Raw genomic sequence first — 56,413 nt, forward strand, 5'->3', positions numbered from 1 at the left:
TTTTTTTTTTTTTTTTTTTTTTTTTTTTTTTTTTTTTTTTTTTTGTCCAGACTCCCCCTTTACCGCTTTCTAGCGGCCAAAAGCGTTAAAGAGGTTTACCACGCCACTTCCTTTTAGCCTTCGTATGGCGTGATAAACTTTTTGTAACGCTTAGGGGCCTTGAAGGATTTTTCCTTTTTCACCTCCCTTTTTCGGCTGAATTCCACGGAGACCCTTCCGGTTTTCTTATCCAGTATGAGGATTCCCTGATAACTCCTGCCCGCCTTGGAGCGAAGAGTCTTGGGGCCGAGGCGTCCTTTGGCGATGAGTTCCTCCATTTCCCGATCGCTGAGATCGCGGCCGTAAACCCGCCGAAAAAGCCGAAATCCGCACTCTCTGGAACAAAAAGCGCCTTTCGCACCGACCACAAGACGCGCCCCGCAGGCGGGACAGGACACCGAAAGGGAGAGGGCGCTTTCAAAGAGCTCCTTGAAGGTCGAATCGGCTTTCTTTATGCGCTCCACCTGTTGAGCCACGCTTTTTTTGATCTGCCGCATGAAGGATTCGTAGTCGCCCTGTCCCTGAGCGATGCGGGAAAGCATGGTCTCCCAGACCGCGGTGAGGGCGATGTCTCCCACGGAGAGAGCGAGCTTCTGGCAGAGAGCGGCTACCTGAAGGCCCCGATCCGTTACATGGACACGCTCACGCGCAACCCGTATGTAGTTTCGCCGTTTGAGCGTCTCGACGATTTCCGGCCGAGTGGCCGGCGTGCCGATCCCATCCGCCTCGCGGAGAACTTTCCGCAAGCGAGCATCCTTCACATAGCGCCACACATTCCGCATGAGACTTTTAGCAATGGACCCCTCGGTGAACCGGGGTGGGGGTTGCGTCCTTCCGCGGGAGACTTTGATCTCGCGGCGAAGGACCCGCTCCCCCTCCTTAAGAGGGGGCAGGGCGAGCTCGGCGGGTTTCCTCATGTAAGGCCGGTACCAGCGTCGCCAGCCCTCCTTCACCTCGGCACGGCCGCTCGCGGCGAACCGGTACCCACCGGCCTCGAGCACTAGGGTGAGCTTTTCGTCTTCGCCCGCTTCGTCGAAAGCGGCGAAGGTTCGAGCCACAATGAGGTCATAGAGCTTCTCCTCATCAGGGGTGAGCCTTTTCCCCTCCTTTGAGTCGTTTGGGATGATGGCGTGATGATCGGTGAGCTTTGAGTCGTCAAAGACATGCTTTCCGGCTCGGCGCACGGCGCCGTCCGGGTCGGGATGTCCGAGCTTGCGGAGCACTCCGAGGATGAGCCCCCGATTGGCATCCCCGAGGTGCTCGGAGTCCGAGCGGGGATAGGAAATGAGCTGGTGGCGTTCGTAAAGGCTTTGCGCCACATCGAGGGTTTTTTTCAGGGACCAGCCCCACAGCCGGTTGGCCTCGGATTGAAGCTCCGTAAGACTGAAGAGTCGCGGAGGAGGAACGCGCACTTTCGTTCGGCGCGCTTCGATCACGGTGAAGGTCAACGGCAATGATCGGACCACCTCCTTTGCGTCGCGCTCCCGCTTGAACCGGTAAGGCGCGAGGGAAAACCGCTTTCCCTTGGTCGGAGCCCGCTCTGCGGTTTCTTTTTCGGCTTCCGCTTCAGCTTCCTCCTCGGGGCTGAGTTCCCGATCGGACACCTCAGGATACTTCAGAACTGTCTCGCCTCCGACGAGGGGGAGGGTGAACTTGTGTCCTCTGGTTTCGAAGGAAGCATGCACGGTCCAAAAATCCTCGGGCTTGAAGTTGCGTATGGCGAGCTCGCGTTCGGCGAGCACGGCGAGCACCGCCGTCTGCACCCTTCCGAGGGAGAAAAGCTCGCCCCGGACGCCGAACACTTCTCGAACCTTGGCGGTCACCGCCCGGGTGAGGTTGATCCCGACGATCCAGTCGGCGTGTTGACGAGCGAGCGCCGATCGGTAGAGGTCGTCGTAAGCCGAAGCCGGTTTGAGCGAGGCCAGTCCGTCGCGCACCACCTCGGGGGTGAGGGACTCGGACACCCAGAAGCGGTAGGTGCGGTCCCAATTGCGCCAGCCGGCGTGGTGGAGAATGAGCCGGGCGATGAGCTCTCCCTCGCGTCCGGCGTCGGTGGCGATCACCACGCGGTCGGCTTCGCGAAGCAGTTTTCGTATGGCTTCGAGCCGCTCTTTGGCTTCGCGCCGCTTTTTTTCGTTTCCACCGCGGGGCGCGTAACGGAACTTTGCCGGGAAAATGGGAAGATCCGCAAGCGACCATTCCCCCTGTGGAGCGACGGCGTCGTCGATTTCGAGCAGATGCCCCACGGCCCAGGTAATGGTGTAGCGGCCGTCGGGGGTTCGGTAGCAATCCCTGTCGAACTTGGCCCGGAGGGCTTTGGCAAATTGCTCGGCCACTAGGGGTTTTTCGGTGAGGATGAGTGTGCTCATCACGAAGCTCCCGACCTAGTGGTGTGCCTTTTCAACATAGCGCCCGGCGGAGATACCGTATTGCAATTGATGCCAACGATCTTATGCGGCCGGACGACGAAACGGATGCGGTGCTTTCCTCCGCATCGCTTCCCCGCAGGGCTATCTTTTGTTTCTGATGGAATTTTTGAAGATGCGCTTCCGAGACCTCAGGGCTTTCCCTCCCCCTCTTTCCGTTCTCGGTGAACTCGCCTGCACCTTTTCCCTTCTTTTCGCCGGCCTGTTTGCATTGCTCAATCGATAAGCTTTAAGAGAAAACTTATCGATAAGAGTTTTTTGAAAACTTATCGATAAAAAATCGAGTCCAGAGAGTTTAGAGGGCTTCGGTGGTGTTTTGGGTGCTCCTTGCGGTCTTCACGGTTTGACGGGGCCTGCGCTGGCGGAGGGATCTGGACGCCTTAATGCGTGCTTTCGTGGTGAAGCGGCGTTAAAATTATGAGTTGTAAGAACACCAATTCGCTGAGCTGACATGGCCTACATCGAGCGCACCTACTCTGTTGAAGCGCTTGAAGGGGTGCGGGGAGAGCGCCCCCGAGATCGGATGAAGTTTTACCTTTCTCCCTCGGTGGCGGGTTACTGCGCGAGGAAGCTTTACCTTCTTCTGACGGGGCAAGCGGAGGACGAAGCGGATCTGCGCTTGCGCCACATTTTCAGGGATGGGGAAATTCACGAGGAGGCCTACGCCGCTCTTCTGCGAGCCGCAGGGGTGGAAGTGCTTGGCGAACAGGTGCCTGCGGATGTGGCCGAGCTACCGGAAGTGTCGCCTTCGGAGTTCGTGGAATCGGGGCGGTGTCTCATCTGCGGGGAAGCGGTCTTCGAAAACGCCCTCCACGGGCACATGGACTTCTTGGTGGTCAATCCAGAGACCGCTCGCCCTGAAGTGATTGATCACAAGGCGGTGTCCACGGCGCACTTTGAGAAGGTATTGCGCAACGCCCGGGACCGCGCGAGGGACGAACTTTTTCGCAATGTAAAGCCCTACCTAGTCCAGCTCGGACTTTACATGGTCACTCTTTCCGGTGCGGGGAGCCTGGTTTTGCCCGATTCGGGACGGGTGGTGTTCGACGACCTTGACGAAGTGGGGGGAGCCCTCATCTACAAGAACAAAAACAACGGGGCGCAAATGGAGGTGCGGTTTCGTTATGTGCGATCCGAAGACCGCCTCGAGCTGAACGAGGTTGCGGTTCGGGGCGCGGATTCGGGAGATCCGGAGCGCGTGGAACGGATCTTCTTGGGTTATGCGATTCCGGGGTTCCACAGGAAAGTGAGTACCCGGCTGGCACGGGTGCGAGAGGCGGCCGAAGGGCGCCTCGACGCGCGGGAGCTCCCGGCGGATTCTTGGCAATGTGCGTATTGCCGCGTGCGGGAGGCTTGCGAGCGGGTGTTCCTCGGGGCGGTATACCGCTCCGCAAGGGAACATTCCGAGATCGAACCTGACGAAGAATTGCGCCGCCTCATGGCCGAGGACCACCGCCTCGCAATGGAGATCCTGCGCCTCGAAAACTTGCGGGAGGCGGTGCGCGAGCGCTTACGAAGGGCCTGCGAGCGCCTTCCCGAGGGAGGCGTTTATGTGGCGAAGGTGCCGGAAGGGCGGCTGATTCTCACCGTGGGGAGACGCACATCGCGTTCGGTGGACCTCTCTCGGTTGCCTCCGGAGGAGCTTGAGCAGGTGCTCGAGCTCAACCGCGAGTACGGGTTCATCCGCGAGACGGTTAGTTACTACCCGGTGGTGCGATTGGTGCGTGAGAATCGTGGGGACTCTCCCCGCAAGAGCAAGCGGAACACCGCCAGCTTGCGCTTGGTACGGGGTGCGACCAACCCCGGTTCCTGAGCCTAGCTGAACTGAACTTAGAATTGCCCCTTCCTTAAGGTCTTTTCCCTGAGACCTTCCTCAAAACCTCTGAGCGACCGCCTGGGCTGATGTTCAGTTGGAGAAAAACCTGGGAGGAGGAGAAGCGAACATGATAAGCCGGTGTGCATACTGTGGATCGCAACATTCCTCTAAAGCTTGGGGCCTTTTTTGTCCTCATTGTTTCAGGAAGCGCTTCCAGGAGTGCTTCGGCGATGATCATCCCGTGGTGGGATCGGAAATGGACTTCGCCGCCGGCGCGAAGGCCCTGAAAAGCGGGCATTCCGTGGCGGTAAGTCCGCAGATGGCGAGCCGCTTTCATGAGTACCTGAAGCGCCTCGGAGTGCGGGTTTCCGTGCGGGACGAAAAGTGGTATGCGCTCTTTTCGTCGAAGGCGTCCGAAACGGACGCGCCGATGCTGACAGCCGCCTGATTAGAAATTGATTGGAAATGGCGTGGCGTCCGACTGGCGTCGTGCAGTTCCGACCGTTTTAGAAAGCTCGGGAAAAGTTGAGCGTGTTTTGCTGAATGAGCCCTTCGGTTGTAGTGTGCGGTCCGCGGTTTGCGCCCGCTTCTGTTGCGGCACCTTTTCCCGTGGCAGTTTCATTCTGGCGCGACTCTTCTTCCTTTAGCGGCTTTTCCTGCCAGCGGGGATCGTAGATGAGCTTGATCTCGTCTGGAACGACGAGGTAGATCGGCGTGAGTGCGGGTGTGGTGCGCCGTCTCGCGGCACGGTAGCGCTGAATGAGGTATTCGCGCATTCTCATTGCGGCGGCTCGCGCCAGTTGTTCGAGGAACCTCCGTTCGAACCCTCCCGGTACGAAGCAAAACCTCGCCCGAGGGAACCAGGGAGCAATTGCCATGTCGAACACCACCACGGGAAGGCGAAAGACGCCATTGTCGCTTTTGGAGGATCGAAGAATGTGATGTAGAAGTTTTTCGGCCCTTTCAAAGGCCGCAAGGGGACGATCCCTGACTTCGCGATGGAAGTGCCGGATGTATTCCGCTCGTGCGAACTTGACCACGGATTTGCCGGCGGCGGTTTCGAGCTCGGAGAGGGAAGGGGCGTTCCTGAAAGGAAAACGCACCACAGCCGCGCCGTACACCGCAAAGCGGACTGCGGTGTGGGGCGTCGTGGGCGCCGTAGACGCACCGGATGTATGTTGAGATCGGTTCGCTCCATCCATGGCCCGCTACGGTTCCGGTGTGACGACGGGAGCTTGTCCGGAGAGGCGTCTGATGTGGCGTTCGTGATGCGCCTCATTCATGTAGCATTCCTCATAGAGACTTGTGGCTCGGCGAACGGCTCTAGCGGCCTCCTCATCGCGGCAAAAAGCCGCCATGACGGGGCGGGAGAAGACCTCGAAGTCCCGGTGTCCGATAAAGTAGACCGCATCGAGCGCCATGACGGCTACGACTTTTTCGTCTTCGAAGGCGTCGCGGTAATGCTCTTCGAGAACGGCGAGCACGCGCTCCACTAGGTCCCCGTAGTGGAAAGGAAACCGGTCGCTTTTCACCGTCAGACGCCTGGTGGCGTAACGCACACCGTGTTTTCCGCTGGCGTCGCGCACGACGATGGCCGGTCGGAATCGGATGCCTTCGCTGACTCGGGGCCGCGCTCGAGTGTGTTTTTGTGCTTTCACGGCGCTTCCTCCCTTGGGAGCGATTCGATGGATGAAGTTAACTCGAGAGAAGGCTTGCGGTGCAAGATTTTGAAAAGGCTTGAGGTTCGTTTGTTCATTTTCGTCTCCCGCGGTTAACTTTTCTCCGCAAAATTATGCGAAGAAAGGAGGAAATGCCGTGAGAAGTGTTATGACTGTTATTGCCTTCCTGATCGGTTTGGCGGTTGCGATCTCTGGTGGCTTAGCCTGTCCGAGTGTTCGAGACCTGAATGAGCTCTTCTTCGACAGGAGAAGCGGGGTTACGGCCGTTGAGGTGCGTTCGCTGGGGCGACACCTGTGCGAGGTTGCCGTCCGAACTCCCGGCGGAAAGGGGGTGCTTTACACCGATGCTTCCGGGCGGTACCTCCTGATCGGACAGGTGCTGGACCGCAGGGGACGCAATCTCACCGCGGAACGGATGGCGGAGCTCAATGCGAAGCCGGTCCCCGCAACGCTGGTGCGCGAACTGCGCAGGGTGGCCGTGGCTTCCTTCGGTTCCGGGAAGCAGGAGGTGTTTTTCATCGCTGATCCCGACTGCCCCTTCTGCCATCAGGCGTCGGCGGCCTTGGCGCGGCTTTTTCGGGAGACGCCGGAGGTAGCCCGTGACATCACCGTGCGGGTGGTGCTTTTCCCGCTCCCGATTCACAGGGGAGCCAGGGAAAAGGCCGAGCGTCTCGCCTGCATGAAGCGGTGGCCCTCCCTCGACCTTGAGAAAACATTGGGAAGCGATGTTTTCCGTTCCACCGAAATCTGCGCGACCGGACGCATACTGGTGGGAAAGTCCCTCGCTCTGGTGAAAAAGCTCGGCGTTGCGGGAGTGCCCTCTTTTGTTTATCAGCGGAACGGACGCTGGCTCCTCAGCACCGGCGCCCTTCCCCCTGACTACCTCCTCGGCTCCAATCGATAAAAAATGAGAAAAATCTTATCGATAAGGTTTTCCTAAAAGTTTATCGATAGGAATGAGAAGACGAGGGGCGGGATGGAGGTGTTGACGATGTTGAGGTGGAGGAGGTCGGCGATCCACTCCGAGCCCGACCAGCGGAGAAGGAGAGGCACCTCGCTGAAGAGCTCGAGGTTTTCCTGAACAAGGGTGAGCAGGATTTCGGTGCGGCGCCGGGGCAGGATCGGACGCGGACTTATGCAATCGAAGACGAGGGCGAGGGTGAAGGCGTGCGTAGCGGGGTAAAGGTACCCGTGCGCGAAAAGTTCGAGCGCTTCCAGGGGTGGTCGTTCGAGAGCGACCCTGAAGAGGCGGTGTATCTCCTCGCGCAGGTCGTCGCCCCAGGAAGACTTCGGTAAAGCCGCGGCGCAGGCGACGAGGGCGATCGGGTCGATTTCCTCCGGGTGTGCCGGCAGGAGCGCGGGCAGGTTTTGTGCACCGCTTTCCTCGGCAAGAGCGCGCCAGGGTGTTCCTCGATCTCGCTCTTCATCGGGGGTTTCTTCTTTCTCCTCGGGGAGGAAAATCCCGATGGTCTTTTCGTCAAGGGGGACTCCAGTAAGAAGGTGAGCCACCGCAGTAGTGAAAAGGTCGGGATAAGGTACGGTCAATTCAATCCGAAGGATGTCGTTCACGGCGAGCAACACGCGCCCTTTTCCCCAGAAGCGGTACCCGCCCTGGGGGGCGCGGAAGGCTTCCACATCCACGCCGTTGACGGCGGAAGCCGTCGGTTGCAGACGCCGCTCAAGGAGTTCCGCGACGAGAGTGAAGCCGTCCTGCACCGTTTGCGTGGCGATCGTCCGCCCCAAGATGTCGGTAAGGATGTATCGAGAAAAGTGTTTCACCATTGCCCTCCCTGAAAGCGAAGTTTCCTCTCATCCGGCGGTTCGTTTTTCTCCCGTAAGGGAGCGCTGTATGCGTCTGCCGTTTTCGACGCCGGGGGGGGGGAAGCAAAAGACGCTTCGATCTTGTGGCGTCTCTTGGAAAAGCGGAGCTCCGGCGAGTTAACTTCTCTCCCTCGAGCGGACTCTTCCTGCTTGCAAAAATGCCGGAAGGGGGTGCGCGATGAACATAGGGTTCGCCCATCGCGATCCGCAAAAATCCCTCGACGAACTCAGGGAAAGGCTCGGGGAGGAGAACCGCTGGTTCGCGGAACTCATCATCGAAATCGGGCGAGCCATGCGGTTCCCGCACAAGATTACCGACATCGTAATCCGGGAGGGAAAGCCGATAAAGCTGGCCATTGTAAAAGCGTACTTTCCGTACGCCTTCACCTATCCGAGGGAGGAGGGGCGGGTCTTCGTGCCTACCGGGGAGCACATCATAAGCCTGACCTCTCGGATATGCGGAATTTCTCCCCAAGAGGTGGAGCATTCGAACAACCTGGACTTTGCGCTCGCGGTTTACGGACTCGGAGTGTACCGTTTCAACTACTCGAGGGACATCATGGGACGCACGCTCACCATCCGCCACCTCGACTTCGACATTCCTTCTCTTGAGGCGGTGGGATACCCCCCGCACTATGTGAAGACGATCGCCAAGCTGGTGGAGCGCAAAACCTTGGTCTACGGGGGGCGTTCCCTGGATCTGGGGGTGACCCGGGGAGGAGGGCTTATTCTCCATGTGGGCCCTACGGGTTCGGGTAAGTCCACCTCCATTGCGGCGGAGATCAAGTACTTGGCCGACAACATTTCGGGCACCATCATCACTTACGAAAAGCCGGTTGAGTATCGTTTTCTCCACACCAAGGCCGAAGTGCTTCAGTTCGACATCATGGAACACATGAAGCCCAATCCTGCCAAAGGCGAGGAGGATGAGTTTGATGCGATCAAGAATCACCTGCTTCGGAACAACCCTTCGGCGATCCTCCTCGGCGAGGTGCGAACGGACAAAGAGATTACGGGCATGGTGGACATCGCCAGCCGCGGACATGTGGTGTTCGCCTCCATGCATGCTCGCAATGTTTACGAGGCGATGAGCCTGCTCCTTTCGAAGTGCCGGGGTTATACTCACCTTCTGGCTTCGGCGCTCACGGTGATTGTAGCCCACGGGCTGGTGCTCGGCCGGGAGGGAAGGATCATCCCGGTGTTCGAGATCTTCATCCCCGATCGCTCTTTGCGCAAGCGCATACAGGACGACGACAATCCGCTCGAAGCCGTAGATCGGGCTTTCTATGTGGAGGGGACCCTCGCCAGACACACCGGATCGTTCACCTTTGAACAGTACATTCAGAACGCGCTTGAAAGCGGACGAATCAGCGCGGATGAGGCGGTGCAGGTGCGCAAGGCCATGGAGCCGGCTATGCGTATGGCGAAAGTGTGAGCGGCGCCGATTGTTTTCGTTAAGCGACCGTCTTTTCAGGAGGAGGCCATGGCGGGATTCGTCCCGGATGTGGATTCCATCAGAGTGGACGGCAAGCGGATCAAAGTGGAGATACCGCTTGCGCAGGTTGCGAACTGGATGCTGACGATCTACCGGCTGAGCGGAGTAACGGAGGACTTGGCGCTTGCGCTCGAGTTCGCCTACAGCGCTCCGAAGGGGCGCGACGAAGAACATGCCGTCCACATGGTGCAGGAGCTTCTTCGGCAGGAAGCGAGCGGCAACATTGAGCCGCCGCTTTCCTTCGGTGAGCTCTACCGCCGCGTGGTGACCGCCGCAACGAAAGGGGGGGATGCGCCGTGAGGGAGAAGGGTGCTTGGCTTTTCGTGACGGTTTTGCTCTTGGGGTGGTTCTTTGCCGCCGCGTCGGCGAGTGCAGGCGGGGGAAACACTATTCCTCGGGAAAGCCGTCCGAAGGAGGTTGCTCAGGGCGGGTGCGCCGAAGTTTACCGCAGGGGCTATCTGGACGGTTACCGGCGGGCGCTCAGGGATCTTCGGGCGGAGCTTGAGCGGTTTCGGCGTGATTACGAAGCGTATCAGGCGGGCAAGTACTTTCTCCGCAAGGGATGGATCACCTATCCGCGAGTGTACCGCGAGGTGAGGAACGGAATAATCTACCTGAGGGTGGAAGGGTGTCGCTTCGAACCGCCCATCCCCTTCGAGGCCCTCTTTCAAGGGGTAAGAATTCCCCTCTTGGAGGCCGGTCCCGCCGAAAAGAGTGCTGGATGCGGTGATAAGAGAGAAGCGAAGTCCTTCGACCGAGCCATAGAGGAAGCGGTGCGGGCTCTGAAAGCGACCTCGCTTGCGGCGAAGGACCGCGAGCTCGCCGAGCGGGACCTTCTTTTCATCCGCGAAGCGGTGCGCAACGCCGTCGCGCTCGGCGTGCCTTATGTGAGCTTTCGGACGGTCGAGCCCGAGAAAATGAAGGCGGAGAGAGGGCGATGATCGGGAGTAAAGGCAAGGGGTTGCTCACCCGGATGAGGAAGCGGTTCTACGCCGGGGATGTGGAGCGGACGATTTACCGGGCCGAGGAGACGGCCATGCGGGCGGGGGTGGGAGCCAACCGCATTCTGGAGCAGTACATCCGCTTTCTGCGCGCATCGCAACCGGGACTGGCCGACGCCCTTCGGGAAGTGCACGAAAGTCTCAACCGTTGCGGTCTCGGCAACAAAGCGGCGGCTTACCGCGGGTTTCTGCCGCAGGAGGTGACTTCGCTTCTGCGGCTTGCGGAAACCAAGGGGCTCGATACCACGAAGTTTCTCGGGGAGTTTGCGCTGGTGCGCACTCTCGTGGAGAAACAGAAACGCACCGTGCGGGCGGGTCTCACCGTGCCGGTGCTGATGGCCTGCCTGATAGCGGGCATATTGGGGGCCATTGCGGGGCGCTTCAAAGCGCACGCCGCAACCCTGCACCTTGGCTCCGTAAGCGTGTTTATCGCTTCACACTTCCACCTCATCGCCTATTTGCTGATCGGAGGGATGGCCTTCGTTTTCTTCAGGTTCCCGCACCGGGTGCCGCTTCTCAAGCGCATTTATCGGGTGCTCGATTCGGTGCTGGTGGTGGGGGTGATAAACATCATGTACCGAGCGGGGTTTTCCTTCACCGAGATCGCTCCGCTTGTGGCCAACCAGTTCAACCTAGGGGCGGTCCCCTCAAAGGCGCAGGCACTGATCGATGCGCTGGTGAGGCGAGGGATCCTGACGCCTCTCGAGGGAGCGGACCTGCTCGTGGCCCTTGAGTACACCAAGCCCGAGGAATTGCTCAACATTTTGCGGGATCGCAAGCTGGAGGAGGCCGCCCGGATAAGCGAACAGACCGGCGAGGTGGTGAAGAATGTCGCCATTCTCTTCTCGGTCATTCCCATCGGGCTCTTTCTCATCGTGATGTTTTCCGTGATGATGGGTGCCATGTCGCTCATCCAGTAGGGTCACCTTTTAACAACTTGGCGAACAAGCCCAAAAAACGATGACTTCCGCCTGAGTTAACTTGAGCTTTGAAAAAATCGTAAAAGGAGGTGTCGGACATGCGGAGGTCGACGGAGAAGAAAAGTGTCGCTTTTGCTGAGGACGGCATTAAGAAGTGTCGCAACAAAAGGGAGGAGGGGTTTACCCTTACCGAGCTGGCCTTTGTCATCGTAATTGCGGCTATTCTGATTCTGGGCGCGGTGGTGGGGTACAACAAGATTTACAAACCCTCGCAGGCTACCACGGAGTTCCGGCGGGTAAGCCAGGTGATTGCGGCGGTCGAGCGAGTCAAGGCCGACAACGGGGGCGCGTACCTTGCGGCGAGCGACCGAATTCAGAACATCCCGCGGATTGTGCGCCAGCTCTCCGGCAATGTGAACGATGTGGGCGGGTGGACCTACGATTGCCCCGCCGGCACACCGTCCACTCTTACCATCACCACCACGCCCTATGCGGACACCGTCGTGCGCGACCTGATCATCGACAAGATCAACAACAACCTTACCCCGTGGACGGCCACGGCGAGCGGCAACGCTATCCAGATTCAGCTCGCCAATGTCTCCTGCCGTTAGGAGCGTGAGGAGGGGCGGGGGGTGTTGCTCGCCGCATTCGTGGTCTGTGCGGCGGCAGTAGCCAGCTTGTTTTTGGCCGTTCTCACGCCCCTCCCCCTCCATTACGAGTTGAAAGCCGGTTTCTACGACCCCATCCGTTCGGCGATCAGCAAGCCTTACTCGCCGTCTCCGTCTGAAAACCTCTCCTGGGTGCGGGAAATGGAGGTTCTTCAGGCGGAGAATGTGGAAGCGGCCCTGCTCAGGACCTGCCAGGTGCTCTATGTGCTTGAAGCGAGGCGAGGGTGCGCCGATCCCCCGACGGCCGCCGATGTGTGGGGGTTTGCGGGAACGCCTGGGACGGTGACCGCACTTGCGTCAATCTATTCCAGTGTCGCATCGTCCGCCTTCGGATGCGGAGCGGTGGCTTTTGCGTACGGACGCTACCGGTTCCGATTGGCTTTACCTCAGGTATACGCCACGGGTTTCTCCGCGGACCTGAGGGGAGTACCCGGCACTTCGGACGAACCCTGTCTCTACGGTGAGGTGGCGAGGAGGTGAACGGTGGAAACAACCCGGTTCGGAGAATTTCTGGTGCAAAACGGAGTGCTTTCGGCGGAGGAGCTCAGGGAATGTCTTGAGGAGCAGAAGCGCAGAGAAGCGCAGGGGGAGCGCATTTTCCTCGGGAAGGTTCTCGTCGAGCGAGGGGTTCTCACCGAACACGAGCTGAAGCACCATTTGCGGCAATTCACCAAGCGGGAGATCTCCCGCTTGGGAGGTGAAAACAACTTTATCATTCACCGGATCAGGGCCCGCATCGGGGAGGAGCGTTTTCGCGAGGTGCTCAACATTCGAAACCGTCTCGGAACGGACATCCACCTGCTCGCGGTGCTCGACACAACCGGGATAATGCCCTACAGCGAGCAAAAAACCTTCATTTACAACATTTTTGCTCCGGTGGTGGAAGACCTCTACTTGGGCGACGAAACGAGCCTCCTCTACGACGAAAAAACCCGGGTTTACCTGCTTTCCCTCGGGGAACAGACCGTACCGGTCGAGCCGGTGTGGTGCCCCCGGGTGAATGCGGGGCGCCCGCAGGTGCTTCTTTCCTTCGGCGAGTACCTGCGCATCATCCAGCGCACGGAGAAGGACAGGGAAACGGAGAAACACCGCGCACTCACCTTTCAGGATTTGGTGATGGATGCCCTTTCCAAGGAGGCCTCGGACATTCACATCGTCAGCAAGGACGACTTCTACCATGTGTTCTTCCGGATAGACGGAGTGCTCAAAAGGCAACCGAAGTACCTCCTGCGTCTGGAGGAAGGGGAAGAGTTCATCACCCGGGTGAAGGAGGAGGCTTCGCTCCACACCAAGGGGCGCTTTCGCGTGGAGGAAAAGGCCGTGGCGCAGGACGCCCGGATTGACTATCCTGAGCTGGGAGTATCCCTGCGCCTAGTTTTCATACCGGACGGAACGCTCTCGAAGACCTCGCTTACGGCGCGCCTCCTAGTGAGACGCCGCATGAAAGTCAAGTCCCTTGAGGAACTGGGTTACCTGCCTGAGGACGCCGAGGTGCTTCGCCGGGTGGTCAAGCGCCGAGGGGGGCTTCTCCTCATTTCGGGCATTACCGGATCGGGCAAGTCGACGCTTGCGGCGAGCCTCCTCACGCACATTGATTCCACTCGCAAGGTGGTGACCGTGGAGGATCCGGTGGAGTATGTGGTGAACCTGCCCCATGTGGAGCAACACCAAATCTATGTGCCGGACGAGGCGGAGAAGAAGATGGGCTTCCTTGAGTACATCAAGGCTTTCAAGCGAGCGGACCCGGATGTGATTTTTGTTGGCGAGATTCGCCGGGATCCCGACTTGGTTACTTCGGTCGTCGAAGCCGCTCAGGCGGGCCAGCTCGTCATCTCCACCGTGCACATCAAGAGCGCTTTCGATGTTTACCGGGCGCTGGCTCAGCTCTTTGAGCTCGACTTTTACACCCTTGCGACCACCATCCTCTTTTCCCTGAACCAGAGCCTCGTGCCGGCACTCTGTCCCGATTGCCGCATAGAGGACCGGGAGGGAGCCAACCTTGCGGCCCTGCGAGAGGCGCTCGACATAGCTCCCATCGGACATAAGGACCCCTTCCGCGAAATCCTTGGGGAAGCGGAATCCGGCAAGATTACCACCTACCGCAGGGGAGAAGGATGTCAGCGGTGCGAGGGACAGGGCTACCTCGGTCGGACCCCGATTTACGAGTACTTCTTTCCCACAAGCGAGTTCGTGGACTGGCTTCTGCGGGAGGCGCCGAGCATGTACGACATCGAGCGCAAGGTTTGTCGGCTCAACATCGGCAAAAACCGCCTTCAGGTGTTCCTCGTCAAATTGCGTTCCGGACTCATCGAGGCGAGCGATGAGACTCTCAAGGCTCTGCTCTGACGCCACCTGCAGGCGAGTTTGGCTTTCGCGCGCATTGATGTTTTTCGCAACGGCGTGTGCGACGGCGTGGATGATGCTGACTTCCGTTTTCGTTCCAGCGGTTGCGGCGAGCGAAGCGCGGGTGGTGTACGGAAAAAAGGTGGTGCGGTTTCGGCACCCGGTGCTGGCGGTGCAGGGGAGTTGCCCCGGGGGAACGCTTGTGCCGCACATGTATGAGGTGTCGGTGCGGTGCGAGCGTCCGGTGACCTTTGCGGTGATTCTCTCCGCGCCGCGAGGGCCGGAAAGTGTCATCGTGCGCTGGTCGCCGCGGAACCCACATACCGGTTCCGAAGAGGTGCGGCAAAAGGGGTTCTCTTATGTGGGGAAGGTCGGGCGCATCCGTCTCTATTATGATGCAAGGAGGCGCATTTATGTGGAAAGGTAGATTCGCATTGCCTGCGGTATTCGGAGTGTTCCTGGTATTTTTGTTTTTCGGGTGCCAGAGCGTCCCGATCGAGCGCGAGGCGAGCACGGAAGCACTCTGGGGAGCCTCGCCGGCCTACCGGGTGCTGAGCCGGACGGTCGAGGTGGACCTAGTGAAGTCCACGCCGGTAAGCGTGCTTGTTCGTACTCTGTGTGAAAATTACGGTTTCACCTGTGACTTCACGCATGAACCCGCCGAACGCTACCGCGTACGCATCAAAGGATTCAAGGGACCGCTTGCGGAGCTTCTGCGCCTCATCCAGGACAACACCGGTCTGGTTTACCGGGTTGACTCAGCGGGGGTGCTGAGGCTTGTAAACTGGCGCTCGGTGGAGCTTGCCGCCGAAGCGCCCGAAGTGACCCGCGAACCTGAAAAGGTGTGTCGCAAGCCCATCGTGGTGCGTTTTTCGGATACGCCTCTTGCGGAAGTGTTCGACTATTTTGCCAGAGAATTCGGATACTCCTTCACTTTCGACTTCCGCTATTCACCGGGTTTCGCTTCGTACGGCAAGACCAAGACCACTCTCACCCCCTTGGGAAAGCAAAGGGCCGAGTTTGTGACTAAACCCGCGATTTTCCCCGGGGGCAAAACGCAAACCGGCGTTTCCGACGCCACAATGGCGGTGAAAAGCGCTGGTGAGGAGGAGATTGCGCCTTGGAAGGAGAGGGTGACTTACTTCTATCAGGGATGCTCGCCGGAAGAGGCTCTGGAGGGAGTGCTTCGCACGGTGGACCTCAAGGCGGTGTCTCAAGGCGACAAGCGCTTCGTGGTGAGGGACTATGACGAGCTGGTGCTGGATCGGTCGGTTTTCTTCAACTACTCCTTCTCTCTGGGAGGGACCGGTACCGTTTCCAGCGAGGAGGAGTCAACGACCTCTTCCGGTGCGGGGACCGGTGTTTCGGACGCCACTTCAGCCGCTCCGTCGTCCGCTTCGGGAAGCGAAGCTACTGCGACGAGCGGCATTGCCGGGACAGGAGCGGGCGAAGAAACCATGGAGGTGAGTTTTGATGAGAATGTGATCTCTGACCTGAAGAGTCGGATCAAAGCGCTCCTTTCATCCCGGGGGAAGGTGATTTACTCGCCGCGGGGTTACATCGTGGTGGTCGACCGTCCCTCAATCATACGGAGCGTGCGCGAGGTGCTTCTCAAGGAACGGAGCAAGGATCGGCGCATACGGCTCCGGGTGCGCATTGTGCGCATTGACCTCAGTCGCGAATTTCAAGCCGGCGTGGATTGGAACCTTCTCATCAGGTCTTTCGGGGACATCCAGAACTTGCGGGTGTTCACTTCTTATGCGGATGCGGTTCACGGCGGGACCGGGGTGCAGTTCGCTTACAAGGGAGCGAAGCAGGTGCTCCGCTTTCTCGAGAAGTACGGGAAGGTGCGCATCGTGCGGGAGTTTGTCGCCGTCGGGCGCACCGGGTTTCCCGTGATGTTCAAGGCGGTGGATCGCATTCCCTACGCCACTTCGGTGGTGACCACCACGGAGACGCAGACCCAGACCTTTCCGCAGGTGAACACCGAGGAGGTGGGGATGAAGCTGGTGCTTCTTCCCAATGTGGAGGGCGCCCGGGTGGACCTCTCCGTGGCGGTGTCGGTTTCCGAGTATCTAGGGGACAAGACTTTCAACCTGGGGGACGCCGGCACGGTGGTGGTGCCGCTGGTCACCAAGTCGGATGTTTACCTTCCGGCCCGGGTCGCCCTCGGGGAGACCCTCTTCATAACCGGGTTCAAGATCCACAAGACCGAGCTGGAAGACCAGGGAGCTCCGCTTCTTTCGCGCTTGCCGGTGGCGGGGGCTCTTTTCGGTTACGGCGACAGGAAGCACGAAAACAGCGAGCTTCTCATTATGATCACACCTGAGGAGATTTCTTAGAGGAGGAAGGGGCGATATGAGCGAGGAGGTCCTGAAGGAAGCGTTTGGCGGAGGCGATGGCGCTTCGGGTTCGGGAACGGAGGAATCCGTTTCCGAGTCCGCGGGCGGGGAGGAAAGGCCCTTCGTGGGCGCCGAGTTCCTTTCCGGGCTCGGCGGAGGCGGAGAAAAGGCCAGTAGCACCCGGGAAGCGAAGCCCGATGCGGAGACAAAGAAGACCCTCAACCGGTACTTCAACCGCGGGAAGGGAGTTCTATTGCTGGCGCTGTTTATTACGCTCGCCTTCGCGATGGCCGGCGGTGTGGGGTACTGGTGGTTTGCGGTGAAGCGGAATGTTCCCAAGGCGCCTTCTAGGTTAACGGCGGAAAGACAACCCCTCCAGTCTTCGCAGATCGCATCTGGAGCTACTGAGATCGAAAGGCTCGGGGCCGCCAAGGCAACGAACAACTCGAAAAACGAGCGGAGGAATGGTAGGGCGGACATCCGCAGAGTTCCGAAAAGGACGGGGATTTCCTCGTCGAATGCGACGGGTAACGGGAAGACCGGGGAACCGGGGAGAGTTGCCTTTGCTGGTTCGAGGCCGGTTTTGCCCGTCGCTGTTTTCGGAATGATTGAAAAAGACTTCAAACTTCCAGAGGGTTCGCTCGGCAACGCCCGTGATGTTCGTCTTACGCGACCGCTTGATCGGCTTTTTCTCTCCTGGGCGGCGGAGAAGCGCTTGCGCGAGGAGATAAAGCGCCGCCAGCGCGAAGAGCAAGCGCGCAAGAGATCTTGCGAAGAGGAAATCCGGCGTCGCCTTGCGCAGGTGATTATCCAGAATCCGAAGCCCTTGAAGCGGGAGCGACCTAAGCCGAAGGTGAAGTTGCGTCCAATTGCGGTTTTCGGAGTGGCCTGCGTGGGCAACAATTGCAAGGCTTTCACGGACCGAGGCGTTCTCAAAGTGGGTGACCAGCTTGCGGAGGGTGAAGAGGTGATACATATCGAGCCGAACCGGGTGGTCACCACTTATCGGGTGATCGAGTTCTGACCGATTCCGGCTTAGTCGGCGGGAAGAAGCCGAAGGAGGCGGAAAAGTGGTGCTCGGACGGGTGGCTATTGAACGAGCGCCCTTCGAATCGGGGGGCAAGCGAGTCAAGGTGCGCATCCACGGCAAATCCGCGGAAGTGGTGCTCCTCCCTGAAAAGGAGGAGCTTCTTTCCGATCTCGAGGAGGTCTTCTGGTTCGCGGTTTACTGTTATACGCAGAACTTGGAGCGTGCTTATCTCCCCTTGGGCAAGAGCGAGTTTGTTGCGGCCTCCCGGACGGAAGACGGAGACTACATCCTCTACCGGGAGCGCTTTGCTGATGAAGGAGAGAAGGTTTCCCTGCTCGAAACCATTTTCGAAGGGTTCGGCTACAGGGAGGTTGAGCTCGCCCTCGAAGAGGTGCGCAAAGCGCATGCACCCTCTTCGGCGAAGGAAGTTTTTGTTCTGGCTGGTGCGGTGGTGTTTGCGCTGGGGGTGCTTTTCGTCGCTTATCGGATGCTTTTCGTGAAACCGAAACCGAAGACGGCAAACCAGCCTCCGCCACCGCTTACCGCAACGGAGGTGGAGCAGGCCAAGCGGGTACTCACCCTCAGGCTTGTCGAGCGGCTTCGTGAGTGGGCGGAGGGGCAGATAAGGGATCCTCTCATCAGGGGGCCGATCGGGGTCCGGGTGCGCGAGGTGCGTCTTGACTGGCGGAAGGAAAGGGATCGCTTGAGCGGAGAACTGAGTCTCATTCTGGAGTATGCTTTTCCCGCCAGGGGCACCCAGCGAGCCGGTAGCCGATACCAGAAAACCGAAACTTTCAGCGAGAGCGTCGGACGGGCGAATCTGAAACCTCTTCCCGGAGCGAGTCTCGAGTGCGTTCGCGCCCTGCTCGATCCGGCGCGGGGCGAGGTTATCTCTCGGGGCGACGACAGGGTTGCGGTGGACTGGACCGCACCGGCGGAAGAATTTTTCGAATTTGCGGAGACGCTTTTCAAAAAGTGCCCGGCCCACATGGAGAGGCTTAGCCTTGAAGACGGACGCTTCAAGGCACGGGTGGTGTTGCGTTTGCCGCAGGAGGCCGCGCGATGAAACGGGGCGGGAAGCGCCGCATTTTGGGATACTCCCTCACCGAACTCGCCTTCGGGCTTGCGATATTCGGTCTGGTCATGCTGGGCGTGATGCGCCTCTATACTTCCCTCAAGGAGACCGAAAACCTCAGCCGGGAGCGCTATCACGCCTATGTGTTCGAGCGCGGCGTGAAAACCGCTTTCGTGGCCATACTGGATGCCTTTGAGTCGGTTTGCGGCCGGATTGCTTCGGACTGGACGGCGGATTACGGTTGGGGATGGGGCAATCCCGCATGCGTGAACACTTCTCCTCTTCCGGTTTACGCCGGTGCGGACCTGATCAGGTATGATGTTGACCTCGCCAGCCTTCCCGCAACCGCGCGGGCTTCCCTGACGACCTCGATTCGTGACGCTTTCGGTCCTTGGTGTCGCTTGCAGGGTACCACGGCGACCACCCTTACCCTGCTCTGTCCAGGGGTGGTAAACCTGCAGTACGATGCGGGGGCCGGACTTGTGGCGCGATACCATGTGCCGGGCACGCCGCTCGACTCGCGGCAAGTGCCCACGGTAGTGCTGACCGTGCGCAGGCGTTATGAAAGTTCCGGCGCGGTGGAGCAGGTCGTTTACCGCATTTCGCTTGCGGATGTGTGGGAGGAGCGTCGGGCTTATTCCCGCAGAAAGCTCTATGAGGTGGTGAGGGCCCTGCGTGACTTCTACAACACCAAGCTCACCCGCGAAACGGAGAACACCGCTCCCACCGGTTTGAATTCCGCCGACGATGTGCTGGTGCCCTGGTTCTGGGAGGTCTTCGGAGACGATGCGGCGCAGGTTCAGTCGGCCCTTTGCAACAGGGCGGGAGGAGTGTGCGCCAATCTGAACACCAACAACATCTGGCGTTCGGCGCTTGCGCGCCGGGCGCTCTTCTGGCGGCGCATCGTTCAGAACATCGCTTCGATTGACTGGCGGCACACCGTGGACGGATTCGGCAATCCGCTCAACATCTACCCTATTTTGTCGCAGTGCCCGGGGCTCAGGCCCGATACCTGCGCGGTAAACGCACCGCCGGTCCCGCAGAGCAATTACGATGGCGTGTCTCCCTGGCTTCCTCCGTTTTCCACCGCGGTTTACACGCAATTCTGCAACGACCTCACCGTGGCTCAACCCGACTACTGCCGAGTGCTGGTGGTGTATTAAGACAAACTCCGCGCAAAACCTCCTCACGATCCCGCTTCCCTTCGTTACCTTCCTTGGCGTCCTCTGGATCAGACGGCGCCGAGGGAGGTGAGCCATGATGTGGAAAGTCGTCAAGCGCGACGGACGCATTGTTTCCTTTGAGGTCACTCGCATCGAAAACGCCGCCCGCAGGGCCCTGAGGGCCACCGGGGAGGACCCCGCGGAAGCGCGGCGCATTGCGGGGATGGTGGTGGAACGCCTCGCGCGGGAGTGGTACGCGCGGGGAAAAACGCCCCATGTGGAGGAGATCCAGGACCTGGTGGAGGAAGCTCTGATGCGGGCGGGATATTATCGGACGGCGCGGGCGTACATCCTCTATCGGGAGAAACGCCGTGAGGCTCGCGAGATTTCCAAAGCGGTGACCCATGCGGTGGACCTCATCGATGAGTATCTGGATTGCGAGGACTGGCGGGTCCACGAAAACTCCAACATGACTTACAGCCTTCAGGGGCTGAACGCCCATGTGTCCTCCTCGATGGTGGCGCGCTACTGGCTGGCAAAGATTTATCCGCCGGAAGTGGCCCGAGCGCACATGAACGGCGATCTCCACATCCACGACCTCGGCTACCTTGCGCCGTACTGTATGGGATGGAACCTCTACGACCTCCTCAAGCGCGGTTTCGGCGGCGTGGCAGGCAAGGTGGAAAGCGCTCCTCCACGGCACTTCCGTAGCGCCCTCGGCCAGGTCGTAAACTTCATCTACACCCTTCAGGGGGAGGCGGCTGGAGCGCAGGCGCTTTCGAACTTTGACACTTTGCTTGCGCCTTTCGTGCGTTACGACCGGCTCAGCTACCGTGAAGTCAAGCAGGCCATACAGGAATTCATTTTCAATGTGAATGTGCCCACCCGGGTGGGCTTCCAGACGCCGTTCTTCAACATCACCTTCGACCTCACCTGCCCCGATCCTTTGAAAAACGCGCCGGTCGTGGTGGGTGGCGAAGAGCGTTCCGAAACCTACGCCGAGTTTCAAAAGGAGATGGACATGATAAATCGGGCATTCTGCGAGCTGATGCTCGCGGGCGATGCTCGGGGGCGCATCTTCACCTTCCCAATTCCCACTTACAACATCACCCGCGACTTCGCCTATGAGAATCCCAACCTCGAGCCGCTCTGGGAGATGACCCGCAAGTACGGAATTCCTTACTTCGCCAACTTCGTGAATTCCGACCTGAAGCCCGAAGATGTGCGGAGCATGTGCTGTCGTTTGCGGCTCGACCATCGGAAGCTGGAACACCGCGGCGGAGGGCTCTTTGGGGCCGCGCCGCTTACGGGCTCCATCGGGGTGGTCACCATCAATCTTCCCCGGATCGCCTACCTCTCCTCATCGGAGGAAGAGTTTTTCGAACGGCTGGCGAACCTTATGGAGCTCGCCAAGACCTCCCTCGAAATCAAGCGCAAGGTGATTGAGGAGTTCACCGAGAGAGGCCTCTACCCCTACTCTCGGGTTTACCTCGATCGGGTGAAGGAGTGCTCGGGACGCTACTGGACGAACCACTTTTCCACCATCGGGATCGTAGGGATGAATGAGGCTTGCTTGAACTTCCTGGGAAAACCCATCTCCGATCCCGAGGCGAAGATGTGGGCCATCAGGGTGCTCGAATTCATGCGGGAGAAGCTTTCCGACTTTCAGGAGGAAACCGGCAATCTATACAACCTTGAAGCCACGCCCGCCGAAGGAACAAGCTACCGCTTGGCCCGGATCGATCGGCATCGCTATCCCGACATTGTGACCGCCGGCACTAAGGAGGCTCCTTACTACACCAACTCCGTGCACCTTCCGGTAGGGCACACCGATGACATTTTCGAAATCCTCGCCCACCAAGACGACCTCCAGGTGCTTTTCACCGGAGGCACGGTGGTTCACCTCTATGTGGGCGAGGAGATCCCGGACGCGCGCATGGTGCGGGAGCTCGTGCGGGCGGTGGTGGAGAACTTTCGTCTGCCGTACTTCTCCATCACGCCTACTTTTTCGGTCTGTCCGGTGCACGGCTATCTTCCCGGGAAGCATGAGTACTGTCCGCTCCCGCACGCCGAGGCGGACTTGGCTCGCTATGGGGAGGTGGCGGAGCTTGAAGTTTCGGCGCTCATGCGGATGGATCGGGGCGCTTTCCGAGTGCTCGGGTTTGCCGACGGCGGGGGAGCGGAAGAAAACACCGCAAAGGGGGTGCGCCATGGAAAGAGAGCCGATCGACGCCAGGGTGCGGGTGAAGGTGGTGCCTTGCGAGATATACAGCCGGGTCGTGGGATATTTCCGACCCGTTCACCACTGGAATACGGGCAAGCGCCAGGAGTTTTCTGAGCGCAAAACGGTCAGCCTCAGCTCAATGACTCGGTTTGCCGCGGAGAGCCGTTTGGCTCGCGAGGTAGCCTGATTTCGATGGAAACGGTTGCTTTCGGGGACTTGCCAAGGGGGGTTTCCCGCAATGGCTGTTCCTTGGCGGGCTAATCTTTTGACTTGAATGAGAGAATGAAAAAGAATGCTGAAAGGAGGGGTGAGCTATGGAGAAGCGGGTTTGCAAGCGCAAAAGCAGAGCCAGAGGATTTACGCTCATTGAATTGCTTATCGTCATGCTCATCATCGGAGTGCTTGCGGCCATGGCCATTCCCAAACTCCGGGGGAGCGATACAGGTGCGGTGCTGACCAGCATGAAACAGGATGCTCGCAACGCCATCGCCGCGGAGCAGGCCTATTACGCTGCTTACCAGAGCTATGCTGCGGTGAATGTGGACGGCGGCACTTCCGGGGCCAGCGCCACTCTGGGGTCCTCCAACCAAGAAGTGACGGTTTCACCCGGGAACACTTTGGACATTCAGACTCAGACCTGCACGGACGGCTCCCCTGGGTTTATTGTAACGGTGACCAATCCGAAGGTGACTCAGACCGTAAGTTACGACTCCTGCAACGATGCCAGCATTCAGGTGAGCTAATTCTGCTGATGACGGCATAGAGGGGCGCCAGAAAGGGGGAGAGGGAGGAACCCTCTCCCCCTTTTTTCGTTTGTTCGGTGAAAAGGAAGTGAAGTTTTGCAAGAGACCAAAGAAATTTTAAAACGGGAGGTGAGCCATGGGGCTCTTCGAGGAAATTGTGCGCTCCTTTCTGGCCCATGAAGGGGGATCGGACATACACATCTCGCCGGGCAACCCGATCGCATTCCGTCTGAACGGACGCATTACGCCGTGGGATAAGGGCATTGCGCCCACGGAGGAACAAACCCGTGCGATCAAGGGTGAGATCTGGAAGATGCTTCCCTTTCAGCTCAGGGAGTATCACGACCGTCGTGTGGCGGAAAAGGGCCACACGGGAGTGTCCGTTGAGACCGGAGGTGTTCGGTTTAGGGTCAATGTTGCGAGACTGGGGGAGGGCTACCACATCGTATTGCGAGTTCTCCCGGTAGATCCGCCGCGCATTACGGATCTCGGGTTCAACGAAAAAACCGAGAAGGCTCTGCGGTGGATAGCGGGCCGCCGGGCGGGGTTTTTTCTCGTGGTGGGCGCCACGGGTTCGGGCAAGTCCACCACGCTTGCGGCCCTGATTCGCACCATAGCGGAGTCCCGGGAGGTGCACATCATCACTCTGGAGGATCCCATCGAGTACCGTTTTCGGTCCGATCGGGCCCTCATCGTGCAGAAGGAGCTGGGGCGGGATTTTCCCCGGTTCGCCGAAGGGTTGCATTCGGCCTTGCGGGAAGATCCTGATGTGATCTTGGTGGGCGAGATTCGGGATCGGGAGTCGCTCGATCTGGCTTTGAAGGCTTCCGAGACCGGACATCTCGTTTTTGGCACGCTTCACACGCAGGATGCGGTCACCACCATCAACCGCATGGCGGCCATGGTGGACAATCCGGTTTTCCTGCGGGACCGTTTGGCGCAGACTTTCCTCGGAGTAATTGCCCAGACTCTTTATGTGGACCGCAAGGGCAGGAAGAGAGTTTGCTGGGAAATACTGGTAGCCAACCAGGCTGTGCGGGCCATGATTCGAGAGGGCAATGATCTTCAGGTGAAGAGTGTTCTCGACACCTTACCCATGTCGCAGTCCTTCGCCACCACCGTACGAGAGCACTTCGAGGCCGGGTGGATGGACCGGGAAACCGCCGAGCGCATCGCCCCTGACGCTTTTAAGGGCGAAGGGGAGGGAGGGTTTGTTTCCGCGGCTCGAGCGCGCGGCGGAGGTGATGTGGAGCGCATGGTGACCGCGGCCGCCGTGGCGGGCGTCCTCAAACTCTGAAATTTGGTGTAAGTGTAAAGAAACAGGGAGAGGCAAATCCCGGCCGAAAGGTGGACATAAATTCGCCAAGAGGGACGCATACGGCGAATGTGAGGAAATTTGCTTTCGTTGACGGAGCAGAAGCGGAATTTGCGTGGGAGCGGGCGGGTGCGGCTCTTCGGGCGCTGGTGATTGAGCATTACGGTAGCGTGGGACGGTACACCAGACGCGTGAAGTTTTCGCCTTCCACAGTAACCGCGCTTTTCGTGGCTCCGCACCGGAGGCGTCTCTTCGTGATAGCCCGGGCTTTACTGATCATACCGGTGCGCCTCTCATCCTTCGTGGCGGTCGCCCGGGATCCTTCGCTTCCCCTCGAAGTGTGCCGTCCTTATCGCATACGCTGGCGCAATGCGCAACGCTGGTTCGAGGAAAACATCCGCCGCGACGGATGGCGCGAGACGGCTTCACAGCTCGGCTTGAGCCTTTCCGGCATTCACCGGGCTTTGCACCGCCCTTATCACCTCCACCTCCGCACCCTTCTCCGCATCCTCGCGGCCGCCCGTACCGATCCCGTTTCGTTTCTCGCTTCCCTCGAGGTTCCCATCGATAAGCTTTAACACAAAACTTATCGATAAATTTTCGGTTGAAGCTTATCGATAGAAACCGCGATAAAGGGCAAAAGAAAAACGGGAGGGGAGAGCGCATAGCCCAGCCCCTCCCGCTCAAGGGAGGGAGGCGAGGGATGGGAGGGGGAGCGGATGGTGTCGTGCGGGGTCCGCGGTTGCCTTTCCAGTTTAGCCGTACTTACCGATGCCGGTGTTTATGCCGGTGCTCATGTGAGACGGATAAACCATGGCTCGCACCAGCGAAGCCTGACGGCTGAGCGTCCGGTTCAGGCGCCCCCGAGCCGCGTCGGCGAGCGACACTTTGTCGTTGATCACCCGGCGCACATTGCTCACGGCCTGCCACCGGATGGGCGAGCATCCGTACTTGGAGCACGATCGGGTTCCGGTCTGGTCCCCCAGCGCAATGGTAAACACGCCGGTGGAGGGGTTGTAGTAAACCTCGCTTGCCACGCGGCTGAACCGCACGCAACCGTACTTGGATGAAGCCACGCACCGACTGCGGGAGGCCGGTATCGCGAGGTTGCCTGTGAGCTGGACAATGTCGTTCCGCGCGCCGGGACCGCTTATGTGCACCCGGCCCACCTGATCCACCCACACCCGGTAGCTGTAGTTGCCGATGCGGAAGGTCCAGCTTTGTCCGATGGCGGGCGCTTGGGCGCTGTCGAGCGTGGTTTGCACCACATCTGGTATGGTGTAGCCGTCCAGCAGACGCTGATCCGTCGGCATCGCATCCACAACATTGCGCAGGGTCGTTCCACCCGGATCAGTAGGCGCATCGATGCGCCGGGCGCCTTTCGCCACCGCGGAGTTGGGGTTCTGGTAGAGATCATAGAAGGCCTGGTCGGTCTTCTGCTTGTACTGGTCGATGTCCGGGGGCACGATGTAAACACCGGCAAGTCCCTGCACCGCCGGACCGAGCGCAGTAAGCGCCGCGGTGGCTAGCGCTCCAGCCTTATCCGCCTTGGCGACGAGCTTGGCGACCTTGGACTTGTGTTCCTCGGCCATGACCGCAACACCTCCCTGTCTTGCGTCATGGTTTCTTTTCCTCCGTAAATTAGCTCGCTTGATCAACGCCCACGAAAGAGGCCCCCGGAAAAAAGGTTATCTTCCTTTGCGTCGACCGTGATGGACACAACGCTGGAAACACTTGCGGGGGGATGATGGCCATGAGGTGCATGGGCATCGCACATTCTTTTCGGTGGATTTGGTCTGTTGCCTTCGTTTTCATTGCGGTATTCGTGACGGCGGCGTTCCCAGGGAGAATCGGCGCCGTGGTAATCAGCAAAGAGGTGAATGTCCTGCGTATGCCCGTTCTGGGTGAGGCCATCGGCGGCACAGCTTGGGGAGACATTCCGGGGCGCGACATCGAATTCGATCCTCCCATTAGAGTGGCCGGGCGGGTGCCGCTCTCGGAGGTGCTTCGTCTGGTGCATGAGCGGGGCTACGAGGTCTCCGTCGATCCGGACGCCGGGAACCCTGGAGTGGTCTTTTTCGGAGAAGTGCGGCGGCTTTCAGAGCTTGCTCGCAAAGTGTGCTTCCCTGCGGATGTGTGGTGCTTCAGCCTAGACGGAAAAACCGTCCGCGTGGCCCGCACACTTTATGTCTTTGTGGAGGAAACTCCCGAAGGGAAAACCACCTTCACTACCGCGGCTTCCACGGTGGGGCACGGTTCCGGTTCGGAAACCGGCTCCTCGACCGAAGAAACCGCCACAGGCGGTGCCTCGGTCAACGCCGTATCTGGGCGCAGTTCTTCCTACTCCATAGAGAATCTCACCTTCGATGAAGTGGTGGACCTTCTGACCGAGAAGTTCCGGGTGCCTCTCTATCCCTCTGGTGAGGGGTTCATTATGTTCCGGGCTACTCCCAAGCAATACCGCGAAATCATGGCTTACTTCAGGGAACGCGACCGTCGGCGCGAGGATCTCATTGTGGAAGTGGAGCTTTACCGGGTCGACCTCAATCGGAATGTGCGCTACGGCATCGACTGGCAGGCGGTGGTGCGGCGGGCTTTTGTGCTGGGCAATATAAGCGCTTTCGCTTTCGGGACCCACATCAACGAGTTTACCGCAACCGACCTTCAGGGGCGCTTCACCTTGGTAACCAACGCCGGGACGGAGGCGGCCATCCTTTCGGCGCTTGAGGAGTACGGTCGGGTGCACAAGGTGGACTCTTGGCACTACCGGATGGTGACGGGGAGTGTGGTGCCGTTTTCGAACTACGAGCTGGTGCGTTACTTCACGATAGGGGAGACCTCCACCGACACCTCCACCTCCACCACCGCGGAAATCAATGAGGATGAGGTGGGATTTCGGGGGGTGCTCGGCGTCTACCGCTTGCGGAACGGCTACAGCATTGAGGGTAGCATAGAGCTCTCGGTAATCACCGGATTCGTGGAGCAGACCATCGACCGCGACGGTCATGTGCTCAGGGCCCCGAACCTCGCGGGGAAGTTTTTGCGCATCCACACCCGGGTGCCCGAGCTCGGCAAAACGCTGGTCATAGGTGGCTTCAGGAGCAAGGGGCTCGAGCGCCACGACCGGAGTACGCCGCTTCTCAGGGACATTCCCATTCTGGGATGGCTCTTCAAGGGGAAGGAGGACCTTACCACCGATTCGGAGTTCGTGGTGTTCATCACTTTGCGGCGTCCGCCGCGGAATTTTGCCGTGGGGTGGTAGGCCCAAGAGTCGATTCGGGGCGGTCTTTCGGCCTGATGCGAGGGGCTGGCGAGTAAATTGACGGGTTCGGACTATTCGAGTCTCCTCAGGAAACGACGGAGGACATGAGCTCGCTCGCTTTTCGGCCTTGACGCAAGGTTGCTAGTGTGGCCTCGAAGTGGGAATCGTGCGAGAAAACAGGGTGTGTGCGTCCCTGCGCGTCCACCACGATGTGGGCCAGTTCATGCAAAATGGTTTCCCGAAGAACCTCGACTTCGATCGCTCGCGCTTTCGCAGAAATTCCGATGTTGTCCGTTATCACGATAAAGTGGTCTTCGCTATACCAGTCGGCGAATCCCCTGAACACCGACTTTACGGGCAGGGTATACCCTAAAGCCGGGTTGTTCTCTCGCACGGTTCCGAAGTGTGCGATCGGAGGGAAGTTCAATCCTTCAAAGACCACCTTGACCGAAAAGGGAGGGTCTTCGCCCAAGGATTCTTTCAATATGCATTCCGCAAGACGCTTTACGGCACGAAAGCATTTTGCGTCGATGGGGAGTGTTCTTTCTCCTTCGGAAAAGAGTTGCGCGGAGGGTTTTTCGGCGTAAAATGCGCTCCCTTTGAGGAAGTTTGCGGTTTCCAGCCATCCCGCCAAGACATGCCGGGATTCGTAGGAGTGAAGCCAGAAGGAGAATACCGGTCTGTTTTCAAGTATTGAGTAACAAAGCAATTGTGGCTGGTGCCCCCTTAGGGAGGTGCGCAGGAGAAAGAGAGGAAGTGAAAGCCAGATGGGGCGTGTTATCTTTTTCAGATTGTGTCCCTTTAGACTCCCGAATTCGTCTTGGTCCAAGATGTAAACATTTTCTGCCGTGAATCCGAGCCTTGACCAGAGATGGCGGATTTCGCGATCCAGCTCCAGAGGATCGATTGGCACGGGTGAAGCAAGCAGGTAGCGGGAACCGAAGGAATTGCGGGAAGGAGTGTGCTTTAGCACATGGAGGCACTCGCGGTTTCCGTCGAACCAGACCGCGAGCTTGTATACATAACCGATTGTTTCGAAGAGGTCCCGATATGCTTCTGGGTTCTCTGTGACGCTCTTTTTGGAGAGATACCAGTATTTCACCCTGCGGGTGATGTAACACTTTACGGGTAAACCATTTTGTTTTAATTCCCGCAAGGCATCGATCACCTCCTCGTCATAACCAAAACTGAGGTACACTCGGTCTTCGCGCGAGGGGTCTGTCCAGAGAATCATTACGGCCTCACTCGGGACTCCGAAGTGTCGTCCGAGCGCCCTTAGGCACTTGGCCGTAACCGTTTTCAAGTCGTTGAGCGTGATGACTTTTGTCGGTTCGGAGACGGGCAAAATACCTCCGAAGGCATGGAGGATCCTCTCGGCGCATTGTTTCGCTTCCGCATCGGAAGCGAGACACTTTATTTGATGATCGCCGAATTCCGCCCGACACGGCATAAGCGGCGTTCCTCCTCCTAAAGTTTTTTGTGGATGAATAATAGCGGGACGAAAAAGTTCTCTTTGTGATAGAATAACTCAGCTTTTGGGACGAAGTTTGTTACTTTTGATTCAAAGATGTTTGCGCTGAAGACCTTACCGAACCGGCGCTTCTGTCTCTCGAATGAGCGAGGGCGGACCCTCGTCCTCCGTGCGGATGAAGTCTGGGCGCTTGCAAGCGAGCTCTTTTGGGGAGCGTTCAGAGGCCACAGAGAGGCCGTTTTGTTGCATCACTCTGGAGCGCCCCTCCAGATTGAGGTTAAGAGAGGACGGGAGGGCTTTCTCGACCGTCTTGCCGGGAAACACAGGCTTGATGTAAGGATCGAGCTTGAGGGGGGAAGTTTCGCGGCCGAGGTCCGGGGTGTCGATGCGAGTGAGTTGCAGCGGGCGGCAGAGATTATGCTTCGCAGGGCCGAAGTGAGTCCGGTTGCTCCCGATGAGAGGTCCTTCCGGGTCGCAAGGCGGACGGCGGATGGTCGACACCTGGTTTTCCAGATAACGCTTCCGGAAGACTTAAACACGGCTGAACGGGCCGTCGCCAAAGCGGCCCTTACGGGTCTTCTCTGGGGCCGGGGGTACCTTCCAGAGGTCTCACCGTTTGCGCGGCATCCCGAAAGATTGCGCATAGGGTTTCTCAGGCGAGGGGAAACGCTTTTCATGCAGGTTGCTATACCGGAGAAGGACGGGAGTTACGCGGTTTACAGGGCGAATCTCAGCCGTTGGAAGCATATCCCCTCCGCCGCCCGCGAGGCCTTCGCGGAGTTCGCCCTGCAACGAAAAGAGCATGTGAATCGAAAGGATCTTGAATACCTTTTCGAAGATGCAATTCAGGCAACAGTACGAGTAGAAACACAAATCGATCATTCCCTTCGGCCATCTAAAACAAACGAAAGTGAGTTTGTCAGAGCTTTGCGAGGGGTTGCGCTGAGTTTTCACAATTAGTATATGCACCTCGGCCACCGATCGCTTGATTTATTGAGAGTCTATGTGTTATCTTTTCCCCATGCTGGTCTTGGACCTTTTAAAATCCCCTCCATTGCGCCAATTCGCGCAGAACTTCCGTCAAATCTTTCCACGCTTCTTCGCTCAATCCTTGGATGTCCAAGTCGCCCCTTGGTTCCCCTATTCATATCTCGAACAGTACGACCGCCGGGATCACCTGAACCAGCTCGTCCGACGCATTGACGCTATTGCCTTCCCCGATGCTCGCGTCGTCTCTTTTCGCTTTATGCCCCCCGATCCACTCCTCCTCATCCACGAACTCGGACATGTGGTCTTCTCCATCAAGTCTGAACCCCCTTGGAACTCCTCATACGCCGGTGCGGAGATTCTCTTCTGGCTCTTTTATCGTGAAATCTTGGCTCCTGCGGATTTGAGCCCGGATGATGCTCTGGAAGCCTTAGTCTCTTTCTTTAAACAATTTCCATCGGCTACGCTGGAGTGGAAACGAAACATCCTCTCTGAAATTGTCGGCACCCTCAACCCGCCCGGAAGATCTCTGTTCGGTTTGTACTCCACCCTTGGTGTCCTTAAACCCGAAAGTTTTCTGGAATTTCCCAAATCCCTCAATCCAAATCAGGATCCCCCGGTGAACTTCGACCACGAACCGGATACCCTCCTCCGCGCGCTTCTCTCTGGAGCCCTGCTGAATGAACCCGCTTGTGTCCATGTTTTACTCAAAACCCTGAATGTCCTCATGCAAATACTGCCCTGATGCCTATCTCAAAAGATTCATGTTTAATTGTCCTCCCATCCCCCTAAAGGACATGCATTCCCGTAAGGGGGGCTATCTTTACTTGGTGGTAGTGCTAGACTGGGACAGAAAAGGAGGGAAAGATGAAGCCGGCAGATTTTTTCAGGTGGATGTTTGATTCCGACCATTGTCCCGTTTGTCGTGCAAAGTGGGAAGACCACCGAACCAGATACCGCAAAGAGTTGCAAACCTATGAAGCCAGTTGCCCCCAAAAACCGGCCATGGATGTTGATGAGCGGTTTTTTGTGATGAAAGCGCACAGGTGCCCCGGGCCCTAGATGGAGTGTTGTTCGGTTATACTGACTCGGCGGGCTTCAGGTCAAGGAAGAGCGCGCTTGTAGATATGCAATATGAGAGCCGCTATAGCAAAGGCTTCTAGGATGAAACACCCTCCCAGAGCCACATACAAACTGCCGAATAGCAGGAGCAACATGACGGCCTTGAAGATCCCCCATGTCGCCTGTATCAGGAAGGCCGCCACAATGATCCCCAGAAGACCGCCCACCGCCAGGGGGAATGTGATTATTTCCAGCCACACCAAGCCTACCCTCAGGGCGCCGAGCACGCCCGCAAAGGGTGCGGTGACAACATACAATAGCGCGCTTAATGCGCGATCATCGCAACATAAGTGGATCGCCTGCAGAATGTGATCGATCACCCACCGCAGAGCGGGGCGGCACCTGTTGGCGACGAACAGGGGAAAGGTAATGAAGGGAAGTGTGAGCACAAAGAGTATAGTCGCTCCGAAGAGGAAAAGGTTTGCGATCATTTCCAGCAAAACCCGCACCCGAAATCGGCGTAGCCGGCTCACGAAAGTGTCCCAATCGTGGGCGATGGCCTTTTGGCGGGGACGCAGAGGAAGAATATGGTTCAGCGCGGCGGACAACAATGCGGGCGGAGCCGCGATGATGGGGTTGCGGTGCGAGAGGTAGCACAAGTGGCGCTTTGGGGGAATCTGGAAGGAAGCGATGCGAGCCAGCGAATCGAGGATCTTTGTGTGAAAGGTGATGTCCATCAATCCTGGGGGGGTGCGGCGCATTTTCGGTTTGGATTGCAGTTGCAATACCTGCGTGGGTGGACAGGCGTAAACTCGCTCGAAACGCTCCCGCCAGCTTTCGACGGACCGGAAACCGCGGGCATGGGCTATGTACAACGCGATGATCGAGATCAGCATCAACACGCGCCAAGCGGTGAGAGCATGCGGAATGTTTCGCAAAGGAAATGGGCGAACCACTAGCGGGCAGGTGAACTCTCCTCTTAGGGCGAAACCGAAGTACGGGAAGTTCGGACGGGCAAGGGTGCCCGGGATCAGGTAAACCGGGTAGGGTAGGGCGCCTTCGGTTCTGACGGATGTTCGCCATGCGGGGACGGCGTACACAACGCGGTTTCGCAACAGAGGGATCGGCGCCCCTCGCAACGGCAGGTCCCAGAGGAAGTGCATCATGAGACCGGTCGTAAAAGCCGCGAGCAACGGGTGTCGGGTATAGAAGGCCGCGGCCCCCAATCCTCCCCACACGAGCGGATGGTGCAAAGGGGGATACGCCGGCGGGATTCTGCTGATGCGATACAACCTGTCGGCCATCCGTGAGCTAATCGCTCGGGCGGTGTAGTGAAAGCCCCCCTCCTCTCCGAACGGCAGGAGTGCGCCGATCAGGCACATCGCGATGGAATCCAAGCGCGGGCCGAACAGGAAAAGCGCGATTGCGACGCTGAGGAGGGCGAGCATCGCGGAACCCAGCACCCCTTCGGTTATTGCCAGAAGAAGTTTCTCCTTTCGAGTTTGCGGGCAACGGCGCTTTTCGAGCGGGACAATATATACCTTCATTGCAATTAAAATTGTAAACAGGCGCCAGCCGACCGCCAAACGATGGAAAGCCCCGTCAATGTGGGCATAGGCGGGATGACTATCGGGCCATCGGCAGGGAGATCTGCTTGATGCGTTCCAGTCCCAGGTCGACCGCGGAGCCGACTACCTGCCGGGCCAGTCCGTGTGCGCGCAGGATGTAGTATCCCAGCGTGAGGATGATGGAAAAGGGCAATGCGAATGTCAGCGCAAGGTAAAAAAGCAGGAAGAGCAGTTTGACGAACAGAAGACCGCCGTGCCAGCCGGTTAAGAGGCTTTTCCCGACATAGTTGAGCAAAGGCACAAGCTGGCCGAGCACGACGAAGTACAGGTCGCGCGCAATCAGGCCGACGACCAGAAGGAACAACAGGATAAGAGGAGAGATGAAGAGGGCGACAATGGCGGTTCCGAAATCGATAAGTCTCCGGAGTCCAATTTCACCGAACGGGCCGACGAAAGCAACAAAGTAACCGAACACTCCGTACAAGACCGCATACATCAGCAGGACCAGGCACGCCAGCCAGAAAAAAATGACGACGGCGACGACAAAGATGTATCCCGCGACGGAATAGCGGATCGCATTCATGATCGCATATATTCGGAGTAGCCAGTACTTGGCAGATGTGCCTGTACCCTTGTGCATGCTTTTGAGCGCCTTCACCTTGCCCGTTGCGACTCCGGTGGTGATGCCGGCTAGTCCCAAGATTGGGCTTCCCGTGAGCAGGCCGAGAAGGCCTCCGAGCAGTCCCCCGCCGGCCTCGTAGGCTATCACCTTAGCCCTTTCCTTAAAGGACAGTTCCTCTCGCAATCCGTGCCCGCGTTCCCTTTCCAGCTCCACCAATCCCGCGGTGACGGTGTGAAGCACCTCGTAAAGCGCCGGATCGATCTCCATCCCCAGCTCCTGAGCCCGGCCGAGGCGCTGATCCAGTTGCTTCGCGTACGCCATGATTTCTCCATGTTTGTACGCCGTGAACGGTTCCGACAGGAGCTGGGGAATGAGGTAGTACTTTTCGAACTTGCGCAGGGCGATGACCGGGCCGGTGAAGAAGTAATATGCCTCTTCGACGGTTGCCGGTGTTTGTTCCGGGTAGTCCGCGAAGGAGGAAAACACAGAGTGGGCTATGCGTCCCGCCAGATCCATTCCTCCCTCGAGCATGCGGGTGGAAAACCAGAAGGCCGTGGGAAGATCGCCCTCGCCGCCGGCCTGCGCGAAGCGGTGCGAGTCGCCGAGGCCCGGAATGGCCTGCGTGACGGCTCCGACCGTGTACCGCGCGGGCATGATCAGCATCGTGGAAATTAAGAGCACGATTGTGGTTCGCACGAGGTGACGCCAAGGGTGTCCGTATGTGGCGATGTATAGCTCATAGTACACCCTTGCGCACATGAGGGCGATGACGGTCACTATTAGTGTCCCGTAGAACCATGCGGCGTACTTCGTGATCAAATACGAGAAGATGCCGTAGAAGCGACACGCATCCCGCTTCAGTTCGTCCAGTTGTTTCGACACTCGGCTCCAGGCGGTTTCCCCCTGCCCCTGAAATATTAGGGAAAGCGGCAGGCCGCCCGGGAGGACATAGGTGCGAGTGTAGAACCTGCACTGCTCCGCCGGATTGGCCAGCACAAAGTAAGCGTCGCTCAGCAACACCGCGGTGTCGCTCAAAGCGCTCCAGAAACGCCGGACATCTTCATTCCAACCGTTGCGATTCGTGTCCGAAGCGGTGTTTTGTTCAACGGCGGCGTTTTCGTCGCTTGCTTCGTAGTCCCACACGGCTATGTCGGACAACCCGAGCGCGCCTTCGTCCGCATTGCTCTCGACGCTCTTCTGCGTTTGCAATGCTTCGGGCGGCACCGTGGAAGTATCGAGGGTGTATCCCCGGACTGAAAGCAGAAAAGCGCCCATCAGAAGGGCGCCCAGCAGTATGCGGATCGCTCGAGGCACAACCGACTTCTCCCCATTCCTCATCGTTTCCAGGAAGATAGCGCCCGGCGCACAATCGTATCGACGATCTCGCTCGGAGGGACATCGGGCAACCCTTCGGGGTAGAGTTCGCTCATGGCGGCCACCGTTCGAAAAATCGCTTCGTGCCGGCCGAAACCCTTTTCCGCCAGGGTTTTTACCGCGGCGTTACGGACTTCGGCTTCGCGCTCGCGAGTGGTGCAAAGGTAGCGCTCCGAAGGAGTGGGTTCCAGCTTGAGGACGGCGTTGCCCAGGTCCTCGGAGAGGAGAAGGAATTCCGAGTAGCGTCCGGGTGCGGTGCGGAGGCTTTTAAAGATCTCAAAGGTGTCCTCGGAGAAGCCAAGCGTTCGGGCCACATTGCGTCCAGCCTCGGTCATTTCGCCGTGGACGCCGGTGTGGGAGAGCACGATCCGCATGGAGGCGTTGTTGAGCACCCGGGCGCTGAAGTCTTCGATGTCCTGCGAGATGGTGATGGGGGCGAGCCCCAGGGCGCGGCCCTGCTTGTAGTCTATTTCGATGAGGCGCCAGAGGGGTTGGTGGCCGCGCAGGTGATGGCACTCGTCCACCACCAGCACCTTTTTGCGGCTCTTGCGGCGGAGAAGGGTCTCCCGGTCGTAAATGCGGGAGAGAATTTCTTCGTCTTCGGGGTGAACCACCAGCATTTCGCGGAGAAAGCGGTGTGCCACGGGGAAAGTCGCCCTGATGAGGGAGGGGTTGCCGGCGAGGCGCCCGAGGTGAAAGACGACGAAGTCGGTGCCGCGCAGTTGCATTCCCTGGGGGAGACTCACCACGGTCGGCGCGTCGAAAAGCCGTCCCGCGGGACCGGAGATGAGAATTTCGAGCATACGCCTTATCCGTCGGAGGGTTTCGCGATCCTCGGGGGTGCCGGCGAGTTCCGCCGAAGTGGAAAGTGTCCGCAGAAGGTCGGAGAGCGTCGGAACGCAGAGGGAGTGCGCGAGGTAGGCCACCCCGAGCCAGTAGTCGTCGCGGGTTTCCGCATAGCGCTTGAGGGCCGCGAGACGCGCTTCGAGCCAGGTGCGGGTCCCGTTGAAGACCTCCGCCGGGAGGTCGAAGCGTTCGGGCGGGATTTCCTCAAAAGTGCGGGGTGTGCCCTCGGTGGAGAGAAAGCGTTCGTAGGTCAGGCGGAGTCCTTTCCTCAGGAGGAAGAGGTCCTCCGCGGTGGCTCCCTCGAGCACGGCGGGGAAAAAAACCTCGGTGAGGAATCCGAGGTGACGCTCGGGCGGCTTCGGAAGGGGGAAAGCGAACTCGAGGGGATTGAGCCCGCCGGCGTCTTCGGAGATGGAGATGTGTATGCCCCCGAAGAGCTCGGCTCCCGCTTCGTAGCTCGGACGGGTGGCCAAGTCCACCGCACCGATTCCGGGAGGATCCTTGAGAAAGCGAAGGTGAAAGAGGAGGTTTTGCACCAGAAAGGACTTTCCCTTGCCGGAAGGAGCGATGACGACGACGCCCCAGCGGGAAAGGGATTCGGAGATGGGAGAGTAAGCCGCCTGGGTACGCCACCGGGTTTCGAAAAGCACATGCGGTGCGCGACGGTCTCCCCTGAAGGGACCCGACATGGGGGCAAGGGCAAGAGCCACAGCGGCGCGTGCATGCAACCTCCGAGCCCTGACGCGGCGAGCGGCTCCGGGAAAGCTCCAGACCAGAAAGGCGTTTGCGGCGGCGCGGTTCTCCTCCTCGAGGAGGAGTCCTCTTTCGATGTGAGCGGTGAAAACGGCTTCGGCTCTGCGCCGCAGAGTTTCGGAAGTTTTGGCGGCGGTGAACACATGATAAGCCGTTTCAATGAGGCGGCCGTCCTCGGCAAGGATTTCGGAAAGGAGTTCGTCGATGGCTCTTTCCTTGGCGGAGTTCTGGTCGCGGGCGAATCCGACGCCGAGCACATTGGCAACCTGCGCGTAGCGCCGCAGGTTGCCGAGTTTGCGCCGAGCCTCGTATTGGGACGGGGGGAAAACCAGGTGCACAACGGCGCGTCCCGGAACGGGCAACTCCGCGAAAAGGTCGTGAAAGAGGGCCGCACTTACTTCCTCGGAGGGGAAAGCCGCAAGCGACCATGCTTTCCACCTGAGGGGTCCGCATCTCAGCACGCCCTCTTCGGAAAGCGCAATGTCTCCCCGAAAAAGGAGGTCGATGAGCTCGACATCGCCGAAAAAAAGAGCTTTGGAGAACCTTCGCAGGCGATCCGGCAGAGTCGTTGGAAAAGGCGAGAGGTTGTACTGTTCGTAGAGGAAGGAGATGAGATCTTCAAAGTCCAGAGGCTTTGTTTCAAACCCGGTTTTTTCGAAGATTTCCCGAAGGGTGGGGATGGTGCGCTTCAGGCGAGCAAGAGCCTTGCGGTAGCCGTTTGCTCCGTTTCCGCTTTCGGGGGAGAAAGCAATCGCCGCATAGAAGTGTCGGGTTACGGTGCGAGCCGAAAGCAAGCGGATCTTTTCCTCGGCGAGAGGGTTCGCTTTGTTCTGGAGGGAGAGAAAGCGCTCGGCAAGTTCTCTTTCTCCGCCGAACATGGTGACGGAAACGAAGGAAAGACATCCTCCGCGGCAGGGTGCCTCTAGGGACCGTTCAAGGCGCACAATGCGTTCGGCGCAGGCGGGTTCCGCTTCGGCGCGACTGTTCGAGGGAGGAGGGTAGAGGCGGAGCACGCCCACGACGGAGAGGTCCCTCAGAACAATGTGGTCCCGCACCACGGCCAGAACGGGCCAGAGGTCGGAAATGGTCTTGCCGGCCATTTGTTGCGCTCCTTCCGTAACCGGTTCTGGCGTGTTTCGTCGTGAGCAAAGACAAAATGACCGCCGAGCGAAGGGTTATTTTTAGGGAAGCAAAGTGTGTGTCAATTTCGGGAAAAGGGGGTGTGGACGATGACCGAGACGGTGACGGAAAGGAATGCGGAGGTCCGACGGGGAAACGATGTGCTTGCAGAGGCGGCCTTTTACGAAAATTTCGTGGTGGAGGTGTTAAGACAGGCCATCCGGGAGAGCGAGGCAATCCAGCGCGAGCTCGAGCGGTTTGACCGCGAGAACCGTCGGGAATTGCTGGCGGCTTTGCTCATGTTGCTGACGGTGGAAGTGCCGCAGGAAGTGGCTGAGGTGCTTTCCGCATCGGGCGGGTTTGAAGTGGCGGCTGGGACCGCTTGAGGTAAGAGAGAAAGGGGGTGTTCGAACAATGGCCGAGGTCAAAGTGGATCGTCGGGTAAAAGAGAAGCGGCCGGGGCTGGCTCAGGACGCCCGAATGGTGGCGATGCACCTCTCCCAGGAGCGAGCGCGGGCGCTCGCGGAGAGGCTGGTGGTTGAGCTTGAGGAGGAGAGGGAGCGTGATCGAGTTTTGCTTGCGGAAGTGGAAGACATTACCAAACCGTCCAAAGCGAGCAAACCCGTGCATGACCGTTCCTCTCTGAAGCCGCTGGCGCACACGGCGGCGGAAACAATGGTGCAGGGGCTTAGTGAGACCGATCCGAATGCGCTGGTGCGAATGATTGTGCAAAACATGGTGCGGGCCGGAGTGGAAATGCTCCATGTGGGAAAGTACAAAATGGCGTTACCCGCTTTTGCGAAAGGCCGCGGAGCATGGCAAACCATTCGCAAGGCCGGCGCTGGTGTCCTTGCGGAAAAGCCCGAACCGGTTTCCAGATCGGTCGAAACTCCCGAATCGCCTGTTATACGCAATGAAGAACATTCCTATGTTGCGGATTTCGGACGCGGGCGTTTGCACTTTCCGAAACCGGAGTCTTTGGACATCGCAGACCGGAATGCAGGTCAGCGTGAAAAGCAGATCCCTCGGGCATTTGCCCATCTGATCCCCGTTTGGAACCGCATTCAGAACCTTCTTCGCAATGTCGCGAGTGCTCCCGAACATGCACCCTCGCGATCGCGGCGATCCAGACCTGCTCCCGCTATCGCCACGGGACCGACACCTGCTCCGAGATAATCCCGGTCCGGATTTGCTAGGTCTCGGCCTATCGGAAACAGTTAAGAAAATCCTTATCGATAAGATTTTGCTAAAACCTTATCGATAGGCTCAACCCGCACTACACCTGGTTAACCAAACCGCACATTAGTGAATTGTGCGGCCGCCCCCGCACCAGGTACGGGAGCTGGCGGTCCCGTCGCCCTCGTCCCTGCCCCTGAGACCAAAATCCGCCTCAAGGGTGAGAAGTCCCTCACGAAGGGCTTCCCCAGGAGAGGGACGACGACCGCCACCCGGAGAACTCTCCAGCCCTTTTGCCGGGCTCCGGCCCGGCCCCTCGGAGACTTCTTCCCTCGAGCGGTCCCCTGCGGGAAGACCGGATCGCTCCCCGGGTCTTTTAAACTCTCAAGGTGCCTTTGAAGCACCTTTATCTCCCTGCTTGCTCGTTTGATCTCCCTCCGAATCCGATTCCGCTTCCACGAATTCGATTCCCGCTCCAATTCCTCGTTAAGAGCCTTCCGCTTCTCCCGCCACCGCAAAATCCCATACTCCAAAAACTCCCTGTCCGAAAGCAACCTCCGGTAATTACGGGGAATTCCGTCCCATAAGCCCAGCCCTCGCCTTCCTATCACCAGCGCCGCCGCCCGGTCCCTATCAAGCCCATATTGCGGGGCATACTTCAAAGCCCCCACCACTGAACTCCAAGCCGCAGGAACTTTTCTTACCTCAATTCCATTTCTTCGCGCCAACACCTCTATCCGCTCAAGCAATTTCCGATAAACGAATTGATGAAGCCTCCTCCTGAGCTTGCCCGCTCCGTCTCCCCGGCAACCCTTGGGAAGCTTCTTAAGATTCTCCATCACTATCGCCCGCCTTCTCTTCCGGGCCATTTCCACCACTCGATGAGCCGTTTCCCAGAGCAAAAGATCCTTCTTTCCACCGGAAACCCCGATCAGGTGTGACAGATCCATCCGCCCCGAATCCACCGGATTCCCATCCTCTTTCACCTCCGCCCAGGCCAGATGAAACGGACTGGCATTCACATCGAGACCGATTACCCCCCAACTCTTGGTGATCTCCACTTCGGGCCGCTTCTCCTCAAAGGACACCAGAGCGTAAAGCCTTCCGTCTTTGAGTTTGAGTTCCACGGAGTAAGGGAACCATCTGCCGGAAAGCTCGGCCTGAATCAGGTCGTGCACAAAAGCCGTCCATTTGTCCCGATCCCTTCGGCCCACCTGCACCTTCCGGTGCACATGGGCATATACATACTCCCGCTCACCCACATTGATCCGAAGATAAAGAGTGCCTTCCCTCCAGACAAAACGCAGATTGAGATTGCCGTGCTTTGACCGGTCTCCTCTGGAATAGAGATGACCCTGCCTCGCCTCCCGCCATCTTCGCTTCAATCTCTCCCGATCCCTTCCGTTAAGATGTTTCCTCTTTAACTGCTCGAAAAGTTTCCGTCCTCCGAAAACCACCTTCCGAACACTTCGCCCCGCTTCCTTTCTTGCGGAAAATATCTCTCTCGCCTTCAAAATGGCGTCGTCCGCATACCGGGTGTTCAATCCAAAAAGAGAAGGAAGGTCCCGCTTAAGCTCGTTTCGAGTCCGGCCTTCTATGAGTCTCTGATAACCATACCGCATGCAGGCCGACCATCGGCGCATGAGATCCAGAACTTTCTCCTGATCGCTCTTAGATTCAAAGCTCAGCCGACATTGAAGAGTAATCACTTTCTCTTCCCTCCACGGGCGCCATAAACACGAGCCGCAAATGAAGTCACTATGGCTATAAGGTCCTCCGCAAGCTCCCTCATCCGATCCTCTTCATGGTCTTCGCCGTTTATCACGATTAACTCCACCCCGTGGCTCTCAAAAAAGGCCTTCAAATAATTGAACCCGAACCGGGCCAGACGGTCCGGATACTCCACCACCACCTTCTCCACCCTGCCGTTCTTGACCCGATTGAGCAGTTTCTGAAGACCGCGCCGGTTCTCATTGACCCCGCTGGCTATTTCCGAAATCACCTCGTATCGCCAGCCTCTTTCCTCCGCATACTTTTTCAGTCGCTCGATTTGGTTCTTCAAATATTCTTCCTGCTTGCGGGTGGAAACACGGGCATAAAGAATCACTTTCGGAGGCTCCGGATTGATCTGATCTCCAAACATCCCCAGCAGGCGTTCAATGTCTTCCTTGCGATACCTGCGTCTCCCTCCAGGCGTCTTGAAAGGTTTTAACAGACCCTGCTTTTCCCAGTTCAGAAGCGTATTCCGATGCAAACCGTAGAGTTCTTTAACTTCTTGTGCAGTCAATAATATCCGGTCCATGTCGGCCACTAATATAACCTACTGTGCGTAAAATTGCAACTGTTGTGAACCTCCGCACAAACGGGCAACAGTTAACTGACAACCCTCAAATGCCTTGAGCGACAACGGATTCGCCGTGTTTGGGCGCGGGTGTCCAATGGGTAGTCTTTAAATGAAAGCAAGTCCTTCAGTATCTAGGGAGGACCCATGATTCAGACAATCAAGGAATTCCTAATGTGCCAAGCGATCGTTTTTCCGGCCGCTTTCTGGGTCACCGGAATGAATCAGGCGTATGAACTTTACAAGCGCGGGCATTGGTTCGATTCCTTCAGAGCATTCCTTGCCAAACACCTAGTGCTTCTACCCCGCTGGTACATGCGGGCATTTCTTTTGAGCATCCCGTGGTCCGGTTTCGCATTCATTTCTTTAAAACTCAGACACCCTGACCAGTTGCCTCTGTTTCTGAACTTCCTCATGGGGGTGACGGATGTAATCAGTCTCGCGGCAATTTCTGGCATACTGCTCGTCTTTTTGCGCTCGCGCGTTTTCGGTCTCGCTTTGATCGAGAAAGAGGGAACCATGCGCCTATGGACTAGGGGCTTCCACGATCTCCCCGGTGCCCGTCGGGCCGTGTGGGAGGCCCGGTGCATGCTGGGTGAGTCGGGTGTGGAGCGGGTGCTCGTGGTGTGTGTGGCGGATAGGTTTTTCGGAAAAAGGTGGACATTCGCAAGAAACCCGGAGTTGAGGCGATTGGACATATATACTGCCTGTTTCGCCAACACCGAAAGCAGTGGTACGGAGTCGCTTGCGCCGGGCGGACATTGTCCGCGGGGCGAGGCGCTTAAAAAGGGTGAACAAACCGAGCGAAAATCCTCATAAGGAGGAAGGAGAATATGATAAAGAAATGGTTTGTCAGAAGCTTTGACTATTTGGTGGCCGCTTTATTCATCGTTTGTGCCTTCGGGGGGTTCTTGGCTTGGCTCATACGCGACATTAATGAGGGCGTAGCGCAACAGAGAAAGATTGCGGTTACCATTGAGAAGGATCGCAAAACGAAATCCTTTCTTGGACTAAAGTGTGAAGGGCGGTTCTTTACTTCCAAAGACTTTCAAATAGTGTATGTAAGAGAAACCATTCCCTGCTTGAAATCCGACTTTCCATTCATAGGAAGTTGCAAGGTCCTTGTTCCCAAATTGCTGACTAGAGATGGAAAGTTCTATTCCAGAATCGACAATTGCGAGTCGGTTTTTTCTTCAGAAGACCCTCACTACAATACTAGGGAGGTCGCGAATGGAAAGGATTTGCGCTTCGGTGGATCGAATGATCGCTGAGACGGAAAGCCAGCTTAGGGAGATCAGCAAGATGTGCGAGGAGCTTCCGCCAGAGTTGACAGTAGAAGGAAAGATGATCAAGGAACGACTTAAAGGCCGAATTGAGGCCTTCAAGAGAGTGAAAAAAGAAATCTGTAAGACAAAGGAGGATCACAATGAGCAAAGCTAGAGAAGTGGTTAATTTTGCATTCTTCCAGAGAGCTTTCCCAATTCATGAAAACGGGAGGAAAGTCATGCTTAACCAGAAAATCAAAAACATATTCACCGCTACTGGAATTATCTTTCTGGCAATCCTATCCGGATGGGGAATCATTCATGGGATAGAAGAAGAAAAGCTAGCAAATTCCTACCGCGCAATTTACCCAAAAATATTCAGCACCTTTGCAGAAAGAATTAAAAAGCTCGCTAAAAAATCGCAAGCGATATACTGTGGTGAAGCGTTTACAAGGCTTCGTCCAAAATTCGTAAAAATGCGTATTGATGGATTTTCCAATGTTCTCCTTCTCGACGACAAAGGACAATGGCATTACATAGAAGACTGCCTGTTCGTCAAAACAGTAGAGAAAGGACAATGGAGGATCCTCTCTGTAGACGGAAAGATTATCATCGCGAACAAACGAATACTTGCCGAACGGCTCGCGATTAAATATCTCCTGAACACGGGAATTTTCGGAAGTTCTGACACCGTCGAACTGCGCAAGGAATGTTTTAGTAGCGCAAGCGTTTTTCAGGCCCTTGCTGAACTAAAAAATCAGGACCCAGAGCAGCTTGTTTCCTGCCATCTGTCTGTAGAGCATACATACCTTTACATGGACACAAAAGGACGAATTATTCCTCCAGCCACTATCTTCAAAGTTTTGTCTGGAACCAAGGGAGAGGATTTAGAAGGTCCTTACCATGGTACCCAAGGGACGACTTAAGGGCCGGATTGAGGCCTTTAAGAGGGTGAAGAGAGAGGTGTGCAAAGCAAAGGAGGGCAATGATGAACAGGGATAAGCACATCGAAGGCTATCGATTACCTCTCATTCCCCGCGGCGGAGTTCACCGTCCGCGGAAAGGGAAGGGAAGCTACCACCGAGAGGAGGAGAAGCGCGCGATCCGGGAGGGGCTCAGGGAGTGGCGTATCGAGCGGATCGAGGAGGATGATGGGTATATGGACTGAGAAAGGACTCAAAAAAATAAAGGAGGTGCGTCATGTGCGTGAGTGCTGACCCCGGTCTTTTTCCTGAGGAAATTGAAGCTCTAAGGCTCAAAAAAGTTTTTGAGGAAGTGGCCAAAAGTCTTTTCACCAACCGTAACATACGCCTCATATTTGACCGTGAGCGCAGGTTCAAACCGGAGGAGGTTACCAAGATACTTAGGATACTTGAAGCAGGTCGAGGGCCGGTGGAGCCGGTGGTAATCGAGCAATCTCTGGAAGAAATGAAAAAGTTGGGAATAGAGCGGATCGAGGAGGACGACGGGTATCAGGATTGAGGGAGGGCCAGCCGTGTGTCGCATATACCGAGCCAAGACGGGCGACTATGTGCGGGTGTGCAAGAGCTATGGTGGTCCTTTGCGAGTGTCGCTTACATCGCTGTCCTCGGAAGCACTGGAACACCTGAAACGATACGGACACCTTCCCAAGCGCCTTCGCTGTGGCTATGGAAACCGGACCACACATCAAACTGTGGCAAGAAAGCAGTCCAGATTCCGTTTGCACTTCTGTCGCGTGTGTGGGAATCCGACTAGGGATGAGATTTGTGATGTCTGCAAGGAGCTCTGCCGAAAACACGATCTCGGCCCGTCAGGCGTAGCAGAACTTCTCATCGCCAGCGGAATGGTTTGCCGCAGATGCGGAAAACCATCCACCAGAGGGCGCATCTGCGGCAGGTGTCGCATCGAGCGAGAGGCGTGGCATGAGTGAAACCTTCGTTTTAAGCGGTTTCGTTTTCGCTTTCTTTCTCATTTCAGCGCTTATGGGTGCCATTGCGTCCGAGTTGCGCCTGCTTCGTCGTTCTCGGAATCGAAAAGAGAGGCGGGGGTTCCGCCAAGGTTTCGAACCGGAGTGCTCCGGCTGTCCCTGGCGGGCGAAGGCCATGAGAGACTATTGCTAAGGGGGGAAGGACCATGCAAATCGGTAATCGAATTAGTGGTGAGACCCCATACTGGCAGAAACGAGGCGAACACCTGCTCCGGGCGCTTTCGCCTCTGGTGGAGTACTTCGGGTGGGGATGTTTCCGCGAAGAACCCCAGCGGTATCTGCACCTGGAGTTTTTGATCGCTCTGGGACAGCTCGCCGAGGGAGGAGCCATTCCGCGGGATCGCGCCGGGTATCTGATCGAGTACCTCGACGACCTGTGCGGAGAGTTCGCCTGGCGCAAGCATGTGCCCGGGCTGAACGAATCCGAGCAGTTCGAGCGGATAAAACGCATGCATCTGAGGGTGGCGGAGGAGGCGGTCAGGTTGTTATCGGCGCGGAGGAACCCCTAGGGTGGCTGGGAAACCGAAGGAGTCAAAAGCACAAAAAGGAATGACAAAAAAGACCGAGAGAAAGGAGGTCAAGTATGACCTAGGCCTTCTTCCTTCCTGCACTCATCTTACTCTACGGTTTCCTGGTTCTCATTGGAACTATGACAGCGCTAACAGTTTTCGGAACCGCCAGTCCTTATTGGTATGTGTTAGCAAAGCCAAGAAATGCCTACCTGTTATTGACCTGTATTCTCGGTATTCCAGCCCTGATCGTAACTGGACTCTGGTACATAGTTCATTCACTCCAATAATTTGTGGGTGTTGGGGAGGAGGTCGGTGGGTGGAGTCGGCCTCTGGTCTACAACCTCTCAGTTCATAGGGGCTCTTTGCCCCAAGCAACTCATGGGTGGTTGGGAGAGGCTGGTGGTGCACTCCTTGAGGGGCTCTCTGGTCCTATGCCATGATGACCTACTGGCCTCCTCCCCACCACCTCTATCCTACACATTTTGCTTATAGGAGGTAAGCCATGCTTGATCGTCCAGTCATAATACCTATAGACAGAGGTCCTCACTTAAGCCCCCGGTGGCTCTATGTCGTTACCGACTGTCGGTACCGGACCGAGGAATACGCCAGCCCGAAAGAGGCACGCGAAGCATGGGAAAGAGGAGAAAGGGTGCCCGTGTTTGATCCCGCAATGTGTGAAAGGAGAACCAGAGAAATTTTGGAAAAGCATTTTTATTGAGAGGAGAGAAAAAATGAAAGGTTTGAATTCGGTGCGCCTTGTTGCAGGCTTCCACGCGGTTCCGTGAAACTTTGTTATTCCTCCTTTAGTTAAACAATATTATTAGGTTGGAGGGTTTAAATGGGCTTCAAAAGTCAAGAAGAAATTAAAATAGCTGTTTATATCCTTAGTCTCCTCCTTTGGGCTCGAGAAAAAAATTATGAAATTTGGACTACTTCTTTACAAAAGTTGCTTTTTCTGTGGTTTTTGTCAGAAAATGATCGTGAAATTTTAGAAACTTATAGAGCCTATTTGTACGGTCCATATAGTTCAAAAGTCTCAGAAGTAGCAGATTTAATAAAGCTATACGGGCTCATAGAAGCCGATGATACATCGTGGGGGGCACGTCTTTATAAAATAAAGAACAACATTCCTGAAGAGCTTTCCAAATTGATCATTCAAAAAACGGCAAATTTTCAAAAATTTTTAGAAAGCTTTGAAAAAAACAATAAAAAGTATTTAAAAAATCTGCAAAGATTAGCAAATCTTAGCAAAATCTTGTGGTTAAAGAAAATGGAAAACATACATGACATAAATAAAATTAAAAACAAGCTTAAGTTATACAACTGGAAAATACCTAAAAAGGAGTTAGAAGAAATTGATAAAAAACTGAAGTCTCAGGAATGGATATAACCTAATTTATTGCAAGAAGAAAAAATGAATGACAAAACTGGAGAACCCGAACTTCACCCGCTGGTTGTAAATCTGGCCGATAGAGTAATGGACATGTATCTGGAGGGATTCCATGCCGGTGTTTCCTTGTTTTACAACACGGCAACGGAATTAGCGGATCGAACAGGGACACACAGTTTGAAATCTCTGCTTGAAGCGGCTCGAGCCGCTGTCCTCAAAACTATGTTCGAGGAAGGCAAAGAAATAATCAGTCAGGAGGTCCTTTCTAGGCTGAATGCCAGAAGTAAAAATGATCTTTTTGACTTTCTGGATCCTCATCCAGACAAAAAAGTAATCGATGTGTATCTCTCGATAGTCGGCGAAGAAAACAAGGAGGGCGTCAATGTCTGAGATCGCCTCGATCCTGAAACTGATGTTCGAGCGCCAGGCCGAGCTCAACCGCCGGATCGATCCGGAATGGGAGAAAAGGGGTTTCCCCTGGCCGCGGGCGATCCGGCAAGAGTGTGCGGAGCTGATCGACAGCCTTCCCTGGAAGTGGTGGGCGAAGGGAGAACCGGACCGGGACAATGCGCGGCTCGAAGTGGTGGACATCTGGCACTTCTGGATCTCATGGGCGCTTCAGGAGCGGCACGACTCCGAGTACCTGCGGAAAACCTACACCGTGGCCGAGTGGGCGTTCCGGCTCACTCCGGAAATCGAGCGTCATCTCGACGATCCCTGCGTTTCCGAGAATGCGGAAAGCGCAGAGCGGGTGCTTGAGGCCGTTGAGATACTCATCGCAAAAACCTTTTTCTGTTCGGCAAACGGTGTCGTTCAGGACCTAGCCCGGCTCACCGGACTCGTCGGATTGTCCTTCGAAGATCTAGCGAAACTCTACTTCGGGAAAAATGTCCTCAACCGGTTCCGGCAGGAGATGGGGCTTAAAAAGGGCGAATACCGCAGGATCTGGGGGCCGGACGGCGAAGAGGACAACCGGTGGATGATGCGGCTTGCGCAGGAGCTCGCACCGCCGACGGATGAGAAATCTCTGGCCGTCTTCGAAGATGAGCTGTTTCGGCGGCTCATCGAGGTCTATCCGAACAAATCCGATTGAACGGAGGTGCTTCAGGGTTACCAAAAAACATCCAAAAGGAGAAGACTATGCCTGTAGGATCCAAAATGCCGCTTAGAACCCTCTTGATCTGCTGCATGGCCTGCCTAGAAGTCACAAAGAAATACTACGGAATAATTCCCCTGTGGGGAGGATTTGTCCCGGTGATTTACTTCCACCTCTTTGAGCACAACTATGAAAGTTACAGGAAGCTCCTGTCCTCCCCGGACGACTTCATCGGCCATTTGTCTTACATTGCTCAGGTCACAAAGGACGGTCTTTTCAGCTTCAGGCCCTCTCCGTACGGCCAAGTTGTTTTCCCCGGCCCGGAGTTTGAGGAAGCAGTTCAGAAACTGCCCTCAGCAGAATTTACAACCACCGTCTCTGGAACGCTTGCTACTCTGAAACATCTCCAGAAGATCCACCATAATGTTTTTTATCACCCGGAAAAGATAACCCGCCTCCTTCTGGTCCACTGGTACCGATATGTCAAACCTGAACTCAGCATAAACAAGTTCGTGGAGCACTTTCTTAAATACGGGACCGCCTCCTTTTCCCGCGTAGCAACGGGTTGGGAGCCAACCCGAGAAGAAATACGGGAACTTCTGGACCTTCTGAGCAAAACTCCCTATTTGGACCTGATCTATGCCCACAGGCGCATATAAGGGAAAAGCTTTACGAAACATAAAATCAAGGCAACCCCGGAAGGGATTGGTGCTCAAGGGTTTTCAGGGGTTGGTGTGGGCATTGCGGGGAGGGTATAGAGAGAGCAGGGAAAAGTTAAAAGAACAAATTGTTCAGATTACAGAGGAGCTTTTAAGGCGAGGGAGGATATAACATGAGAAAAGAGGCAAAAGAAATAATATATATAGTGCTAGACTTTTTAGAGTCGTTTGCTCGCACTTCCAGAGAAAACATGAACTTAATATGCGTCAATAAGACAGCTTTAGAAGATGTAAAGAAGGAATTATTCAGTTTACTTGAGCAAACAGAAAAAACAAAATCTTATAAAAGAGTAGATAAAAAAACTGAGTTAATAGGAACCCTACCTAGCGTACTAATAAATAAAAATAAATTTCCAACAAATGAAAGTATAGTAAAACTAGCTGAAAAATCATTAAATCTAAAAATTCCTAATTGGCAAAAGAAAAGCAGAAATGAAATTATTGGTATCCTAATAGCTAAAATTGCTGAAAAGGACATTTCTGAGTTAGACTTGTTTATTAAAGCTTGGCAAGAGTTTGTAGAACAAAAAGAGATTAAAAAAGAACACGCTCGCGAAGACTTTGTTGACCTTTGGCTAAAGTTTTTTGAACATTACAAAAAACCGTTTTCTAAAAGTTTATCCCAAGTAACCACCGAATAACGAAAAGGAGGTTGTGATGAAACCGAGGTTTCCCGGCGTCGCCTTTTTCGGCCACAAGCATTCCGGTAAGTCCACTCTGGCCTCCATGGTGGAGTGGGAGCTGTGGGACCTCGGCGGTCGCAACACCGTCCGGCTCGCCTTCGCCGGCGCGCTCAAGGACCTCTGCCGGGAACTCATCGCGAGTTCGTTCCGTCCTCTCTCGGATGAGGAACTCAAGAAAGCCGAGGTGATACGCCTTTCGCCCGTCGCCGTGGAGCGGCTGAACACTTTCCTCGTTGCGGCGGGTCTTCCCGAGCTCGACGAGGGCGAGCGGGCCGAGCTTGAGCATCGGGTATCTGGCAAGGTCCCTGCCACCTGGCGCTGGCTCATGCAATGGGTGGGGACGGATGTGGTGCGGCGGCGCGATCCAAACTTCTGGGTCGAGCACCTGGAAGAACAGGCACTTGCAGCCATGGACGGTGATCACTTCGTCCTCATTGAAGACGGACGCATGGAGAACGAACTGGCCCTGTGTGAAAAGCTAGAGTTTCTCACGGTGGGCGTGGCCTGTCCGGTTCAGTTCGACGGGGATGATCACGAAAGCGAGAAACAGGCCCTGAAAACGGCCGGGAAGTGTCGGGTGTTCTACTCCCTGCCGAAGAGCATGGATGTTCTCAAGGAGACAGCACACGAGATCGTGTGGAAGTTTTTGGTCAATGCACTTTAAGGAGGCGTGAGATGAAAACCTGTCTCTGGTTCTGCCCTGAGAATCCCGATGAGGGAGGCGTATGCGCCGTCTGGAAGTCTCAGGCCGAGGCGGAGATCGGATGTCGGGAATGCGAAGGACGCTCCGCCTGCGGCGGTCCGGTCACGGAAGTCGAGTTTTTCGGCCATTCGGACAAAGCAACCATACATTGCCCCGCGGATGGCGGTCTCAGGACTCCCATCCTATGCCTTGCGAATTGCCGATCCGCCCGTGTGCGGTTCACTAAGAAGGGCGATGAGGTCGAATGCGGCATATCGGGCGCGAGGCGTCCTCTGGGAACCGATCTTCCGGACAGTTTCACCACGCAAAACCGCGTGTTCATGGGGGATGTGCTTTTTTCCGAAAACGGCATACCGCTTGCGCTGTGCCGTCCCGACTCTCCAGCCGGGTTCCTTCTCACGGGGGACACCGAAGTGACAGAAGAAGCGCTGTCCCGGCCGGGTGTCAAACGCAGATGTTTGATACGCATGGAAATAATACCCTTGGATCAGGAGGCGTGAAATGAAGGAGCAAATACAGACTCAACTCCGCGCTCTGGAACAAGCGAGAAATACATACCGAAAAGCGCTCCATAGCACCTTCGAATCTTTGCTTCGGTTTTGGGCGGAAGCCTCGGCAAATGCCGGATTCTCCGATGAGCAATGGATCGAGTTCTGGGCCGAGGTGTCGGACTGGGAAGTGGAGGAAGACAAACACGGAATTTTGCTTCCGCTTCCCGAGGCAGTAGATACGGAAGTTTATCGCGATGACGAATGGGCGCAGGTTGGGTACTCCCGCTGGTTCCTGCGCCCCGGCAAAACGGAGCTATGGGAAGAGGTTTCGACCGGCTCGCGACTTGTGCCAATCACCTTCGGGAAACGCAAGTTCGAGGATCTCACCCTGAAGGATGTTGAAGTCGTGATTCCGCAAATGGCGAAGGTTTTAAAAGCACTTATCGAACACTAGAAAAGAGGAGCACCATGAGTGACACTTTGTCGGATTTTAAGTCTATCTCAGTAAACACCGAGGAGGTGCTATGGGTTTGTACATCATGATCCCAAGCGAAGCGCGGCCCTGTCGGGACTGCGGCGACCTGATCATCGGCGGCTATTTTCTCGACGGCTGTTTTTACAGAAAACTACGCCAGAAAGCCCCGTATCTGTGATATGGAGATGAATGGCGTCTGAGGGTTTAAAATAAATATACGGGGTTTTGGAACTATGACCAAATCCGAAAAGATTAAACAAGCTCTCAAGCAGACAAAAGAAAAAAGAAAGTTCCAAATTCCCAAAGTATTTCAACTTAAACTCCAAAACATTTCTAAATCCGACCTGCGAACCTTAGAAAGACTTTTTTTGGAAGCCAAATGGTTCTACAACTACGTCATCGCCGACATTGAAAACCGCCTAAATAATAAGTCCGAAAAGCTCAAAGAAGTTGAAATCAAAACTCCGAACGGCTTTGAAAAAAGAAAACTTAAAACCTTGGGTTCTCAAATTAAGCAAGGAATTATTGAAAGAGTCAGAAATAATCTAAACGCTCTTGAAAAAGTCAAAGAAAAAGGTTTAAAAGTCGGAAAACTAAATTTCAAATCAGACTTTAGGAGCATACCTCTGAAGCAATACGGCATAACCTACAAAATAGACTTTAAGAGAAACAGAGTAAAAGTCCAAGGCATTAAAAAGAAGTTTAGAGTTTTAGGACTCCATCAAATACCTGAAAATGCGGAAATAGCTAACGCCTATCTTATCAAAAAACCATCGGGATATTATCTGTATGTAGTTTGCTATCTTTGGAAGGAGGAAGTTTTAAAGGAAATCAAAAAAGAGCAATTTTCCATTCCTGTAGGGATAGATTTAGGTATTAAAGACCAGCTGATACTGACAACGGGAGAAAAGATTAGGTGGTATATTCCTGAAACAGAGAGGCTAAAAAGACTTCAGAAGATATTGGCAAGGAAAAAGAAAGGAAGTAAAAACTACCTGAAAGTTAAAAGGTTAATCCAGAAGGAGTGGGAACATATCAGAAACAAGAGGAGAGATATTCAAAGCAAGGTTATAAGCTACCTAAAAAGATTTCCGCTCATAGCGGTTCAAAATGACGATGTAAAGAGTTGGCATGCGGGAATGTTTGGTGGGCAGGTTCAGAACACGGGGGTAGGGGGAATAACTGCAAGGCTGAGATGCCTTGCGACCCTTATCCCTGTGGAATTTGTAGATAGATATGAGCCTACAACACAAAGATGTTCAAGATGCGGATTTAAGCAAAGACTTGATTTGAGTCAAAGAGTTTTTGAGTGTCCCAAATGCGGACTAAAAATTGATAGGGATTTAAACAGTGCGTGGAATATTTTGGAACTTGGACTGAAGAAGTTAGCACAAAGGGATAAGGCGCTGGCAGACCGCCTAAAGTCTGCCCTACCCGTGGACCGCGGGGAAGTTAAGCCTGGGGAGAGGGAAGCCTCTGCACCGTGTTTTGCGCACGGTGTAAGCTCCCTCGTTGAAACAGGAAGCCCCTCACTTTAGTGAGGGGAGGAGGTCACCTGACCTGCCGCAGGGATGACTGCCCCCATGCTGTTCAAGAGGAGGGCCTGCTCGTGAAAACCTCGGACGGTTTTATTGTGGCGCCGACGCTGAGACGGTTTCGGGAGGAAGACAATCGTGCTTGATCTCCGCCTTTCCCTCATCCCGGCTACCCGCCACCTTGCCTACGGCTGGGGCATGGAGGCGTGGTTCGGGGACCGGCTCCTTTGCGAGCGGTTCGGGGCCCTTTTCGGGCTTCACGAGGCCGAGGCCGCGGCGGAGCTGTTGCTGAAGACCCGACAGGAGATCCGCGACCACCTGCGGGATGTCGAGCCGCCGATCCCCGCGCGGGTGGTCACGGACAATCTCGCTGTGTGTGAACTCTGCACCGTTCTTGCCGAAAACGGCCCGCGGACCGTGGACCTGCTTCCGACAGGGGTGGGCTATCCGCTCACCATGGGCGCAGGACTTTTTGAGATCCGCGAGGTCAAGCTGGTCTCTAGGAATGAGCTTTCGGCTTCGGCGCTTGCGGCGTATGGGGTGATTCGAGCAAACGGGAAGCTCGATCCCAGGGACGCCGATGAGGTCCGGCTGGTGGAGGTCCTGAAGGAGGTGATGGACCAGGTGCTCGCTCCGGCGGAGTCCGAGGCGGAGAAAACCGGCATGGTGATGAGCGGCTGTTACGGAGCTTTTGCCCGGGCGCTTGAGGTGCTGGCGGAGTACGGCGAGGTGGAGATTTTGCGGAAAAAGGGCCGCAATGTGACGGCCAAACTTAATAGATCACGGTTCAGGTCTTAGTGTTTGTTATCCTGATAATTGAAAGAGGAGTGAAGAACAAGGAGGATGATCATGGGCATGTTCGACGAGATCGTGCTTCCCGATCCTTGGGTGTGCCCGCGGTGCGGACGACCCGAACGCATCCTCCAGACCAAGTGGTTTAACTGCGAGTTGCGCAGATTTCGGGTGGGCGACGCCCTTGATCCATGGACTCGTGAGATGATCGCCCTCTTCCCTGATCGGATATATTGCATGAAGCGAATGGAAGATGGGAGCTACTGTCCCGGTGAAGCCCCAGTCTGGCTGACGGTGGCGGACGGGCACCTTGTCGGCGTGCACTTCAACTACGAGCAAGCGAAGGTCGCTCTGGTCCAGGCCCTAAGTGATGTACAAATCATAACATGTTGGACGCTGGAGAAAAAGTTCGCGAAAACTCTTGCTCCCATTCGGGTTGTAGTTCGGTGCCTCGACGATGCTGGTTTTCCAGATGAGTTAACCGTAGCCAAAAGCTACGAGGGTGAATACGGTCTCTGGTGTCCTAAAGGGTGGCATTTCGTCAAAAGCGCTGCGGCTTTCTGTTCCGAGCACGCTAGGACCGCCGTCCTAGGCGTAAAGCTGGTGAACGATCGGGGCGAAGTCGATGTATGGGGGCTTTGGAACTTTGAGGTTCTGAGCATTAAGGAGTCCGAGCTAGGAGGAGAATCATGACCACACCCGCCTACACCCTCATCGTGAACGAATCCGACTCCGCGGCCTTCGAAATCCTTGCGGACGGGAAAGGCGAAATCACGCCCATCCTCAAGGATGCGACGGTACTAGCCGCCTTCTTCGAAAAGCGTCTTCCCGAATACCATCTGGATGAGGGGTTCGTCCTTGCGGTCCTTCTCCGCCGCAAGTGGCTCATCCGCCGTCACCCCGAACACGAGCAGGTCTTTCGCCGCCTCTTTAGTGGAAAAGAGATCTGTCTCGACCGTCTGGTCCTTGCGGGCGAGCGATCCCGGTTTGCGGACAAAACCAGGGCATCTCTTGAGGGCCTCATGTTCAAAACCAGGCGCATAAGGGACCGCGAGTGGCCGGTCGAAGCACTTTCCACCGTTTTTCCGGACGGAATTTCCCTGCTTATCACCTTCGAACCGCGGAGCCTCTTCAAGGGAGCTTCATTGCTGTTTAAGGAGCTTTCGGACTTCTTCGTCAGGGCGGCCTCAACGGGGAAGGAAAAGCTTTCCTCCTCGGACCTCGCTTTTCTTCAGCACCTGGACAAGGAGTGGATCACGACGGTTCACCGGTCAGTACGGGAAAGGGGTCGTCCGAAGTTCGTGCTGGTGGACATGGACACGCCGGGCGTGGTCGAGCTTCCGTCGCTCAGGGAATTTGCGGCGAGAGTCGGGGCCTGGTTTAGAGGGATCGGGCTTCTCGAAAACCTTCGCTACGCCTGCTCCACGCCGTGCGGGGGAGTCCACCTCGTTTTCGAGATAAACCGACGGGCGGAAGAGAAAATTTTTCGGTGTAGCGAAGAGTTCCGCAGGGATCTGGCCGAGATAATGCGGCCCTATGCCGGAAAGATGGCTCTTGAAGACATCGAAATCAAGACCGGACAGGTGCTCACTCATGTGCCGGGAGTGAACCCGTATGTGAAAGATCTGACAGCTACAGTCCAAAAGGGAGGTGAAGCATGAAAATACAGCGCTTAGATCTTGAATTTGAAGACAACCTAGTTTTCATCGCGACCGGGCAGGGGCTTTTTGACGGGACCCGGTTCTGTGAAGAGCTGGGCATAGCAGGCCGGACGCAGTTTTCTTCCCTTCGAAGTTTTGTCTTTGGTGGAGCGGACGGCTATTTGGCGGTGGTACTGGTACCAAAGCGCCTATTGCAAAAGCGCTTGGAGGAAAAGCCCAGACCCTTAATGCTCTCTTTGTGAAGGGAAGGAAGAGCCGCAACTGAGGCACACAGGAGGTCCCCCATGGCGAAACACACTCCCCGCTTCTATTTCACCGAGCCGCCTTTCGACCCGGAAATCCCGGCCACCTGTCTCCGGGCCGAAATCTTGGTGTGGCAAGCGGAGAACGGGCGCGACCCGATCGGCGAACGCCTCGAACGGAAAGAGGGCGTCCACATCGCGGACATTACGGATGTTCTCAAGGAAGCGGTCACGCCCGATGGCCACGGTGGTGGAGCGGTGCTTTACCACATAGACCGGGCGCGCCTGACGGTACTTAAGCCGGAGGCCCGGGCTGAAGCGGAGAAAAGAAACCCAGGCGAGAACCTCTTTCTGGTCCTTCCCTTTCGGGTTCTCGGTGAGGTGCAAAATGTGAAAGAGGCCCGGATCGGAAGCGTTCACTTCACACCGGAGGACTTTCAGGCTCTGGTGGAGCTTGCAACGAAGACGCCGAAGTTCAGGGAAGCCGTGATCGAAGGACTCAGGGGTGCACTTTTGGAGGTCTTTTCGGCTCCCGTTTTCGAGCCGCCCAAAAGAATCAAGGAGGAAATTTTCCGGGCCTACGACCGCGCGGTCACGGCCCGGGGGAAACTGTTTTCCTTGGTCAAAGAAAAGCTCCCGGAACCCCTGCGGGAAAACCTGAAGCTGGTCGGTCCGGACAGGGTGGCCCTCACGGAACCAGTAGAGAACGAATCGATTCTCAGACGCACGCCTTTTCGCCTGTCGAAGACCGATCCTTGGACGCTCGTCGTGAACCGTCGCACAAAGACGGGCAAGGAGCTTGCGGAAAAGATGAGCGTCCTTTATGAGGAAGGGCTTTTCTATCCGGCCTTCTGGCTCGCCGACTATGCGGAAAGTGACCGGTTCGGGTTCCTGCGGTTTCACCTGGACGAAAAGAGAAACACAATCCTCTATGTCGGCGTTTTCGGTGTGGATGAGGAAAAAATGGAGAGAGACGGCTGGCGCAGGTGGCGGATGTGGGTGGCACCGCCTGCATCCGTTGTTCAAGGATGGAGTAATTCATACGAATACTGGAGGGAGATATGAAAAAATGTGCTTGGACCATTTACATGGAACATGATTTGATAGAGGAGGTCAAGGAAGCCGCGGCATTACGGGGGATTTCTGTTTCCGATCTGGTTCGGGAAGCCCTGAACAGGTTTCTGGAGGAGGACAGGCGTCGGCTGGCGAGGAAGAAGATGCTGAGCTGGCTGAGGGCGCAAATATGTCCTCTTGAAATGATGGGAAATGCGGGTGGTTGATTGAACTCTGGAAAGCAGAAACCTTTACGCCACAGCTCTGCTTGCGGTGCTATTGGCGTTGCCTAGTGATTTTGCGGTGTGTACGATATCCATACAATGCCCAGTCGCAAAGTTACTATTAGGCTACCGGAGGAATTGCTGGTGAGGCTAAAGAGACGAGCTTCTAGGATGGGAATAGGGTATCAAACACTAATACGCATTCTGCTTTCCGAGGCCCTGAGTTCGGAAGCTACTGCGGAAGTGGCAACCCTTCACGAACCCGGAGACCTTCGGCCGGTCCGCTGGCGCGATTACGGCGCGGACCGTTCGCTTTTCTGGTCTTCGCCGGAGGAGTTGCCTCTGTGGATGGTCATCTGTACCGTGCTTAAGGCGGGACGGTCAAGGCCCCTTTTCGCCCTCCTCGAAAAGCACGGAGTGGAAAAAGTCAGATACTATCTCGAGATGTTGCACAAAAATGGAGAAATCAAACCGGAAATATACGAATACATGAGGGATTGGATAGAGTTGTGGGAAAAGCAATGCGTTTGACAATTCCACCTTTCGGGCGATGGGAGGCGCTCAGGATTGTTTTGAAAAAGCTGAGTCACTCCAAGGAACTGGCCATTCTCTGGGAAAACACATATCTTATCGGCGGGACCGCGCTAAGTCTGCAGGTCCGGCATCGGTTGTCTTACGATCTTGATCTGGCTTGGATCGGAACGGACCGGTTGCCTTGGAGAGGGCTTGTCTCTGTTCTGGAAAAAGTTTTCAAGGACTTTGGTATAGAAGCGCAACGCTTTTATCGAGAGGATATTGATAGGGATCTTCTCATGGCGGGAATTTATCCCGAAGAACAATATCTTTTCTGGATGTTGCGCCCAAGGGAAATCCCCGAAACCGTAAAGTTCGAGGTGTGGATTCCGGATAGTCAGCAATTCAA

General features: G+C 56.3%; 60 protein-coding genes (1 of these 60 cut by a window edge). 50 read left to right on the forward strand and 10 right to left on the reverse strand.

From position 1 onward, the window contains the following. Window positions 1–113 precede the first annotated feature (113 nt). Window positions 114–2,408 carry a type IA DNA topoisomerase gene (locus tag K3767_RS10970; protein WP_221173635.1) on the reverse strand — a complete coding sequence of 765 codons (2,295 nt, stop codon included), beginning with the start codon at window positions 2,406–2,408 and terminating at the stop codon, window positions 114–116. 508 nt (window positions 2,409–2,916) lie between these two features. On the opposite strand from K3767_RS10970, the gene K3767_RS10975 reads away from it, so the two are divergent. Together K3767_RS10975 and K3767_RS10980 are read left to right on the forward strand one after the other, a co-directional pair. After that, window positions 2,917–4,278, forward strand: coding sequence for a PD-(D/E)XK nuclease family protein (locus K3767_RS10975; protein WP_221173636.1), 1,362 nt, complete (start codon window positions 2,917–2,919; stop codon window positions 4,276–4,278). Between the two features lie 259 nt (window positions 4,279–4,537). Continuing rightward, window positions 4,538–4,729, forward strand: coding sequence for a hypothetical protein (locus tag K3767_RS10980; protein ID WP_221173637.1), 192 nt, complete (start codon window positions 4,538–4,540; stop codon window positions 4,727–4,729). A gap of 58 nt (window positions 4,730–4,787) precedes the next feature. Here K3767_RS10980 and K3767_RS10985 read toward each other — a convergent pair whose 3' ends face one another. Then, complete coding sequence (locus tag K3767_RS10985; protein ID WP_221173638.1) at window positions 4,788–5,402, reverse strand: hypothetical protein; 615 nt, start codon at window positions 5,400–5,402, stop codon at window positions 4,788–4,790. Between the two features lie 135 nt (window positions 5,403–5,537). On the opposite strand from K3767_RS10985, the gene K3767_RS10990 reads away from it, so the two are divergent. After that, window positions 5,538–5,777 (forward strand): hypothetical protein, encoded by a 240-nt coding sequence (locus K3767_RS10990; RefSeq protein ID WP_221173639.1) that lies wholly within the window; start codon window positions 5,538–5,540, stop codon window positions 5,775–5,777. A 319-nt stretch (window positions 5,778–6,096) separates the two neighbouring features. Further along, on the forward strand, window positions 6,097–6,864 hold the full coding sequence (locus tag K3767_RS10995) for a DsbC family protein (protein ID WP_221173640.1): 768 nt from the start codon (window positions 6,097–6,099) through the stop codon (window positions 6,862–6,864). A 32-nt stretch (window positions 6,865–6,896) separates the two neighbouring features. Here K3767_RS10995 and K3767_RS11000 read toward each other — a convergent pair whose 3' ends face one another. Then, entirely contained in the window at window positions 6,897–7,739 is an 843-nt protein-coding gene (locus K3767_RS11000; RefSeq protein WP_221173641.1) for a hypothetical protein, read from the reverse strand. A 220-nt stretch (window positions 7,740–7,959) separates the two neighbouring features. Here K3767_RS11000 and K3767_RS11005 point away from each other — a divergent pair, with 220 nt between their 5' ends. The 17 genes from K3767_RS11005 (at window position 7,960) to K3767_RS11080 (ending at window position 24,678) form a co-directional block, all read left to right on the forward strand. Beyond that, window positions 7,960–9,216: an ATPase, T2SS/T4P/T4SS family gene (locus tag K3767_RS11005; RefSeq protein WP_221173642.1), complete on the forward strand. Its 1,257-nt coding sequence runs from the start codon at window positions 7,960–7,962 to the stop codon at window positions 9,214–9,216. 48 nt (window positions 9,217–9,264) lie between these two features. Beyond that, window positions 9,265–9,576 carry a hypothetical protein gene (locus tag K3767_RS11010; protein ID WP_221173643.1) on the forward strand — a complete coding sequence of 104 codons (312 nt, stop codon included), beginning with the start codon at window positions 9,265–9,267 and terminating at the stop codon, window positions 9,574–9,576. Beyond that, window positions 9,573–10,217, forward strand: a complete 645-nt coding sequence (locus K3767_RS11015) for a hypothetical protein (RefSeq protein ID WP_221173644.1) — start codon at window positions 9,573–9,575, stop codon at window positions 10,215–10,217. The genes K3767_RS11010 and K3767_RS11015 overlap by 4 nt, the downstream gene beginning before the upstream one ends. Next, window positions 10,214–11,197 carry a hypothetical protein gene (locus tag K3767_RS11020; RefSeq protein ID WP_221173645.1) on the forward strand — a complete coding sequence of 328 codons (984 nt, stop codon included), beginning with the start codon at window positions 10,214–10,216 and terminating at the stop codon, window positions 11,195–11,197. Before K3767_RS11015 ends, K3767_RS11020 begins: the two co-directional genes overlap by 4 nt. 98 nt (window positions 11,198–11,295) lie before the next feature. Further along, window positions 11,296–11,808 (forward strand): type II secretion system protein, encoded by a 513-nt coding sequence (locus K3767_RS11025; protein WP_221173646.1) that lies wholly within the window; start codon window positions 11,296–11,298, stop codon window positions 11,806–11,808. A gap of 21 nt (window positions 11,809–11,829) precedes the next feature. Continuing rightward, the gene (locus tag K3767_RS11030) at window positions 11,830–12,345 is read left to right on the forward strand and encodes a hypothetical protein (protein WP_221173647.1); all 516 of its coding nucleotides are present in this window, start codon (window positions 11,830–11,832) and stop codon (window positions 12,343–12,345) included. Between the two features lie 3 nt (window positions 12,346–12,348). After that, window positions 12,349–14,211: a GspE/PulE family protein gene (locus K3767_RS11035; protein WP_221173648.1), complete on the forward strand. Its 1,863-nt coding sequence runs from the start codon at window positions 12,349–12,351 to the stop codon at window positions 14,209–14,211. Window positions 14,212–14,281: 70 nt separating this feature from the next. After that, window positions 14,282–14,635 carry a hypothetical protein gene (locus tag K3767_RS11040; protein WP_221173649.1) on the forward strand — a complete coding sequence of 118 codons (354 nt, stop codon included), beginning with the start codon at window positions 14,282–14,284 and terminating at the stop codon, window positions 14,633–14,635. Then, window positions 14,622–16,550, forward strand: a complete 1,929-nt coding sequence (locus tag K3767_RS11045) for a type II secretion system protein GspD (protein WP_221173650.1) — start codon at window positions 14,622–14,624, stop codon at window positions 16,548–16,550. The genes K3767_RS11040 and K3767_RS11045 overlap by 14 nt, the downstream gene beginning before the upstream one ends. A 16-nt stretch (window positions 16,551–16,566) precedes the next feature. Then, window positions 16,567–17,574 (forward strand): hypothetical protein, encoded by a 1,008-nt coding sequence (locus K3767_RS11050; protein WP_221173651.1) that lies wholly within the window; start codon window positions 16,567–16,569, stop codon window positions 17,572–17,574. Between the two features lie 46 nt (window positions 17,575–17,620). Then, window positions 17,621–18,646 carry a hypothetical protein gene (locus K3767_RS11055; RefSeq protein ID WP_221173652.1) on the forward strand — a complete coding sequence of 342 codons (1,026 nt, stop codon included), beginning with the start codon at window positions 17,621–17,623 and terminating at the stop codon, window positions 18,644–18,646. Continuing rightward, on the forward strand, window positions 18,643–19,818 hold the full coding sequence (locus tag K3767_RS11060) for a hypothetical protein (RefSeq protein WP_221173653.1): 1,176 nt from the start codon (window positions 18,643–18,645) through the stop codon (window positions 19,816–19,818). Before K3767_RS11055 ends, K3767_RS11060 begins: the two co-directional genes overlap by 4 nt. A 94-nt stretch (window positions 19,819–19,912) precedes the next feature. After that, window positions 19,913–22,156, forward strand: a complete 2,244-nt coding sequence (locus K3767_RS11065) for a ribonucleoside triphosphate reductase (RefSeq protein WP_221173654.1) — start codon at window positions 19,913–19,915, stop codon at window positions 22,154–22,156. Next, window positions 22,098–22,229 carry an anaerobic ribonucleoside-triphosphate reductase gene (locus K3767_RS12170; RefSeq protein ID WP_255592409.1) on the forward strand — a complete coding sequence of 44 codons (132 nt, stop codon included), beginning with the start codon at window positions 22,098–22,100 and terminating at the stop codon, window positions 22,227–22,229. Before K3767_RS11065 ends, K3767_RS12170 begins: the two co-directional genes overlap by 59 nt. 127 nt (window positions 22,230–22,356) lie before the next feature. Then, window positions 22,357–22,785, forward strand: coding sequence for a type II secretion system protein (locus K3767_RS12210; RefSeq protein ID WP_221173655.1), 429 nt, complete (start codon window positions 22,357–22,359; stop codon window positions 22,783–22,785). 136 nt (window positions 22,786–22,921) lie between these two features. After that, window positions 22,922–24,082 carry a type IV pilus twitching motility protein PilT gene (locus K3767_RS11075; protein WP_221173656.1) on the forward strand — a complete coding sequence of 387 codons (1,161 nt, stop codon included), beginning with the start codon at window positions 22,922–22,924 and terminating at the stop codon, window positions 24,080–24,082. Window positions 24,083–24,171: 89 nt separating this feature from the next. Next, window positions 24,172–24,678: a hypothetical protein gene (locus K3767_RS11080; protein ID WP_221173657.1), complete on the forward strand. Its 507-nt coding sequence runs from the start codon at window positions 24,172–24,174 to the stop codon at window positions 24,676–24,678. A gap of 177 nt (window positions 24,679–24,855) precedes the next feature. Here K3767_RS11080 and K3767_RS11085 read toward each other — a convergent pair whose 3' ends face one another. Further along, window positions 24,856–25,692, reverse strand: a complete 837-nt coding sequence (locus K3767_RS11085) for a hypothetical protein (protein ID WP_221173658.1) — start codon at window positions 25,690–25,692, stop codon at window positions 24,856–24,858. A 266-nt stretch (window positions 25,693–25,958) separates the two neighbouring features. On the opposite strand from K3767_RS11085, the gene K3767_RS11090 reads away from it, so the two are divergent. After that, the gene (locus K3767_RS11090) at window positions 25,959–27,362 is read left to right on the forward strand and encodes a hypothetical protein (RefSeq protein ID WP_221173659.1); all 1,404 of its coding nucleotides are present in this window, start codon (window positions 25,959–25,961) and stop codon (window positions 27,360–27,362) included. Window positions 27,363–27,447: 85 nt separating this feature from the next. Here K3767_RS11090 and K3767_RS11095 read toward each other — a convergent pair whose 3' ends face one another. After that, window positions 27,448–28,812, reverse strand: a complete 1,365-nt coding sequence (locus K3767_RS11095; RefSeq protein WP_221173660.1) for a hypothetical protein — start codon at window positions 28,810–28,812, stop codon at window positions 27,448–27,450. A 261-nt stretch (window positions 28,813–29,073) separates the two neighbouring features. Here K3767_RS11095 and K3767_RS11100 point away from each other — a divergent pair, with 261 nt between their 5' ends. Both K3767_RS11100 and K3767_RS11105 read left to right on the forward strand, forming a co-directional pair. Next, on the forward strand, window positions 29,074–29,793 hold the full coding sequence (locus tag K3767_RS11100) for a hypothetical protein (RefSeq protein ID WP_221173661.1): 720 nt from the start codon (window positions 29,074–29,076) through the stop codon (window positions 29,791–29,793). Between the two features lie 61 nt (window positions 29,794–29,854). Next, window positions 29,855–30,565: a hypothetical protein gene (locus tag K3767_RS11105; RefSeq protein WP_221173662.1), complete on the forward strand. Its 711-nt coding sequence runs from the start codon at window positions 29,855–29,857 to the stop codon at window positions 30,563–30,565. Between the two features lie 358 nt (window positions 30,566–30,923). Here the strand turns inward: K3767_RS11105 and K3767_RS11110 are convergent, their stop codons facing one another. Genes K3767_RS11110 through K3767_RS11120 form a run of 3 tightly spaced genes read right to left on the reverse strand, consistent with a single transcriptional unit; the run spans window position 30,924 to window position 37,145 of the window. Further along, window positions 30,924–32,468: a hypothetical protein gene (locus K3767_RS11110; protein ID WP_221173663.1), complete on the reverse strand. Its 1,545-nt coding sequence runs from the start codon at window positions 32,466–32,468 to the stop codon at window positions 30,924–30,926. A gap of 40 nt (window positions 32,469–32,508) precedes the next feature. Further along, window positions 32,509–34,386, reverse strand: a complete 1,878-nt coding sequence (locus K3767_RS11115) for a hypothetical protein (RefSeq protein WP_221173664.1) — start codon at window positions 34,384–34,386, stop codon at window positions 32,509–32,511. 20 nt (window positions 34,387–34,406) lie between these two features. Then, on the reverse strand, window positions 34,407–37,145 hold the full coding sequence (locus K3767_RS11120) for a hypothetical protein (RefSeq protein ID WP_221173665.1): 2,739 nt from the start codon (window positions 37,143–37,145) through the stop codon (window positions 34,407–34,409). Window positions 37,146–37,274: 129 nt separating this feature from the next. Here K3767_RS11120 and K3767_RS11125 point away from each other — a divergent pair, with 129 nt between their 5' ends. Both K3767_RS11125 and K3767_RS11130 read left to right on the forward strand, forming a co-directional pair. Continuing rightward, window positions 37,275–37,550: a hypothetical protein gene (locus K3767_RS11125; RefSeq protein WP_221173666.1), complete on the forward strand. Its 276-nt coding sequence runs from the start codon at window positions 37,275–37,277 to the stop codon at window positions 37,548–37,550. A gap of 28 nt (window positions 37,551–37,578) precedes the next feature. Then, entirely contained in the window at window positions 37,579–38,340 is a 762-nt protein-coding gene (locus K3767_RS11130; RefSeq protein WP_221173667.1) for a hypothetical protein, read from the forward strand. A 110-nt stretch (window positions 38,341–38,450) separates the two neighbouring features. Here the strand turns inward: K3767_RS11130 and K3767_RS11135 are convergent, their stop codons facing one another. Together K3767_RS11135 and K3767_RS11140 are read right to left on the reverse strand one after the other, a co-directional pair. Then, complete coding sequence (locus K3767_RS11135) at window positions 38,451–40,049, reverse strand: IS200/IS605 family accessory protein TnpB-related protein (RefSeq protein WP_221173668.1); 1,599 nt, start codon at window positions 40,047–40,049, stop codon at window positions 38,451–38,453. Beyond that, window positions 40,046–40,633, reverse strand: a complete 588-nt coding sequence (locus tag K3767_RS11140; RefSeq protein WP_221173779.1) for an IS607 family transposase — start codon at window positions 40,631–40,633, stop codon at window positions 40,046–40,048. The genes K3767_RS11135 and K3767_RS11140 overlap by 4 nt, the downstream gene beginning before the upstream one ends. A gap of 567 nt (window positions 40,634–41,200) precedes the next feature. Between K3767_RS11140 and K3767_RS11145 the strand changes: the two genes are divergently transcribed. From K3767_RS11145 to K3767_RS11260, 24 genes are all read left to right on the forward strand, one after another. Beyond that, entirely contained in the window at window positions 41,201–41,500 is a 300-nt protein-coding gene (locus tag K3767_RS11145) for a hypothetical protein (RefSeq protein WP_221173669.1), read from the forward strand. 411 nt (window positions 41,501–41,911) lie between these two features. After that, window positions 41,912–42,121 (forward strand): hypothetical protein, encoded by a 210-nt coding sequence (locus K3767_RS11150; protein WP_221173670.1) that lies wholly within the window; start codon window positions 41,912–41,914, stop codon window positions 42,119–42,121. Next, complete coding sequence (locus K3767_RS11155) at window positions 42,108–42,872, forward strand: hypothetical protein (RefSeq protein WP_221173671.1); 765 nt, start codon at window positions 42,108–42,110, stop codon at window positions 42,870–42,872. The genes K3767_RS11150 and K3767_RS11155 overlap by 14 nt, the downstream gene beginning before the upstream one ends. Window positions 42,873–42,934: 62 nt before the next feature. After that, entirely contained in the window at window positions 42,935–43,114 is a 180-nt protein-coding gene (locus tag K3767_RS11160) for a hypothetical protein (protein ID WP_221173672.1), read from the forward strand. 32 nt (window positions 43,115–43,146) lie between these two features. Beyond that, complete coding sequence (locus K3767_RS11165) at window positions 43,147–43,428, forward strand: hypothetical protein (RefSeq protein WP_221173673.1); 282 nt, start codon at window positions 43,147–43,149, stop codon at window positions 43,426–43,428. Window positions 43,429–43,441: 13 nt separating this feature from the next. Further along, on the forward strand, window positions 43,442–43,858 hold the full coding sequence (locus tag K3767_RS11170) for a hypothetical protein (RefSeq protein ID WP_221173674.1): 417 nt from the start codon (window positions 43,442–43,444) through the stop codon (window positions 43,856–43,858). Window positions 43,859–44,061: 203 nt separating this feature from the next. Further along, a complete protein-coding gene (locus K3767_RS11175; protein WP_221173675.1) occupies window positions 44,062–44,424 on the forward strand; it encodes a hypothetical protein in 363 nt (120 codons plus the stop codon). Between the two features lie 841 nt (window positions 44,425–45,265). Next, a complete protein-coding gene (locus K3767_RS11180; protein ID WP_221173676.1) occupies window positions 45,266–45,817 on the forward strand; it encodes a hypothetical protein in 552 nt (183 codons plus the stop codon). A gap of 24 nt (window positions 45,818–45,841) precedes the next feature. After that, window positions 45,842–46,207, forward strand: coding sequence for a hypothetical protein (locus K3767_RS11185; RefSeq protein WP_221173677.1), 366 nt, complete (start codon window positions 45,842–45,844; stop codon window positions 46,205–46,207). Beyond that, window positions 46,200–46,910, forward strand: coding sequence for a dUTP diphosphatase (locus K3767_RS11190; protein WP_221173678.1), 711 nt, complete (start codon window positions 46,200–46,202; stop codon window positions 46,908–46,910). The genes K3767_RS11185 and K3767_RS11190 overlap by 8 nt, the downstream gene beginning before the upstream one ends. A gap of 47 nt (window positions 46,911–46,957) precedes the next feature. Next, on the forward strand, window positions 46,958–47,572 hold the full coding sequence (locus tag K3767_RS11195) for a hypothetical protein (RefSeq protein ID WP_221173679.1): 615 nt from the start codon (window positions 46,958–46,960) through the stop codon (window positions 47,570–47,572). Window positions 47,573–47,745: 173 nt separating this feature from the next. Beyond that, entirely contained in the window at window positions 47,746–48,273 is a 528-nt protein-coding gene (locus K3767_RS11200; RefSeq protein WP_221173680.1) for a hypothetical protein, read from the forward strand. Window positions 48,274–48,289: 16 nt separating this feature from the next. Next, window positions 48,290–48,979, forward strand: coding sequence for a hypothetical protein (locus K3767_RS11205; RefSeq protein ID WP_221173681.1), 690 nt, complete (start codon window positions 48,290–48,292; stop codon window positions 48,977–48,979). Window positions 48,980–48,990: 11 nt separating this feature from the next. Then, window positions 48,991–49,518 (forward strand): hypothetical protein, encoded by a 528-nt coding sequence (locus K3767_RS11210; protein WP_221173682.1) that lies wholly within the window; start codon window positions 48,991–48,993, stop codon window positions 49,516–49,518. 1 nt (window position 49,519) lies between these two features. After that, window positions 49,520–49,963 carry a hypothetical protein gene (locus K3767_RS11215; protein WP_221173683.1) on the forward strand — a complete coding sequence of 148 codons (444 nt, stop codon included), beginning with the start codon at window positions 49,520–49,522 and terminating at the stop codon, window positions 49,961–49,963. Window positions 49,964–50,217: 254 nt separating this feature from the next. Further along, complete coding sequence (locus K3767_RS11220) at window positions 50,218–51,522, forward strand: RNA-guided endonuclease TnpB family protein (protein WP_221173684.1); 1,305 nt, start codon at window positions 50,218–50,220, stop codon at window positions 51,520–51,522. A gap of 135 nt (window positions 51,523–51,657) precedes the next feature. Beyond that, a complete protein-coding gene (locus K3767_RS11225) occupies window positions 51,658–52,317 on the forward strand; it encodes a hypothetical protein (protein ID WP_221173685.1) in 660 nt (219 codons plus the stop codon). Window positions 52,318–52,368: 51 nt separating this feature from the next. Further along, window positions 52,369–53,004, forward strand: coding sequence for a hypothetical protein (locus tag K3767_RS11230; RefSeq protein WP_221173686.1), 636 nt, complete (start codon window positions 52,369–52,371; stop codon window positions 53,002–53,004). After that, window positions 53,001–53,972, forward strand: coding sequence for a hypothetical protein (locus tag K3767_RS11235; RefSeq protein WP_221173687.1), 972 nt, complete (start codon window positions 53,001–53,003; stop codon window positions 53,970–53,972). The genes K3767_RS11230 and K3767_RS11235 overlap by 4 nt, the downstream gene beginning before the upstream one ends. Then, window positions 53,969–54,214, forward strand: a complete 246-nt coding sequence (locus tag K3767_RS11240) for a hypothetical protein (RefSeq protein WP_221173688.1) — start codon at window positions 53,969–53,971, stop codon at window positions 54,212–54,214. Before K3767_RS11235 ends, K3767_RS11240 begins: the two co-directional genes overlap by 4 nt. 42 nt (window positions 54,215–54,256) lie before the next feature. Beyond that, window positions 54,257–55,279, forward strand: a complete 1,023-nt coding sequence (locus tag K3767_RS11245; protein ID WP_221173689.1) for a hypothetical protein — start codon at window positions 54,257–54,259, stop codon at window positions 55,277–55,279. Further along, a complete protein-coding gene (locus K3767_RS11250) occupies window positions 55,276–55,494 on the forward strand; it encodes a CopG family transcriptional regulator (RefSeq protein WP_221173690.1) in 219 nt (72 codons plus the stop codon). Before K3767_RS11245 ends, K3767_RS11250 begins: the two co-directional genes overlap by 4 nt. Before the next feature lie 96 nt (window positions 55,495–55,590). After that, a complete protein-coding gene (locus K3767_RS11255) occupies window positions 55,591–56,022 on the forward strand; it encodes a CopG family antitoxin (protein ID WP_255592413.1) in 432 nt (143 codons plus the stop codon). Continuing rightward, window positions 56,001–56,413 carry the 5' portion of a nucleotidyl transferase AbiEii/AbiGii toxin family protein gene (locus K3767_RS11260; RefSeq protein WP_221173692.1) on the forward strand. It continues 433 nt past the right edge of the window, so the window shows 413 of its 846 coding nt (coding positions 1–413); the start codon lies at window positions 56,001–56,003; the stop codon falls past the right edge of the window. The genes K3767_RS11255 and K3767_RS11260 overlap by 22 nt, the downstream gene beginning before the upstream one ends.

Origin of the sequence: Thermosulfurimonas sp. F29, assembly GCF_019688735.1 — a bacterium.
Taxonomy (GTDB): Bacteria; Desulfobacterota; Thermodesulfobacteria; order Thermodesulfobacteriales; family Thermodesulfobacteriaceae; genus Thermosulfurimonas_A.

Coding starts and splice junctions, on each gene's coding strand:
- K3767_RS10970 (WP_221173635.1), bottom strand. CDS start 2,408: ATGAGCACACTCATCCTCACCGAAAAACCCCTAGTGGCCGAGCAATTT.
- K3767_RS10975 (WP_221173636.1), top strand. CDS start 2,917: ATGGCCTACATCGAGCGCACCTACTCTGTTGAAGCGCTTGAAGGGGTG.
- K3767_RS10980 (WP_221173637.1), top strand. CDS start 4,538: ATGGACTTCGCCGCCGGCGCGAAGGCCCTGAAAAGCGGGCATTCCGTG.
- K3767_RS11005 (WP_221173642.1), top strand. CDS start 7,960: ATGAACATAGGGTTCGCCCATCGCGATCCGCAAAAATCCCTCGACGAA.
- K3767_RS11010 (WP_221173643.1), top strand. CDS start 9,265: ATGGCGGGATTCGTCCCGGATGTGGATTCCATCAGAGTGGACGGCAAG.
- K3767_RS11020 (WP_221173645.1), top strand. CDS start 10,214: ATGATCGGGAGTAAAGGCAAGGGGTTGCTCACCCGGATGAGGAAGCGG.
- K3767_RS11025 (WP_221173646.1), top strand. CDS start 11,296: ATGCGGAGGTCGACGGAGAAGAAAAGTGTCGCTTTTGCTGAGGACGGC.
- K3767_RS11040 (WP_221173649.1), top strand. CDS start 14,282: ATGATGCTGACTTCCGTTTTCGTTCCAGCGGTTGCGGCGAGCGAAGCG.
- K3767_RS11045 (WP_221173650.1), top strand. CDS start 14,622: ATGTGGAAAGGTAGATTCGCATTGCCTGCGGTATTCGGAGTGTTCCTG.
- K3767_RS11050 (WP_221173651.1), top strand. CDS start 16,567: ATGAGCGAGGAGGTCCTGAAGGAAGCGTTTGGCGGAGGCGATGGCGCT.
- K3767_RS11060 (WP_221173653.1), top strand. CDS start 18,643: ATGAAACGGGGCGGGAAGCGCCGCATTTTGGGATACTCCCTCACCGAA.
- K3767_RS11065 (WP_221173654.1), top strand. CDS start 19,913: ATGATGTGGAAAGTCGTCAAGCGCGACGGACGCATTGTTTCCTTTGAG.
- K3767_RS12210 (WP_221173655.1), top strand. CDS start 22,357: ATGGAGAAGCGGGTTTGCAAGCGCAAAAGCAGAGCCAGAGGATTTACG.
- K3767_RS11075 (WP_221173656.1), top strand. CDS start 22,922: ATGGGGCTCTTCGAGGAAATTGTGCGCTCCTTTCTGGCCCATGAAGGG.
- K3767_RS11085 (WP_221173658.1), bottom strand. CDS start 25,692: ATGGCCGAGGAACACAAGTCCAAGGTCGCCAAGCTCGTCGCCAAGGCG.
- K3767_RS11095 (WP_221173660.1), bottom strand. CDS start 28,812: ATGCCGTGTCGGGCGGAATTCGGCGATCATCAAATAAAGTGTCTCGCT.
- K3767_RS11105 (WP_221173662.1), top strand. CDS start 29,855: ATGCTGGTCTTGGACCTTTTAAAATCCCCTCCATTGCGCCAATTCGCG.
- K3767_RS11120 (WP_221173665.1), bottom strand. CDS start 37,145: ATGGCCGGCAAGACCATTTCCGACCTCTGGCCCGTTCTGGCCGTGGTG.
- K3767_RS11125 (WP_221173666.1), top strand. CDS start 37,275: ATGACCGAGACGGTGACGGAAAGGAATGCGGAGGTCCGACGGGGAAAC.
- K3767_RS11130 (WP_221173667.1), top strand. CDS start 37,579: ATGGCCGAGGTCAAAGTGGATCGTCGGGTAAAAGAGAAGCGGCCGGGG.
- K3767_RS11145 (WP_221173669.1), top strand. CDS start 41,201: ATGCGCCTATGGACTAGGGGCTTCCACGATCTCCCCGGTGCCCGTCGG.
- K3767_RS11150 (WP_221173670.1), top strand. CDS start 41,912: ATGGAAAGGATTTGCGCTTCGGTGGATCGAATGATCGCTGAGACGGAA.
- K3767_RS11155 (WP_221173671.1), top strand. CDS start 42,108: ATGAGCAAAGCTAGAGAAGTGGTTAATTTTGCATTCTTCCAGAGAGCT.
- K3767_RS11160 (WP_221173672.1), top strand. CDS start 42,935: ATGAACAGGGATAAGCACATCGAAGGCTATCGATTACCTCTCATTCCC.
- K3767_RS11165 (WP_221173673.1), top strand. CDS start 43,147: ATGTGCGTGAGTGCTGACCCCGGTCTTTTTCCTGAGGAAATTGAAGCT.
- K3767_RS11175 (WP_221173675.1), top strand. CDS start 44,062: ATGCAAATCGGTAATCGAATTAGTGGTGAGACCCCATACTGGCAGAAA.
- K3767_RS11180 (WP_221173676.1), top strand. CDS start 45,266: ATGGGCTTCAAAAGTCAAGAAGAAATTAAAATAGCTGTTTATATCCTT.
- K3767_RS11185 (WP_221173677.1), top strand. CDS start 45,842: ATGAATGACAAAACTGGAGAACCCGAACTTCACCCGCTGGTTGTAAAT.
- K3767_RS11190 (WP_221173678.1), top strand. CDS start 46,200: ATGTCTGAGATCGCCTCGATCCTGAAACTGATGTTCGAGCGCCAGGCC.
- K3767_RS11195 (WP_221173679.1), top strand. CDS start 46,958: ATGCCTGTAGGATCCAAAATGCCGCTTAGAACCCTCTTGATCTGCTGC.
- K3767_RS11200 (WP_221173680.1), top strand. CDS start 47,746: ATGAGAAAAGAGGCAAAAGAAATAATATATATAGTGCTAGACTTTTTA.
- K3767_RS11205 (WP_221173681.1), top strand. CDS start 48,290: ATGAAACCGAGGTTTCCCGGCGTCGCCTTTTTCGGCCACAAGCATTCC.
- K3767_RS11210 (WP_221173682.1), top strand. CDS start 48,991: ATGAAAACCTGTCTCTGGTTCTGCCCTGAGAATCCCGATGAGGGAGGC.
- K3767_RS11215 (WP_221173683.1), top strand. CDS start 49,520: ATGAAGGAGCAAATACAGACTCAACTCCGCGCTCTGGAACAAGCGAGA.
- K3767_RS11220 (WP_221173684.1), top strand. CDS start 50,218: ATGACCAAATCCGAAAAGATTAAACAAGCTCTCAAGCAGACAAAAGAA.
- K3767_RS11230 (WP_221173686.1), top strand. CDS start 52,369: ATGGGCATGTTCGACGAGATCGTGCTTCCCGATCCTTGGGTGTGCCCG.
- K3767_RS11235 (WP_221173687.1), top strand. CDS start 53,001: ATGACCACACCCGCCTACACCCTCATCGTGAACGAATCCGACTCCGCG.
- K3767_RS11240 (WP_221173688.1), top strand. CDS start 53,969: ATGAAAATACAGCGCTTAGATCTTGAATTTGAAGACAACCTAGTTTTC.
- K3767_RS11245 (WP_221173689.1), top strand. CDS start 54,257: ATGGCGAAACACACTCCCCGCTTCTATTTCACCGAGCCGCCTTTCGAC.
- K3767_RS11250 (WP_221173690.1), top strand. CDS start 55,276: ATGAAAAAATGTGCTTGGACCATTTACATGGAACATGATTTGATAGAG.
- K3767_RS11255 (WP_255592413.1), top strand. CDS start 55,591: ATGCCCAGTCGCAAAGTTACTATTAGGCTACCGGAGGAATTGCTGGTG.